55 protein-coding genes (1 of these 55 cut by a window edge) are annotated in these 55,954 nt (G+C 60.0%); 28 read left to right on the top strand and 27 right to left on the bottom strand.

All coding sequences use genetic code 11. The features are described 5' to 3' along the window. The 6 genes in view from ASG55_RS19225 to ASG55_RS19200 are tightly spaced (each overlapping or abutting the next) and all read left to right on the top strand, a layout consistent with a single transcriptional unit that may run on beyond the window. Positions 1-1,833, top strand: the 3' portion of a protein-coding gene (locus ASG55_RS19225) for a monovalent cation/H+ antiporter subunit A (RefSeq protein ID WP_056789267.1). The gene continues 1,086 nt to the left of window position 1, outside the view; only the last 1,833 of its 2,919 coding nucleotides appear in the window; the start codon falls outside the window, past its left edge; it ends in the stop codon at positions 1,831-1,833. Then, the gene (locus ASG55_RS19220; protein WP_016775082.1) at positions 1,833-2,177 is read left to right on the top strand and encodes a Na+/H+ antiporter subunit C; all 345 of its coding nucleotides are present in this window, start codon (positions 1,833-1,835) and stop codon (positions 2,175-2,177) included. Before ASG55_RS19225 ends, ASG55_RS19220 begins: the two co-directional genes overlap by 1 nt. Continuing rightward, positions 2,174-3,853, top strand: a complete 1,680-nt coding sequence (locus ASG55_RS19215) for a monovalent cation/H+ antiporter subunit D (protein ID WP_056789265.1) — start codon at positions 2,174-2,176, stop codon at positions 3,851-3,853. The genes ASG55_RS19220 and ASG55_RS19215 overlap by 4 nt, the downstream gene beginning before the upstream one ends. After that, the gene (locus tag ASG55_RS19210) at positions 3,850-4,338 is read left to right on the top strand and encodes a Na+/H+ antiporter subunit E (protein ID WP_056789263.1); all 489 of its coding nucleotides are present in this window, start codon (positions 3,850-3,852) and stop codon (positions 4,336-4,338) included. Before ASG55_RS19215 ends, ASG55_RS19210 begins: the two co-directional genes overlap by 4 nt. Then, a complete protein-coding gene (locus ASG55_RS19205; RefSeq protein ID WP_041480807.1) occupies positions 4,335-4,613 on the top strand; it encodes a K+/H+ antiporter subunit F in 279 nt (92 codons plus the stop codon). The genes ASG55_RS19210 and ASG55_RS19205 overlap by 4 nt, the downstream gene beginning before the upstream one ends. After that, positions 4,610-4,972 carry a Na+/H+ antiporter subunit G gene (locus tag ASG55_RS19200; protein ID WP_041480808.1) on the top strand — a complete coding sequence of 121 codons (363 nt, stop codon included), beginning with the start codon at positions 4,610-4,612 and terminating at the stop codon, positions 4,970-4,972. The genes ASG55_RS19205 and ASG55_RS19200 overlap by 4 nt, the downstream gene beginning before the upstream one ends. 116 nt (positions 4,973-5,088) lie before the next feature. Here the strand turns inward: ASG55_RS19200 and ASG55_RS19195 are convergent, their stop codons facing one another. The 4 genes from ASG55_RS19195 to ASG55_RS19180 form a co-directional block, all read right to left on the bottom strand. After that, positions 5,089-5,529 carry a DUF3995 domain-containing protein gene (locus tag ASG55_RS19195; RefSeq protein ID WP_056789260.1) on the bottom strand — a complete coding sequence of 147 codons (441 nt, stop codon included), beginning with the start codon at positions 5,527-5,529 and terminating at the stop codon, positions 5,089-5,091. A gap of 92 nt (positions 5,530-5,621) precedes the next feature. Beyond that, positions 5,622-6,638 (bottom strand): ABC transporter substrate-binding protein, encoded by a 1,017-nt coding sequence (locus tag ASG55_RS19190; RefSeq protein ID WP_056789257.1) that lies wholly within the window; start codon positions 6,636-6,638, stop codon positions 5,622-5,624. Between the two features lie 124 nt (positions 6,639-6,762). Next, positions 6,763-6,960 (bottom strand): hypothetical protein, encoded by a 198-nt coding sequence (locus ASG55_RS19185; protein WP_056789256.1) that lies wholly within the window; start codon positions 6,958-6,960, stop codon positions 6,763-6,765. Continuing rightward, positions 6,957-7,427, bottom strand: a complete 471-nt coding sequence (locus tag ASG55_RS19180; RefSeq protein WP_039763128.1) for a hypothetical protein — start codon at positions 7,425-7,427, stop codon at positions 6,957-6,959. Before ASG55_RS19180 ends, ASG55_RS19185 begins: the two co-directional genes overlap by 4 nt. Positions 7,428-7,886: 459 nt before the next feature. Between ASG55_RS19180 and ASG55_RS26465 the strand changes: the two genes are divergently transcribed. Together ASG55_RS26465 and ASG55_RS19175 are read left to right on the top strand one after the other, a co-directional pair. Further along, positions 7,887-8,099 carry a hypothetical protein gene (locus ASG55_RS26465; protein WP_236168680.1) on the top strand — a complete coding sequence of 71 codons (213 nt, stop codon included), beginning with the start codon at positions 7,887-7,889 and terminating at the stop codon, positions 8,097-8,099. 49 nt (positions 8,100-8,148) lie between these two features. Beyond that, entirely contained in the window at positions 8,149-8,388 is a 240-nt protein-coding gene (locus ASG55_RS19175) for a DUF2789 family protein (protein WP_056789253.1), read from the top strand. A 6-nt stretch (positions 8,389-8,394) separates the two neighbouring features. Here the strand turns inward: ASG55_RS19175 and ASG55_RS19170 are convergent, their stop codons facing one another. From ASG55_RS19170 to ASG55_RS19160, 3 genes are all read right to left on the bottom strand, one after another. Further along, positions 8,395-8,598, bottom strand: a complete 204-nt coding sequence (locus ASG55_RS19170; RefSeq protein ID WP_016775093.1) for a hypothetical protein — start codon at positions 8,596-8,598, stop codon at positions 8,395-8,397. 108 nt (positions 8,599-8,706) lie between these two features. Further along, positions 8,707-9,930, bottom strand: coding sequence for a methyl-accepting chemotaxis protein (locus ASG55_RS19165; protein ID WP_442962989.1), 1,224 nt, complete (start codon positions 9,928-9,930; stop codon positions 8,707-8,709). Positions 9,931-10,539: 609 nt separating this feature from the next. Further along, positions 10,540-10,944, bottom strand: a complete 405-nt coding sequence (locus tag ASG55_RS19160; RefSeq protein ID WP_016775095.1) for a TraR/DksA family transcriptional regulator — start codon at positions 10,942-10,944, stop codon at positions 10,540-10,542. A gap of 403 nt (positions 10,945-11,347) precedes the next feature. On the opposite strand from ASG55_RS19160, the gene ASG55_RS19155 reads away from it, so the two are divergent. The 3 genes from ASG55_RS19155 to ASG55_RS19145 all read left to right on the top strand — a co-directional run bounded on the left by ASG55_RS19155 (position 11,348) and on the right by ASG55_RS19145 (position 14,029). After that, complete coding sequence (locus tag ASG55_RS19155; RefSeq protein ID WP_056789250.1) at positions 11,348-12,256, top strand: MurR/RpiR family transcriptional regulator; 909 nt, start codon at positions 11,348-11,350, stop codon at positions 12,254-12,256. A 61-nt stretch (positions 12,257-12,317) separates the two neighbouring features. Continuing rightward, positions 12,318-12,923, top strand: a complete 606-nt coding sequence (locus ASG55_RS19150) for a glutathione S-transferase (RefSeq protein WP_056789248.1) — start codon at positions 12,318-12,320, stop codon at positions 12,921-12,923. A gap of 2 nt (positions 12,924-12,925) precedes the next feature. After that, positions 12,926-14,029, top strand: coding sequence for a DNA alkylation repair protein (locus tag ASG55_RS19145; RefSeq protein ID WP_056789245.1), 1,104 nt, complete (start codon positions 12,926-12,928; stop codon positions 14,027-14,029). Between the two features lie 101 nt (positions 14,030-14,130). Here the strand turns inward: ASG55_RS19145 and ASG55_RS19140 are convergent, their stop codons facing one another. Beyond that, a complete protein-coding gene (locus ASG55_RS19140) occupies positions 14,131-14,610 on the bottom strand; it encodes a GNAT family N-acetyltransferase (protein ID WP_056789243.1) in 480 nt (159 codons plus the stop codon). Between the two features lie 34 nt (positions 14,611-14,644). Beyond that, entirely contained in the window at positions 14,645-15,556 is a 912-nt protein-coding gene (locus ASG55_RS19135; RefSeq protein WP_056789240.1) for a LysR family transcriptional regulator, read from the bottom strand. A gap of 133 nt (positions 15,557-15,689) precedes the next feature. Here ASG55_RS19135 and ASG55_RS19130 point away from each other — a divergent pair, with 133 nt between their 5' ends. Next, positions 15,690-17,351, top strand: coding sequence for a GMC family oxidoreductase (locus ASG55_RS19130; protein WP_056789238.1), 1,662 nt, complete (start codon positions 15,690-15,692; stop codon positions 17,349-17,351). A 132-nt stretch (positions 17,352-17,483) separates the two neighbouring features. After that, complete coding sequence (locus tag ASG55_RS19125) at positions 17,484-19,106, top strand: MFS transporter (protein WP_024013261.1); 1,623 nt, start codon at positions 17,484-17,486, stop codon at positions 19,104-19,106. Between the two features lie 53 nt (positions 19,107-19,159). Here ASG55_RS19125 and ASG55_RS19120 read toward each other — a convergent pair whose 3' ends face one another. Then, complete coding sequence (locus tag ASG55_RS19120) at positions 19,160-19,522, bottom strand: DUF427 domain-containing protein (RefSeq protein WP_056789235.1); 363 nt, start codon at positions 19,520-19,522, stop codon at positions 19,160-19,162. Between the two features lie 192 nt (positions 19,523-19,714). Here ASG55_RS19120 and ASG55_RS19115 point away from each other — a divergent pair, with 192 nt between their 5' ends. Both ASG55_RS19115 and ASG55_RS19110 read left to right on the top strand, forming a co-directional pair. After that, positions 19,715-21,658: a DNA topoisomerase III gene (locus ASG55_RS19115; protein WP_056789233.1), complete on the top strand. Its 1,944-nt coding sequence runs from the start codon at positions 19,715-19,717 to the stop codon at positions 21,656-21,658. Positions 21,659-22,200: 542 nt separating this feature from the next. Next, positions 22,201-22,530 carry a hypothetical protein gene (locus ASG55_RS19110; protein WP_056789230.1) on the top strand — a complete coding sequence of 110 codons (330 nt, stop codon included), beginning with the start codon at positions 22,201-22,203 and terminating at the stop codon, positions 22,528-22,530. Between the two features lie 253 nt (positions 22,531-22,783). On the opposite strand, the gene cynR is transcribed toward ASG55_RS19110, so the two are convergent. Then, on the bottom strand, positions 22,784-23,671 hold the full coding sequence (gene cynR, locus ASG55_RS19105) for a transcriptional regulator CynR (RefSeq protein ID WP_056789228.1): 888 nt from the start codon (positions 23,669-23,671) through the stop codon (positions 22,784-22,786). Between the two features lie 120 nt (positions 23,672-23,791). On the opposite strand from cynR, the gene cynS reads away from it, so the two are divergent. Together cynS and ASG55_RS19095 are read left to right on the top strand one after the other, a co-directional pair. After that, positions 23,792-24,259 (top strand): cyanase, encoded by a 468-nt coding sequence (gene cynS / locus ASG55_RS19100; protein ID WP_056789225.1) that lies wholly within the window; start codon positions 23,792-23,794, stop codon positions 24,257-24,259. Positions 24,260-24,316: 57 nt separating this feature from the next. Further along, the gene (locus ASG55_RS19095) at positions 24,317-24,976 is read left to right on the top strand and encodes a carbonic anhydrase (protein WP_056789222.1); all 660 of its coding nucleotides are present in this window, start codon (positions 24,317-24,319) and stop codon (positions 24,974-24,976) included. Positions 24,977-25,095: 119 nt separating this feature from the next. On the opposite strand, the gene ASG55_RS19090 is transcribed toward ASG55_RS19095, so the two are convergent. Both ASG55_RS19090 and glsB read right to left on the bottom strand, forming a co-directional pair. Beyond that, on the bottom strand, positions 25,096-26,598 hold the full coding sequence (locus ASG55_RS19090) for an aldehyde dehydrogenase family protein (protein ID WP_056789219.1): 1,503 nt from the start codon (positions 26,596-26,598) through the stop codon (positions 25,096-25,098). Between the two features lie 196 nt (positions 26,599-26,794). Beyond that, complete coding sequence (gene glsB, locus ASG55_RS19085) at positions 26,795-27,703, bottom strand: glutaminase B (RefSeq protein WP_024013269.1); 909 nt, start codon at positions 27,701-27,703, stop codon at positions 26,795-26,797. A 139-nt stretch (positions 27,704-27,842) separates the two neighbouring features. Here glsB and ASG55_RS19080 point away from each other — a divergent pair, with 139 nt between their 5' ends. Then, complete coding sequence (locus ASG55_RS19080) at positions 27,843-28,331, top strand: GFA family protein (protein ID WP_056789218.1); 489 nt, start codon at positions 27,843-27,845, stop codon at positions 28,329-28,331. Positions 28,332-28,430: 99 nt separating this feature from the next. Here ASG55_RS19080 and ASG55_RS19075 read toward each other — a convergent pair whose 3' ends face one another. From ASG55_RS19075 to ASG55_RS19065, 3 genes are all read right to left on the bottom strand, one after another. Further along, positions 28,431-29,717 carry an ATP-binding protein gene (locus ASG55_RS19075; RefSeq protein WP_056789216.1) on the bottom strand — a complete coding sequence of 429 codons (1,287 nt, stop codon included), beginning with the start codon at positions 29,715-29,717 and terminating at the stop codon, positions 28,431-28,433. Further along, on the bottom strand, positions 29,718-30,425 hold the full coding sequence (locus tag ASG55_RS19070; RefSeq protein WP_056789214.1) for a winged helix-turn-helix domain-containing protein: 708 nt from the start codon (positions 30,423-30,425) through the stop codon (positions 29,718-29,720). Positions 30,426-30,688: 263 nt separating this feature from the next. Beyond that, complete coding sequence (locus ASG55_RS19065) at positions 30,689-31,297, bottom strand: tRNA-(ms[2]io[6]A)-hydroxylase (RefSeq protein ID WP_056789213.1); 609 nt, start codon at positions 31,295-31,297, stop codon at positions 30,689-30,691. A 159-nt stretch (positions 31,298-31,456) separates the two neighbouring features. Here ASG55_RS19065 and ASG55_RS19060 point away from each other — a divergent pair, with 159 nt between their 5' ends. Then, positions 31,457-32,320: a universal stress protein gene (locus tag ASG55_RS19060; RefSeq protein ID WP_056789211.1), complete on the top strand. Its 864-nt coding sequence runs from the start codon at positions 31,457-31,459 to the stop codon at positions 32,318-32,320. Between the two features lie 93 nt (positions 32,321-32,413). Here ASG55_RS19060 and ASG55_RS19055 read toward each other — a convergent pair whose 3' ends face one another. Next, on the bottom strand, positions 32,414-32,884 hold the full coding sequence (locus ASG55_RS19055; protein ID WP_024013275.1) for a DUF1289 domain-containing protein: 471 nt from the start codon (positions 32,882-32,884) through the stop codon (positions 32,414-32,416). A 467-nt stretch (positions 32,885-33,351) separates the two neighbouring features. Between ASG55_RS19055 and acnB the strand changes: the two genes are divergently transcribed. Further along, positions 33,352-35,961: a bifunctional aconitate hydratase 2/2-methylisocitrate dehydratase gene (gene acnB / locus ASG55_RS19050; RefSeq protein ID WP_039763151.1), complete on the top strand. Its 2,610-nt coding sequence runs from the start codon at positions 33,352-33,354 to the stop codon at positions 35,959-35,961. A 198-nt stretch (positions 35,962-36,159) separates the two neighbouring features. Here the strand turns inward: acnB and ASG55_RS19045 are convergent, their stop codons facing one another. From ASG55_RS19045 to ASG55_RS19040, 3 genes are all read right to left on the bottom strand, one after another. Next, positions 36,160-37,440 carry an HAAAP family serine/threonine permease gene (locus ASG55_RS19045; protein ID WP_056789209.1) on the bottom strand — a complete coding sequence of 427 codons (1,281 nt, stop codon included), beginning with the start codon at positions 37,438-37,440 and terminating at the stop codon, positions 36,160-36,162. Between the two features lie 254 nt (positions 37,441-37,694). Next, entirely contained in the window at positions 37,695-37,865 is a 171-nt protein-coding gene (locus ASG55_RS27015) for a hypothetical protein (RefSeq protein ID WP_163032915.1), read from the bottom strand. A gap of 49 nt (positions 37,866-37,914) precedes the next feature. Continuing rightward, complete coding sequence (locus ASG55_RS19040; RefSeq protein ID WP_056789207.1) at positions 37,915-38,109, bottom strand: hypothetical protein; 195 nt, start codon at positions 38,107-38,109, stop codon at positions 37,915-37,917. A gap of 248 nt (positions 38,110-38,357) precedes the next feature. On the opposite strand from ASG55_RS19040, the gene ASG55_RS19035 reads away from it, so the two are divergent. The 4 genes from ASG55_RS19035 (at position 38,358) to ASG55_RS19020 (ending at position 41,901) form a co-directional block, all read left to right on the top strand. Next, complete coding sequence (locus ASG55_RS19035) at positions 38,358-38,741, top strand: tautomerase family protein (RefSeq protein ID WP_056789204.1); 384 nt, start codon at positions 38,358-38,360, stop codon at positions 38,739-38,741. 155 nt (positions 38,742-38,896) lie between these two features. Continuing rightward, positions 38,897-39,865 carry a 2-hydroxyacid dehydrogenase gene (locus ASG55_RS19030; RefSeq protein WP_056789197.1) on the top strand — a complete coding sequence of 323 codons (969 nt, stop codon included), beginning with the start codon at positions 38,897-38,899 and terminating at the stop codon, positions 39,863-39,865. A gap of 163 nt (positions 39,866-40,028) precedes the next feature. Further along, positions 40,029-41,096, top strand: a complete 1,068-nt coding sequence (locus ASG55_RS19025; RefSeq protein WP_056789195.1) for a phosphotransferase family protein — start codon at positions 40,029-40,031, stop codon at positions 41,094-41,096. Positions 41,097-41,133: 37 nt separating this feature from the next. After that, the gene (locus ASG55_RS19020) at positions 41,134-41,901 is read left to right on the top strand and encodes an SDR family oxidoreductase (RefSeq protein ID WP_041480848.1); all 768 of its coding nucleotides are present in this window, start codon (positions 41,134-41,136) and stop codon (positions 41,899-41,901) included. Positions 41,902-43,084: 1,183 nt separating this feature from the next. On the opposite strand, the gene ASG55_RS19015 is transcribed toward ASG55_RS19020, so the two are convergent. From ASG55_RS19015 to ASG55_RS19000, 4 genes are all read right to left on the bottom strand, one after another. Continuing rightward, entirely contained in the window at positions 43,085-43,342 is a 258-nt protein-coding gene (locus ASG55_RS19015; RefSeq protein ID WP_024013284.1) for a DUF1652 domain-containing protein, read from the bottom strand. A gap of 146 nt (positions 43,343-43,488) precedes the next feature. Continuing rightward, positions 43,489-44,979 carry a helix-turn-helix transcriptional regulator gene (locus ASG55_RS19010; protein WP_056789194.1) on the bottom strand — a complete coding sequence of 497 codons (1,491 nt, stop codon included), beginning with the start codon at positions 44,977-44,979 and terminating at the stop codon, positions 43,489-43,491. A 201-nt stretch (positions 44,980-45,180) separates the two neighbouring features. Then, a complete protein-coding gene (locus ASG55_RS19005; protein ID WP_056789880.1) occupies positions 45,181-46,464 on the bottom strand; it encodes a Zn-dependent hydrolase in 1,284 nt (427 codons plus the stop codon). Between the two features lie 235 nt (positions 46,465-46,699). Continuing rightward, a complete protein-coding gene (locus ASG55_RS19000; RefSeq protein ID WP_056789191.1) occupies positions 46,700-48,184 on the bottom strand; it encodes an NCS1 family nucleobase:cation symporter-1 in 1,485 nt (494 codons plus the stop codon). A gap of 624 nt (positions 48,185-48,808) precedes the next feature. On the opposite strand from ASG55_RS19000, the gene hydA reads away from it, so the two are divergent. From hydA to preA, 3 genes are all read left to right on the top strand, one after another. Next, positions 48,809-50,248: a dihydropyrimidinase gene (gene hydA, locus ASG55_RS18995; RefSeq protein WP_056789189.1), complete on the top strand. Its 1,440-nt coding sequence runs from the start codon at positions 48,809-48,811 to the stop codon at positions 50,246-50,248. A gap of 155 nt (positions 50,249-50,403) precedes the next feature. Beyond that, positions 50,404-51,771 carry an NAD(P)-dependent oxidoreductase gene (locus ASG55_RS18990; protein ID WP_056789186.1) on the top strand — a complete coding sequence of 456 codons (1,368 nt, stop codon included), beginning with the start codon at positions 50,404-50,406 and terminating at the stop codon, positions 51,769-51,771. Further along, complete coding sequence (gene preA, locus ASG55_RS18985; RefSeq protein WP_056789183.1) at positions 51,772-53,046, top strand: NAD-dependent dihydropyrimidine dehydrogenase subunit PreA; 1,275 nt, start codon at positions 51,772-51,774, stop codon at positions 53,044-53,046. A 202-nt stretch (positions 53,047-53,248) separates the two neighbouring features. Here preA and ASG55_RS18980 read toward each other — a convergent pair whose 3' ends face one another. After that, positions 53,249-53,869: a TetR/AcrR family transcriptional regulator gene (locus ASG55_RS18980; RefSeq protein WP_024013291.1), complete on the bottom strand. Its 621-nt coding sequence runs from the start codon at positions 53,867-53,869 to the stop codon at positions 53,249-53,251. A gap of 90 nt (positions 53,870-53,959) precedes the next feature. After that, entirely contained in the window at positions 53,960-54,982 is a 1,023-nt protein-coding gene (locus ASG55_RS18975; protein WP_056789181.1) for a hypothetical protein, read from the bottom strand. 280 nt (positions 54,983-55,262) lie between these two features. On the opposite strand from ASG55_RS18975, the gene ASG55_RS18970 reads away from it, so the two are divergent. Continuing rightward, positions 55,263-55,544 carry a hypothetical protein gene (locus ASG55_RS18970; RefSeq protein ID WP_041480860.1) on the top strand — a complete coding sequence of 94 codons (282 nt, stop codon included), beginning with the start codon at positions 55,263-55,265 and terminating at the stop codon, positions 55,542-55,544. Between the two features lie 50 nt (positions 55,545-55,594). Here ASG55_RS18970 and ASG55_RS18965 read toward each other — a convergent pair whose 3' ends face one another. After that, positions 55,595-55,801: a hypothetical protein gene (locus tag ASG55_RS18965; RefSeq protein ID WP_016775135.1), complete on the bottom strand. Its 207-nt coding sequence runs from the start codon at positions 55,799-55,801 to the stop codon at positions 55,595-55,597. Positions 55,802-55,954 lie beyond the last annotated feature (153 nt).

The following is a 55,954-nucleotide window of genomic DNA, read 5'->3' as shown; positions in this document are numbered from 1 at the left end:
AAACTGATTCCCTATACGGCGACGCTGGCCATGGTCGCCAGTGCCTCAATGGCCGGCGTGCCGCTGCTCAACGGTTTCCTGTCGAAAGAAATGTTCTTCGCCGAAACCGTGTTCATCAACGCCACCGCGTGGGTCGAGACCAGTCTGCCAATCGTCGCGACCATCGCCGGCATGTTCAGCGTTGCCTACTCCCTGCGTTTCACCGTCGACGTGTTCTTCGGCCCCACCGCCACTGACCTGCCACACACGCCGCACGAGCCGCCGCGCTGGATGCGCGCCCCGGTCGAGTTGCTGGTCTTCACCTGTCTGCTGGTGGGGATTTTCCCGGCGCAGATCGTCGGGCCATTACTCGCCGCTGCGGCATTGCCGGTGGTCGGTGGTGAGTTGCCGGAATACAGCCTGGCCATTTGGCACGGTTTGAACGCACCGATGATCATGAGCCTGATCGCCATGTCCGGCGGCATCATCCTCTATCTGCTGCTGCGCAAGCAGTTCAGGCTCGGCCATTTCAAGTATCCGCCGCTGGTGGGGCGCTTCAACGGCAAGCGTTTGTTCGAGCGCAGTCTGGTCGTGATGATGCGCATCGCCCGGCGCGTCGAGCGGCGCCTCGGCACCAAGCGCTTGCAGATGCAGCTGTTCCTGATGGTTTCGGCCGCCGTGCTCGCCGGTCTGATCCCGATGCTGCACAGCACGCTGACCTGGGGCGACCGGCCGAAAATACCTGGTTCCATCGTCTTCGTGACCCTGTGGCTGTTGGCGATCGCCTGTGCGCTCGGCGCCGCATGGCAGGCCAAATATCACCGTCTCGCTGCACTGACCATGGTCAGCGTCTGTGGCCTGATGACCTGCGTGACCTTCGTGTGGTTCTCCGCGCCTGATCTGGCGCTGACGCAACTGGCGGTCGAAGTGGTGACCACGGTGTTGATCCTGCTTGGTCTGCGCTGGTTGCCACGACGCATCGAAGAGGTCTCACCACTGCCAGGCAGCCTGCGCAAGGCGCGTATCCGTCGTCTGCGCGACTTGCTGCTGTCGATTGCGGTCGGTGCGGGGATGGCGCTGTTGTCCTACGCCATGCTCACCCGGCAGACGCCGAACCATATTTCCTCTTTCTACCTCAGTCGCGCCCTGCCCGAGGGCGGCGGCAGCAACGTCGTCAACGTGATGCTGGTGGACTTCCGTGGCTTCGACACCCTCGGTGAAATCACCGTGCTGGTCGCCGTGGCGCTCACCGTGTTCGCCCTGCTGCGCCGCTTCCGCCCGCCGAAGGAAAGCCTGCAATTGCCGGCGCAGCAACGTCTGCTGGCACCGGACGTGGTCACCGATCTGGTCAACCCGCGTTCGGCCAGCGACACCGCGCTCGGCTTCATGATGGTGCCGGCAGTGCTGGTGCGCCTGCTGCTGCCTGTCGCGCTGGTGGTGTCGTTTTACCTGTTCATGCGTGGGCACAATCAGCCGGGCGGCGGTTTTGTCGCCGGGCTGGTGATGTCGGTGGCCTTTATCCTGCAATACATGGTTGCCGGCACGCAGTGGGTCGAGGCGCAAATGAGCCTGCGTCCATTGCGCTGGATGGGCACCGGTCTGCTGTTCGCCACCGCCACCGGTCTCGGTGCGATGCTGGTCGGCTATCCGTTCCTCACCACTCACACCTGGCACATCAGCGTGCCGGTGCTGGGTGACATCCATATCGCCAGTGCGCTGTTCTTCGACATCGGCGTGTACGCCGTGGTAGTCGGGTCGACGCTGCTGATTCTCACCGCCCTCGCCCACCAATCGGTGCGCGGCCACAAGACGGCCTCGCTGCCCAAGTCAGTCGCCAGCAAAGGAGCCGTCTGATGGAAGAAGTCATCGCAATCGCCATCGGCATTCTCGCCGCCTCCGGGGTCTGGCTGATCCTCCGGCCGCGAACCTTTCAGGTGGTCATGGGCCTTTGCCTACTGTCGTATGCAGTGAACCTGTTCATTTTCAGCATGGGCAGCCTGTTCATCGGCAAGGAGCCGGTGATCAAGGACGGCGTGACCCAGGATCTGCTGCATTACACCGACCCGCTGCCCCAGGCGCTGGTACTGACGGCGATCGTCATCAGCTTCGCCATGACCGCGCTGTTCCTCGTCGTATTGCTCGCCTCGCGCGGCTTGACCGGCACCGACCATGTCGACGGCCGGGAGCCTAAAGAATGATGGCGATGACTCACCTGATCGCTGCACCGATCCTGCTGCCGCTGCTGACCGCCGCAATCATGCTGATGCTCGGCGAGAAACACCGGCCGCTGAAGGCGAAAATCAACCTGTTCTCCAGCCTCCTCGGCCTGTTTATTTCAGTGATGCTGCTGCAATGGACGCAGACCACCGGCGTGCCCGGCTCCATCGGTGTGTACCTGCCGGGCAACTGGCAGGTACCGTTCGGCATCGTACTGGTGGTTGATCGCCTGTCGGCACTGATGCTGGTGCTGACCGGCGTTATCGGCGTCAGTGCGTTGCTGTTTGCCATGGCCCGCTGGGACGGCGCCGGCTCAAGCTTTCACGCTCTGTTCCAGATCCAGCTGATGGGCCTGTATGGCGCGTTCCTGACGGCGGATCTGTTCAATCTGTTTGTGTTCTTCGAAGTGTTGCTTGCTGCATCCTACGGCTTGTTGCTGCACGGCTCGGGCCGGGCGCGGGTGTCGTCGGGGTTGCATTACATTTCGATCAACCTGTTGGCATCGTCACTGTTTTTGATCGGCGCTGCATTGATCTACGGGGTGACCGGCACGCTGAACATGGCTGATCTGGCGATGAAGATTCCGCTGGTGCCGGAAGCCGATCGTGGTTTGCTGCATGCTGGCGCGGGGATTCTTGCGGTAGCGTTTCTGGCCAAGGCTGGGATGTGGCCGCTGAACTTCTGGCTGGTGCCGGCTTATTCATCCGCCAGCGCGCCGGTGGCGGCAATGTTCGCGATCATGACCAAGGTCGGCGTCTACACCCTGCTGCGCTTGTGGACCCTGTTGTTTTCCGGTCAGGCCGGCGCCTCGGCATTCTTCGGCGGCGACTGGCTCATCTACGGAGGCATGGCGACCATGGCTTGCGCAGGGCTGGCGATTATCGCCGCGCAACGCCTGGAGCGCATGGCCAGCCTGAGCATTCTGGTGTCGGCGGGGATCCTGCTCTCGGCGATCGGCTTCGCCCAGCCGAACCTGATCGGCGCTGCGCTGTTCTATCTGGTCAGCTCGACCCTGGCGCTGAGCGCGCTGTTCCTCTTGGCCGAACTGATCGAGCGCTCGCGCTCGGCCAACGAAATTCCGCTGGAGGACGAAAGCGAACTGCTTCCGCGCCCGCAGGAATCGCTGCAACCGCCCAAGGGCATCAACCTCGACGACGAACAGAAAGCCGTGGTCGGTCAGGTCATCCCGTGGACCATGGCCTTTCTCGGTTTGAGTTTCATTGCCTGCGCGCTGTTGATTATCGGCATGCCACCGCTCTCCGGATTTATCGGCAAGCTCAGCCTGATCGGGGCATTGCTCAACCCGTCGGGACTTGGCACTGCGGCGCCGCTGCCGCCCGGCGCATGGGGATTGCTGGCCCTGTTGATCCTGACCGGTCTGGCCTCCCTCATGGCCTTCTCTCGCCTGGGTATCCAGCGCTTCTGGACGCCGGAGGAGCGCCCGTCACCACTGCTGCGCAAACTCGAATGCGCGCCGATATTTCTGCTGCTCGGGCTGAGCATTGTCCTGACGTTCAAGGCTGAACCGCTGTTGCGCTACACCCAGGCTACGGCCGATGCGCTGAACAATCCGCAGCAATATGTGCTCGCAGTTCTCGGCACACGTGCGGTGCCGAGCCCGCAAGCCAGAGCCGACATGCTCGAGGTGCAGCCATGAATCGACTGTTTCCGGCGCCGTGGCTATCGCTGGCATTGTGGATCTTGTGGCTGACCCTGAACCTGTCCGTCAGCCCGGGCAACCTGCTGCTCGGTGCCGCGCTGGGTTTCGCCGCGCCGCTGATGATGCGCAAATTGCGGCCGAAACGTGCGCGCATTCGCAATCCGGTGGCCGTACTGCGCCTGTTTCTCCTGGTCGGTCGTGACGTGATCATGTCCAACCTGATCGTCGCCTGGGGCGTACTCAACGCCGGACGGCGCCCGCCCAACTCATGCTTTATCAAGGTGCCGCTCGATCTGCGTGATGCTCATGGTCTGGCGGCACTGGCGATGATCTGCACCGTGGTGCCCGGCACCGTATGGTCGGAACTGGCACTGGACCGCAGCGTTCTGTTGCTGCACGTTTGGGATCTGCACGACGAAGCGCAGTTCATCGAGCACTTCAAAAGCACTTACGAGCGACCGTTGATGGAGATTTTCGAATGAGCCCATTGCTGTCGAATGCGATTCTGCTGACGTTGTTTCTGTACTGCGTGGCGATGACGCTGACCCTGGTGCGCTTGTTCAAAGGCCCGTCAGCGCAGGATCGGGTACTGGCGCTGGATTACCTGTATATCGTCGCCATGCTGATGATGCTGACCCTGGGCATTCGCTACGCCAGTGATACCTACTTTGAAGCGGCGCTGCTGATTGCGCTGTTCGGCTTCGTCGGCTCGTTTGCCCTGGCGAAATTCCTGCTGCGTGGCGAGGTGATCGAATGAATGCCGAATTGTCTTTGTGGGTCGAGATTCCGGTGGCGGTCCTGCTGGTGCTCAGCGGCGTGTTTACCCTGCTGGGCGCAACCGGATTGCTGCGCATGAAGGATTACTTCCAGCGTATGCATCCGCCAGCGCTGGCGTCGACAATCGGTGCCTGGTGTGTGGCACTGGCGTCGATCATCTGCTTTTCAGCGCTGAAGTCCGGGCCAGTGGTGCATGCCTGGCTGATTCCGGTTCTGTTGGCCATCACCGTGCCAGTGACCACCCTGCTGCTGGCGCGGGCGGCGTTGTTCCGCAAGCGGATGGCCGGGGATGATGTGCCGGCTGAGGTGAGCAGTCGTCAGACTGAAAGTGGTAACTGATGATCATGTGGCGCCTGTGATGGCGCCATCGCTACACCAGAAATCCGCTCTCCCATGTGTGGGAGCGAGCCTGCTCGCGAAGCGGCCAGTCGGGGCGTCGCCAATTCCGGATCAGCTCAAACCCAAGCCACCGCCAACAACCCCGCCCCCAGCAGCGCACACAACGGCGAATACACCCAGGTATCCAGCCGCGCAAATCGCGAACCTTTCACTTCCTTGAAAAATCCGACCAGATTCGAGTCACCGATCGCTCGGGCGAACATCAGCAACGCAATCGCGCTGATTACCCATTGCAGTGCCTTGTGCTGCACCGCCGGCATGCCCCAGCCGACCCGCATACAAACCAGCGCCGCAATGACCATCAACGCAGCGGCGACTGCCAGCGTCAGCCAGCCTGAGGGCTTGAAGGCCGGGCGTACCGAGGCCACGAAGCCCGACACCGGCACCTGCGGCACCACCACCGCAGCCGCCCATTGCCCACCCAACGCCCAATACACGTGCATCAGGCCGATTGCCGCGAACACAGTCACCAGCCATTGAGCCAACACAAAGGTCATGGTTGAAATCCTTCAAAGGGATTTGAACAAACCATCCTAGTCGGATTTTTTGCCCCTGCACGACCGGTCGGCGGTGCGCTGCGTTGACCGCGTTATTTCAGATCAGCCGTCACCTTGTCAGCCACATCCTTGGGTAACCAGGCGTGCCACACGTCCGGATGCGCTTTCATGAACGCGACCGCCGCCTCACGAGGTGCGGTGTGCTTGTCACTCATATCCGCCAGTGCCTTGTTCAGCGGCTCGATGGGAAAATCGACCTTGCTGAAGAACTCGGCAATTTGCGGGTTCTGCTTTTGAAACGGCGTAGACACGCCAATCGACAGCTTCGATGCCAGCGAGCGGGTTGGTTTCGGATTGGGATTATCGGCATCTGTCAGCGTCTTCCACGCCTCGGCATCGAACGGCGGCTCTTCCAGCTGCACCAGTTTGAATTTGCCAAGCAGCGGCGTCGGCGACCAGTAATAGAACAACACCGGTTTGCCGCGACGAATCGAAGAGCTGATCTCGGCATCCAGCGCAGCGCCGGAACCGCTGCGGAAGTTGGTGTAGTCGTCCTGCAAGCCATACGCCGTGAGCTTCTGCTTGTTGACCACTTCCGAAGTCCAGCCGATCGGGCTGTTGAGGAAACGCCCTTTGCCCGGGCTTTCCGGGTCTTTGAACACGTCCTTGTATTTCTTCAGATCAGTGACACTGCGCAGATCCGGCGCCAGCGGCTTGAGGCCTTTGGCCGGATCGCCCTTGATCACGTACTCCGGCACCCACCAGCCTTCAGTGGCGCCTTTTACCGTATCGCCCAGGCCGACCACTTTGCCCTCGGCTTCGGCCTTGACCCAGACCGGACTGCGTCCGGCCCACTCCTCGCCAATCACCTGAATGTCGTTGTTCGCCAGCGCGGTCTCAAGCGTGATGGTGGTCCCGGGCAAAGTGTCGGTCGGCAGGCCATAGCCTTTCTCGACGATCACCCGCAGCACCTCGGTAATCAGGCTGCCGCTTTCCCAGTTCAGGTCGGCAAAGTGGATCGGCGCCTGTGCCGCCTGCAGCGATTGCGCTGACGTCAGCAAACCAAAGGTGGCCACGCTGGCGGCCAATAACCGTCGAAATCCGTTCATGCATCGCACCTCGTGCTGTTCACAGCAATGGCAGTTGGCCTGACAGAACGCAAGCCTCTGAATGACTCAGTCAACTGACTTTAGCCGAGGTTCCTGCTTTTTCCGGGGTCTGCTGCGCGCGAGGTTACGATTCAGACTTTTCCTGCAGGCTTTGCAGCTCACGTCTGACCATGCTGGCGTAAGCTGCCGGTTGCAATGCGTATAGCTGCGACGCCACCCAACTCAGCCAGGCACCTTGCAGTTCGGCCTTGCGGGCGAACAAGCGCTGAGCTTCTTCGCGTGCGCTGTCGAGATTTTGCGCATGGAAATCCGCGCGCTTCACTCGCTGGCCTTGAAGGTCACCAGTTCGCCCTTGCGCCATTTGGCGGCTTTGGCAGTGACGGCTTTGAGGGTTTTGGTCAAACCTTCCTGCAGCTGCTCATTGGCGGCGAACACGGTGACGACGCTATGGCCTTCCTTGAACAGGATCGCGTGACCGTCGGCCGTGCTGACAAAGGCGTAATCGCCCAGGCCGTAGACCGTCAGTTTGATGTCGCGAAAACGAATGTCCATCTTGCCGCCTTCACGGCTGGGCAAAACTGACGCGATGAAATGGTCGCCAACCTTGAGTTTGAGTCCCGGTTTGTCATCGACTACCAATGCACTTTCGGTGTCGATTTCGGCGATGTAAATGCCTTCGGCGTTTTGCTCGGTGATGTAAACAAAACGTGATTGGAATTGCTTGACCAGCTTTGCACGCAAATCACCCAGCACGAACAAAGCATGCATATCGAGGTTACTGACTGCCAAAGAAACATCCCCACATTTGAAAAACCGCGCAGCGAAAAACGCCCACGGCAAAGAAACGGCCAGGCCGATGAAAACTGCAAAAACATTCAAACACCCGAAGCGAGCAAAGCACTCTTGAATCGCGAGGTTCGTAGACTACTGGATTGTCATTAGTGAAACCTGCTCTGAAATCGCCAAAGCTTGAAGGAAAACGCCTCAAGTGCGACTAGAGCAATTCTGACTACGAACTTCAGGGAAATTTCTCACGAAAAAAAGCACTTTTCCGACATATCGCTGGCGAAAAATTGCTTTAGATAAGCCCGGTCGTCAACAGGTACTGGCGATTCTAGAGCAGCGATGCTCATTACGACTACCCGCAACGGCCGTTAAATCCCGGCCGACTGATGAAAAGGACTTCATATGTGCACTTTGACTCATTTTGCCACGTCGGCTGACGCGCGAATCACCCCATCTCTGACGATGAAGGTTGCCGACCTCGACAACCTTCCGACATCTTCTAACAATCATCGAACCCCGCACTTTCAAGTGGTGCCGGCAGGTATTGCGTTCTTTCACATCAAGGAGATATCCACGGGACGTGTCAGAGGTTTCCGCGGCAATCACAACGAAGCCTGCGCCCTTGCCCGCTCGCTTGAATCAAAAATCGAACTCCGCGCCAGCGCCTGCCTCTGATAAGGGAGTGAACGAACAAGCCGTACCGGCACCAACCCAGGAGTAGATGATGGAACTGCCAACCGAGCTTAACCTGACCACCCTTTTCGAACAGCTGGGCCTACCAGCCGATGAAGCGTCGATCAATAATTTTGTCGAAGCCCACCCTTTGAAATCTGATATCAAATTGATCGATGCCGATTTCTGGACGCCCCAACAGGCGCAACTACTAAAAGAGTGGCTGCGTGAGGACGGCGAAGAAGCGATAACTGTCGATGAGCTGAACGTGCGCCTGCATCGCGGTAAATAAGGGCGATCAGTGCAGGCTGTCGCCGGGCTCGATGTTCAGTTGTTCGAGCCAGGCAGCCTTGCACTCCTCCGCTTCATCGCGACTGGCGAAGGCTGTGCCGCGTCGCTCCCCGTTGAGCAAAACCACCCAGCACACACTGCGCCCCATCGCGCGTAAGCCGGCCGGAACACCGCTGCCGATCATCACTGCCACGTCTACCCTGCACTGCATGTGCCCTCCGAAATAATTAGCTACCTAACTAAGTCGCAGGTTAAAGCTTTCCTTCGAGAGGAAACAGCAACCGCCGTGCACAGATTCATTGCGTCAACGGTAACAATCTCAGCGTGGATTCTCCGGTTTGTAGCCCAGCCGCAATCCGCCCCAATGCCGGCCCTTGATCATGATCGGCACCGAAAGATCATGCATCAGCTCACCCGTATCGCGCGTGTAAGTCTGCAGCAAAACTGGTTGTTGATGGCTGCCGCAACGGATACCGGTGCGGTCAGCGAATTTGCGTTTGGTGCGGTTATTTACCGTGTCGACCTGCACATCACCGGTCAACGGCTGGCTGAATGCCTGGTTATGCGTCGGCACATAACCCTGCTGCGTGCAGGCGATCGCGAAAACCAAACCTTCATGACGCGCTAACAGAGGCTCTTGAATCGCGGGCAAGACCTGATCTGTGTACTGATCAAACCTGGTCTGAAATTTGGCTGGTTCGGTACCCGGAATCGGCTGGTAGCTGCGATCGAACAAATCATCCAGGCTGATCCGCCCCTGCTCGACATCCGCCTCGAAGCGGGCTGCGATCAGGCTCGCACCTTCGCGCGCCAGGTCATAAATGCGCTGGTGATAGTCGTCCAGACCGACTTCGGCCAAGCGTTCGCTGATGGTTTCCGCCTGCCCTTCCATCTGCACCGCTGCCTCGGCGAGGCGGCGGGTCTGCTGATCGCTGATCGCCAGATCGCTACGCATTTGCTCAATCGCGCTGAACAGCGCATCAAGCTGCTCGCGATTGGTTTGCGCGCCACGGGCGATTTCGCTGACCTGGGTTTCCACTCCGGCGGCAAGTCGCGCGATGTTCTCCAGATGCTGACCGGTGTGCTCGACCTGTTCGACGCCGGTATGCAGATCACTCGACAACTCGCGAATCTGCGCAACCACTTGCGCGGTGCGCTGCTGAATGTCTGCAACCATCTCACCGACTTCGCCCGTGGCCGCCGCCGTCCGTGCCGCCAATCCGCGTACTTCATCGGCGACCACGGCGAAACCGCGACCATGTTCGCCCGCCCTGGCCGCTTCAATAGCTGCGTTCAAGGCCAGCAGATTGGTCTGGCTGGCGATCGACTGAATCACCAGCGTCACCCGCTGAATGTCGTCGCTGCGCACACTCAGGGCCTCGATCAGCTCGCGACTGGCGTTGGCGCGCTGACTGAGTTGCTGCATGCGCGAAATCGAGTCGAGCAGTTCGCTGCGCCCCGCCGCGCTGCTGTGATGCGCTTCGCTGGCGGCGTCCAGCGCGTCGCGACTGAGCTGTGAAGTCGCCTGCTCGGTGGCGATCATCACTTCGGCGTTGCTGACGATCTGCGCCGCCGCGTCGAGTTGCGATTCAAGTTTGCTGGCGAGCGCTTTGACCGAAAACGCCACGCCGGCGGCAGACAGTGCGTTGTGACTGGTGGTGTAGGAGAGATCGCGAGTCAGTGCGGACAATGCGCTCGCACTATCGACCGGGACAGCAGCTGGAACGTTGCGCGAACGCAGGCGCGGCAGCCAGACAATCAGCACCGCCAGCGGCATGCCGAGGTAAAGCGACCATTCGGCCAGAGCCATGCCGGCCAGCAACAGCATCAGAGCGATGCTTTGCAGGGTCGGCGCGATCCAGCGATTTTTCGGCAAAAGCACTGGTGCAGGCAGCGCCGCAACCAGAGATCCATCTCTCGTCATCTTGATCACCCCACGTTTGTTCTCATTGTTGTGACTGCATTAAACGCCACTACAACGCCATTATCCATGGTCCGTTAGTCGTGGGGTCTGTGGCAGGTCAAGGGAACGATGGGGAAATATCGCAGACGAGCAAAAACAAAGATCGCAGCCTCGCGCAACTCCGTGTAGAAGCTGCCGAAGGCTGCGATCTTTTCAAGGCGCCCCTGTTGAAAGGGTCACCCCACAGAATCAGGCCTGACGCTGGTGCTTGTCGATCTGCTCGTGACGCTCTTGAGCTTCGATGCAGTACTTGGTGGTCGGGCTGATCAGCAGACGCTTCAGGCCAATGGCCTCGCCGCTGTCGTCGCACCAGCCAAAGCTGTCGTCCTTGATGCGCTCAAGAGCTTGTTCCAACTGCGGCAGCATGCGCTGGTCGCGATCGATCGCGTTGACCAGCCAGGTGCGCTCTTCTTCAACCGAAGCCGCGTCCGCCGGGTCAGCCGGGGTGTCCAGGCTTTCGATGGCGATACGGTTTTGCTCAATGCGCTCGTGGGTTTCGACTTTCATGTTCTGCAACAGCTCAGTGAAGAAAGCGTGTTGCTCTGCATTCATGTAGTCATCTGCCGGCATAGCCAGCAACTTGTCCTTTGTCATTGATATCTCTATAAAAAAACGTGCATTAAGGCGAATAAGGGAGCGTTTCGGCGAACCGTGTCGGCCGTCGAAAAGGCATCGTTTTATTGCAAACGCCACCCGGCACTCAATTTACGAGGGGCGGCAGTCTAAGGCCCGATCAAGGCCTCAGCAACTGTAAATACAGGGAATTTGTCCGACAGGACCAGGAAACTGCTCTGACACAGGCTTCACACGGCCATCGGAGTGCGTTTATAGCAAGAAATTCACTCCAGCGGCTGTATATAGAAGACAAACGGCTAACCATGCCGCCATCGACAGCCGAGATTATTCTCGCAAGGTGCATCGTTTCAGCCCGGCAGAGCCCGCGCAGTCCTTCTATGATCAGGCTTACCGCGTGATCAACCCGCCCGAAGGATGTCCTATGCCCCGCCCCGATCTGCCGGCCGCCGACGAACTTTCGCTCGCCAGCCCCCCGATCACTGCCGAGCGTCTGCTGCAAACGATTAGCGACGAATATGACGCCCTTCCGCGTCAGCTTAAACGTATCGCCAGTTACATTAGCCAGCAGAGCGAGCGAATCATGGTCGACCGCATCAGCGACATCGCTCGTGAATGCGAGGTGCATCCGTCCGCCATCGTGCGTTTTTCGCAGCGCTTCGGGTTCAGCGGCTTCAGCGAAATGCAGGCGCTGTTCCGCCAGGCCTGGACGCACAAGGCCACGCCGGCGCAGAACTATCAACAACGCATCCGCAGCCTGATCGCCAGCAAATCGCAGACCGCCAACAGCGGCGAGCTTGTCCGCGAGTGTATCGACGCAACGCTATCGGGCATCGAACGTTTGGGCCGCGAACTGGATGGGGCTGCGTTCGACAAAGCTGTCGATCTCATCGTCAATGCCGACGACATCTATGTGGTCGGGGTCCGCCGTTCGTTCGCCGTCGCCGATTATCTGGTTTACAACCTGCAGCACACCCAGAAGCGCATTCATCTCGTCTCCGGCATCGGCGGCAGCTATCGCGAGCAAATGCGCAGCGTGCGCGCCAACGACCTGGTCATCGCCATCAGTTTTGTGCCCTACGCCAAGGAAACCCAGCACTGCCTGCGATTCGCGCAGCGTCAGGACGCCAATACCCTGATCATCACCGACAGCCCTCTGTCGCCACTGGCGAAACTTGCCAATAGCGTGTTGCTGGTCAATGAAGGCAGTGCGCTGGCCTTTCGTTCGCTAAGCGCGACACTGTGTTTATGTCAGGCGCTGTTTGTGGCGGTGGCCTATCGGCTGGAACTGAATGTCGATGAGATTCACGAACAACCCGGATTCGACGACTGACAATTGTCTCAGGCTCGGCTAGGTTATGCGTTCCCACCGGTTCGACTTGAAGGAACGCGTCATGAAACTGATCGGCATGCTCGACTCCCCTTACGTGCGCCGCGTAGCAATCTCCGCCAAATGCCTGGGGATTGACCTCGAACACGAGTCGGTCTCGGTGTTCCGCCACTTCGAGCAATTCCAGCAGATCAACCCGGTGGTCAAGGCGCCCACGCTGATCCTCGACGACGGCGTGGTCCTGATGGACTCGACCCTCATCCTCGACTACCTCGAAGCCAGTTCCGGCAAGAGCCTGCTGCCCAGCGATCTCACACAACGCGCCCACGCCCTGCGTCTGATCGGCCTCAGCCTCGCCGCTTGCGAAAAAGCCGTGCAGCTGTATTACGAACGCAACTTGCGCCCGGCCGACATTCAGTATCAACCTTGGGTTGAACGCGTTGAAGGCCAACTCGCCGCCGCGTTTACCGCCCTGGAAAAAGAACTTGAGCAAATTGACTTGCCGGTCGACGGCTCCCTCTCCCAGACCGGCATAAGCCTGGCGGTTGCCTGGAGCTTCACCAACCTCGTCGTGCCCGATCAGGTCGACGCAACACGCTTTCCGCGTATCGCCGAATACACCGCCTACGCAGAAGGCACCGACGCGTTCATCAGCACACCGATGACCTGACCATGAGCACCACCGACACCGCCGCCCCGGCGTTAAAGGAAATCTTCAACGCCGAGCGCTTGCAGCACATCGCTGACGAAATGAGCGCGGTGTACCCGGCATTCAAGGCCAAGGCGTTTCTCAAACACGCCCAGGACGGACTCGCTGAATTATCAGTGATGCAACGCATGGCGCGTGTCAGCGAAAGCCTGCACGCCGTGCTGCCGCTGGACTACGAAGATTCCCTCGAAGTGCTGTTCGAACTCGCGCCACGGCTGAACAGCGGGTTCGTCAGCATGTGCCTGCCGCATTACGTCGCGAGCTATGGCGGGCACGCCTTCGATACCTCCATGGACGCCCTGAAGTACTTCACCACCTTCGGCTCCTCCGAATTCGCCATCCGTTACTTTCTGCGCAGCGACCTCGAGCGCTCGCTGGAACGAATGCATGACTGGACCCGCGAAGAAAACCATCACGTCCGCCGACTAGCCAGCGAAGGCAGCCGCCCTCGCCTGCCGTGGTCCTTTCGGTTGGAAGCGGTACAAGCGGATCCGCTGCTGGCCGCCGGGATACTGAATCGGTTGAAGGCGGATGAGAGCTTGTACGTGCGCAAGTCCGTGGCGAATCATTTGAATGATGTGACGAAAGTGCATCCGGAGTGGGTGTTGGACACGATTGAAGGTTGGTCGCTGGATAACAAGCACACCGCCTGGATTGCCAAGCATGCGCTGCGCAGCTTGATCAAACAGGGCAACGTGCGCTCGCTGACGGTGATTGGCGCAGGGGCGAAGGCTGAGGTTGAGTTGTTGGATGTGCGGGTTGAGCCGGCGGTGGTGAGGTTGGGGGAAGCGATTACTTTGTCGTTTACGGTGAAGTCCATGGTGGCGCACGAGCAAAGGCTGGTGATTGATTATGCGATTGAGTATGTGAAGGCGAATGGCGGGGTTTCGAGGAAGGTATTCAAGTTGAAGACGGTGGAATTGCCGGGGTTTGGGGTGGCGCTTGTGCAGCGCAGACAGGTCATCAAGGATTTCACGACACGCAAGCATTTTGCCGGCCGGCATGGAGTGCAGGTGATGATTAACGGAAAGGTGGTGGGTAGTGCAGGGTTTGAGGTTTTGATTTGAGAAATGAGTCATTGATTGGTCTTGAAGACCGGTCGCGAATCAGTGCACTGACAGCCGTGCATCGATAATGAGCGCGGCAGCACAATGGACAAACTCCCGCCTCAGTAGTTACCAACTTCCGTATGGGACGCCGAATTAAGCCCTGAGGGAGCACCTGTTGTCACAAGCACTTTCAACAGCGTATGGCGACTCCACGGGCCGCAGTACTCAGGCACGTGCGCGATCAATCGGTATCCGCAGCGGGTGTACCAACGGGCGACGTCGTCATCCAGTGTTTCGATCAACGCATCTACGCATGCTCTTTCAACCGCTAATGCCTCAAGCTTGTGCAACACCTGAGTACCCAGCCTGGTTCCACGCCATTGCGCGTTGATCCACAGGTAATTGACAAACAGACGCCTGAATTCGGTTCTACCGGAAGCGCCGCCGATTAGTGCCCCGTTCTCCATCAGCGAACAGGCGATGGCCTCAGCTTGTCCGCCGCGAGCCTCGGACAAGGCTCGGCCATGCTGTAAGACGCCGTCACTGATGGCCTTCATGGTGTCCGGATTGATGTCGCGAACGGTAAGCCATTCCCTCATTGCTGCTCTCCATTGCTAAAAGTCCTTGGCGCTTTCAAGCAAGAGAGGAGCCAACCTGAGATCTTCCCAGCAACAACCCCTGCTCCGCCTCACACAACCCCACCACATAATCCCAGACCACCCGCAGCCGCACCGATTTGTGCAACTCCCGCCGCGTGCTGATCCAGTAGCTGCGTTCGATGCTTTCATCCGGCAGCAGCGCCACCAGATCCGGGTCGGACGCGGCCATGTAACACGGCAGCACGGCGATGCCCAACCCCGAGCGCGCCGCTTCCTGCTGGGCGATGACGCTGGTGCTGTGAAAGACCACGCGCGGGCTGCGGCAGAAGCTGTTGAGGAACATCAGTTCCTGACTGAACAGCAGATCGTCGACGTAACCGATCCACGCATGTCGGCCCAGGTCTTCGCGGCTATGCAGCGGTGGCGCTTTGTCGAGGTAGGTCTGGCTGGCGTAAAGCGCGAGTCGATAGTCAGTGAGCTTGCGCGTGACCAGCATGTCGGCGGATGGCCGTTCGAGGTGGATGCTGATCTCCGCTTCACGGTTGAGGATGCTGACAAAGCGCGGCACTGCAACCAGTTCCACCTCCAATCCCGGATAACGCTCGAACAAGCCAATCATGCGACTGGCGAGAAACTTGATGCCTAGGCCTTCGGTGACGCCGACGCGGATCTTGCCCAGCGGCGCGGTGGACTGGGTGATTTCTTCCTGCGCCAGCAGCGCGACGTTTTCCATCGCTTCGGCGTGCTTGAGCAGCGCCTCCCCCGCCGGGGTCATCTCATAGCCCTGGGCGTGCTGGACGAACAGCGCAGTGCCGAGGCTTTTCTCGATCGATTCAATATGCCGCGCCACTGTCGCGTGGGTGGTGTTGAGCCGGCGCGCGGCAGTGAGCAGGCGGCCGCTGCGTTGCAGCTCGAGAAAAAAGCGCAGATCGTTCCAGTCGAACATGGCGGGTCCTTGTCGGCTATCGTCGTTGCACGCTGTTTGAAAACGCACAGCGGCTGCGCAAAAACTAACATTCTTTTAACGAAAGCTAACAACTAGAGTGTCCGACAATAAAAACAAAAAGCGAGGTCAGGGCATGCAGACGTCCCTGGATGAATTCGACTACATCGTGGTCGGCGCCGGCCCCGCCGGTTGCTTGCTGGCCAACCGGCTCTCAGCGGATCCACAGCAACGGGTGTTGCTACTCGAAGCCGGCGGACGCGACAACTACGCCTGGATTCATATTCCTGTGGGTTACCTGTTCTGCATCGGTAATCCGCGCACCGACTGGTGCTTCAAAACCGAACAACAACCCGGCCTCAACGGCCGCGCGCTGAGTTATCCGCGCGGCAAGGTGCTGGGCGGCTGTTCGTCGATCAACGGCATGATCTATATGCGCGGCCAGGCCGGCGACTATGACGGCTGGGCGGCCGCTGGCAATCCGGGCTGGGCCTGGAAGGATGTGCTGCCGCTGTTCAAACAGAGCGAAAACCACTTTGCCGGCGGCGCCGAGTTTCATGGCGATCAGGGTGAATGGCGGGTCGAACAGCAGCGCCTGTCGTGGCCGATTCTGGATGCCTTTCGCAGCGCCGCCGAGCAAAGCGGCATCGCCAGCATCAATGACTTCAACCAGGGCGACAACGAGGGCTGCGGTTACTTTCAGGTCAACCAGAAAGCCGGGGTACGCTGGAACGCGGCCAAGGCCTTTTTGAAACCACTGCGCAGTCGGGCGAACCTGACTGTGCTGACCGGCGTCGAGGTTGATCGTGTGTTGCTGGAGAACGGCCGCGCGGCGAAAGTCAGCGCGCAGCATGAAGGTCAGATCAAACAGTTCAAGGCGCGCAAGGAGATTGTTTTGTGCGCCGGTTCAGTCGGCTCGCCGAGCATTCTGCAACGCTCCGGCATCGGTCCGCGGCCGCTGCTCGAACGCGTAGGGATAGGCGTGATTCATGAGCTGCCCGGCGTCGGCGGCAACCTGCAGGATCACCTGCAACTGCGGCTGATCTACAAACTGGAAAACGCCCGCACCCTGAACCAGATCGCCGGCAGCGTGTGGGGCAAGATGGGCATGGGCCTGCGTTATCTGTATGACCGTAGCGGGCCGTTGTCGATGGCGCCGAGTCAGTTGGGCGCATTCGCCCGCTCCGGTCCCGAGCAAACCTCGGCGAACCTGCAATATCACGTGCAACCGCTGTCGCTGGAGCGCTTTGGCGAGCCGCTGCACAGCTTCCCGGCGTTCACCGCCTCGGTGTGCGACCTGCGCCCACAGAGCCGTGGACGCATCGAGATTCGTTCGGCCGATCCGCAAGCGGCGCCGCTGATCCAGCCCGATTACCTCAGCCATCCAGAAGATCTGCGCGTCGCCGCCGATGCGATTCGCCTGACCCGGCGCATCGTCAGCGCCCCTGCCCTGCAAGCGTTCAAACCGGTCGAATACCTGCCCGGCGACACCTTGCAAAGCGAAGAACAATTGCATGAAGCGGCGGCGAAGATCGGCACGACGATTTTCCATCCGGTCGGCACCTGCCGCATGGGCAATGACGGTGACGCGGTGGTCGATGCGCAATTGCGCGTGCATGGTGTGCCGGGTCTGCGCGTTGCCGATGCGTCGATCATGCCGCGCATCACCTCGGGCAACACCTGTTCGCCTACGCTGATGATTGCCGAGAAGGCGGCACAACTGATTTTGTCCAGATCTGCAGATATCTCCCCTGTGGGAGCGAGCCTGCTCGCGAATGCGGTAGCTCACTCAGCCTAGGAGTTGACTGGCAAAAAGCTTTCGCGAGCAGGCTCGCTCCCACAGCAATCATCACCAGACTCAGGCATCGCGCATTACCGGACACGCAACACCAGTGGAACAACAAAAACAATCACTGTGAGGGATACCGATATGTCAGAACACGTTCAGCCGCTGGACGCTGCGGGCAGCGCCGAGACCAGCAACGCCACGCAGAAAGTCATCTTCGCTTCATCACTCGGGACGGTGTTCGAGTGGTATGACTTCTTCCTCTACGGCGCCCTCGCGGCGGTGATCAGCAAGCAGTTTTTTGCCGGGGTCAATGACACCACGGCGTTCATCTTCGCGCTCATGGCGTTCGCCGCCGGCTTCATCGTACGGCCGTTCGGTGCGTTGGTATTCGGCCGTCTGGGTGACATGATCGGGCGCAAATACACCTTTCTGGCGACGATCATTCTGATGGGCGTGGCGACGTTCTGCGTCGGCCTGCTGCCGACCTACGCCAGCATCGGCATCGCCGCGCCGATCATTCTGGTGGTGCTGCGCATGCTTCAGGGCCTGGCGCTCGGTGGCGAATACGGCGGTGCGGCGACCTACGTGGCCGAGCACGCGCCCATCGGCAAACGCGGCTTCCACACCAGCTGGATTCAATCCACCGCGACCCTCGGCCTGCTGTTGTCGCTGCTGGTAGTGCTCGGTTGCCGCTACTTCACCGGCGACCAGTTTGAAGTCTGGGGCTGGCGCATTCCGTTCCTGCTGTCGATCGTCCTGCTGGGTATTTCCACCTGGATTCGCCTGAGCCTGCACGAGTCGCCGGCCTACCTGAAAATGAAGGAAGAAGGCAAAACCTCGAAGGCGCCGATCCGCGAATCCTTCGGCAAATGGGAAAACCTCAAAGTCGTGCTGATCGCCCTGTTCAGCATCAATGCCGGGCAAGCAGTGACCTTCTACGCCGCGCAGTTCTATGTGCTGTTCTTCCTCACCCAGTTCCTGAAAATGGACCCGGCGGTGGCCAACAGCCTGTTGATCATCAGCGTGGTGATCGGCGCGCCATTCTTCATCTTTTTCGGCTGGCTCTCGGACAAGGTCGGGCGCAAACCGGTGCTGATGCTCGGTCTGTTGCTGGCGACCGCGCTGTACTTCCCGATCTTCAAATCCCTGGCCCACTACGCCAACCCGGCGATTGATCAGGCCAGCCGTCAGGCGCCGATCACCGTCCTTGCCGATCCCGCCACTTGCACCTTCCAGTTCGATCCGGTGGGCAAGGCCAAATTCGACAGCCCGTGCGACAAGGTCAAAACCTTCCTGGTCAAGCAAGGCCTGCCCTACTCCAGCGTCGCTGCACCTGCGGGCAGCGCCGTGCAAGTGAGTGTCGGCGACGTGAAGCTGGATGGTTTCGATGAGGCGGCACTGCGCGGCGCGATCACCCTCGCCGGCTACCCGCAACAAGCCGATATGCAGCAGATCAACAAACCGATGATCGTCGCCCTGATCGTCGCCCTGATCATCATCTCGGCCATGTGCTACGGCCCGCTTGCGGCGCTGATGGTCGAACTGTTCCCGACCCGCATTCGCTACACCTCGATGTCGCTGCCCTATCACATCGGCAACGGCTGGTTCGGCGGCTTCCTGCCCACCGTGTCGTTTGCGCTGGTGGTGTACACCGGGGATATCTTCTACGGGCTGTGGTATCCGGTGCTGATCACCGGGGTGAGCCTGGTGGTGGGGATGATCTGTCTGCGTGAGACGAAGAATATCGATCTCGATAAAAACTGAAAAACCCGCTGACAACAATGGCGAGGGAAGCGATTCTCTCGCCATTTTTTGCTTCAGGCGTCCGCTTTGATCACTTCGAATTTCACCTGGTCCGGATAAAACGCCACATAGTTGCGGATCGGTTCAACCGAGATCTTGGGTTTTTCGTAAGTCCACACCGCATTGGCGCCCTCATGCCCCGGCACTTGCAGGCTGAAGTAATTGGCGTCGCCCTTGTACGGGCAATAGCTGGTGTGGTCGGTGCGGGCGAAGTATTTTTCGTCGATGTCTTCGCGCGGGATGTAGTACACCGGCGGATAGTTGGCTTCGTTGAGGATCATCGCGTGAGAGGACGCGGCGACCTGGATGCCGTGGAACTTCACCAGCAGGCAGCCGGCAAGTTGTTCCAGGCTGATCACGGGACTGGGGCTTTTCATGAGGTTCTCCTGAGCACAGCGAAGAGACCGGTTCAGGTATAGCTGATGGTTGCGCAGCTCGACTGGATTACGGCCGAACGGCTAAACCTCCTGCAACGCTTTTATCTGTATATCCATACAGATAAAAGTTGCTCCCGCCGCGAACTCCCGCCATCCTGTGCCCTCTCCACACACCAACCAGCGATGGTAGCTATGCGGCTGTACCTCTGTGAAAAACCTTCCCAGGCCAAAGACATTGCGGCCGTGGTCGGCGCCAAGCGTCGCGGCGACGGCTGCTGGTTGGGGACGGACGTCACAGTGACCTGGTGCATCGGCCATTTGCTCGAAACCGCACCGCCGGACGCCTACGACGCGCGCTACAAACGCTGGGTGCTGGCCGATCTGCCGATTATCCCGGACAAGTGGAAAATGACCGTCAAGCCGCGCACTGCCAGCCAGTACAAAGCGGTAAAGCGCCTGCTCGGCGAAGCCAGCGAACTGATCATCGCCACCGATGCCGACCGTGAGGGCGAGATGATCGCCCGGGAACTGGTCGAGCACTGCCGCTATCGCGGGCCGATCCGCCGCTTGTGGCTGTCGGCGCTGGACGAGGCATCGATTCGCAAGGCCCTCGCTGCGCTGAAGCCGGGGGCCGAAACCTTCAGCCTGTATCACTCGGCGCTGGGCCGTTCACGCGCGGACTGGCTGATCGGCATGAACATGAGTCGACTGTTCACCTTGCTGGGCCGGCAGTCGGGTTATCAGGGCGTGCTGCCTGTGGGCCGAGTGCAAACGCCCACCCTGCGACTGGTGGTCGACCGCGACCGCAGCATCGCCGATTTCGTCCCCGTACCGTTCTGGGCAATCGACGTGGATTTGCTGCACAACGGCACGGCGTTTACCGCGCAATGGCGCGCGCCGTCCGACGTTTGTGATGATCAGGATCGCTGCCTGAATCAGGCGTTGGCGCAACAAGCGGCGGCGGCGATCAGCAGTGCTGACAGCGCACGGGTGATCAAGCTGAAGACCGAGCGCATGCGCGAAGTGGCGCCGCTGCCCTTCGATCTTGGCACCTTGCAGGAAGTCTGCTCGAAAAAGCTTGGCCTTGGCGCGCAGGAAACCCTCGACATCGCCCAGGCCCTTTACGAAACCTACAAAGTCATCACCTATCCGCGCAGTGATTGCGGCTTTCTGCCGTTGAGCCAACACAGTGAGGCGCCATCGATCCTCACAGCGTTGCGCCAGGCCGATCCGAGCCTTGAAGCCTTGCTGGGTTATCTCGAACCGCAACGGCGCTCGCGGGCGTGGAATGACGCCAAGGTCAGCGCTCACCACGGCATCATTCCCACCATCGCCGCGAAGAATCTTGAACGCCTGAGCGGCAAGCATCGTGCGGTGTACACACTGATTCGCGCGCGCTACCTGGCGCAGTTCCTGCCCAATCACGAATACGATCGCACTCAAGCCGATTTCGATTGCAACGGGCAGGCCCTGCGCGCGGTGGGCAAGCAGATCATCGAAGCGGGCTGGAAGCGCGCATTGCCCGAAGCACTGGCACCGGCCAGGGGCCGCGAAGCACCAGCACCGCAAACCTTGCCGACCCTCAGCCAAGGCGTCGAATGCGCTGTGTCGAAAGTGAATCTCAAGGATCTGTGGACGCAGCCACCAAAACCCTACACCGAAGGCGATCTGATCAAGGCGATGAAGAACGTCGCCAAACTGGTCGAGGATCCGCTGCTCAAACAGAAACTCAAGGACACCACCGGCATCGGCACCGAAGCTACCCGTGCATCGATCATCCAAGGGCTGCTGGATCGCGATTATCTGGTCAAGAACGGCAAGGCATTGGCGGCGACACCTGCCGCGTTCAGCCTGATCGACGCAGTGCCTCGCGCGATCGCCGACCCTGGCACCACGGCGATCTGGGAACAGGCCCTGGACATGGTGCAGAGCGGCGAGATGAGTCTGGAAGAATTCGTCACCAAACAGGCCGCGTGGATGAGCAAGCAGGTCACCCGCTGCTCCGCCCTCAGCCTGACCATCAGCGGCCCGCCGCCTGCCGGCAAAGCCGCAGCGCCGTGGAAGAAAAAGCGTAAGTCGACGCCCAGCAAAACCGCCGGTACGCGCAAACGCACGGCGCGTCCGACGACTCGCTGAATCCCTCGCGGTTCCCTTCTCGACGTTGTCGAAACGGATCTTTTCTCATTCCAAAACAGCTTTGTCCGACAATATGTAGTGCTTGAAAATAATCACTACAAAACCGTTGACGGCGTCGTTTTGCTTTTGCATGATGAAGACGTTCCCCGATCGGGAGCACTGGTAACACGCTTGAGCAAACTCGTCTGACCGCCGAGTTGTTTTTTCCGGATACACGCTGCCCACAAGGCAGATTGAAGAAGCTGACCTGGCCTGAACGTCCAGTACAAGGACGAGAAGCGCTGGCGAAAATTCTCAAGACGCTTGTGGCCGACACTGGATTGTCGTCAAGGAGCCTCCCGGTTTTCGCTGCTTCTCCTCGTTGTGACGCTATTGCGTAGCAGTTATTCAACACGACTACATGCAACAGATGCACGACCCCGTACTTCACACGGGCGAACGCTGACGTCCTGGTTTCGGTGCCAGGGATCAACTAACCGATGGGCTACCTGTATTAGCGAATCAACTTTGAAAGATCACCAGACTGGTCAAGGGGCATAACAATGAATCTGAACAATCAACCCACCATCGAAGAACTGGCGCGTATGTTCGCGGCGCAGAAAGACAGCCACGACAGCCATATTCTCTGGATCAGCAAGTCGGGGCAGGTACACATTGACTGCCTGTCGCCTCACGCTGGCGAAGAAGAATTCGACCGCAATCACCAGAACCTGCTGGCCCGCCTGAAGATGTACCGCCGCGGCCACGGTTATGTCGGCAAGAAAGCTGCGGCCGACAAGGACTTCATTGGCAATGTGCTGCAGACGCTGAAACAGGCGTGGGATTCGATGCAGAACAAAAATGAAGTTCGAGTGATTGATCGGTTTTATTGAGTTGTAGATTATTTGACTAAGGGCCTGCTTCCGATTGGGAGCAGGCCCTTTGTTGTTCTTTTGAGTTATGCGGCGTGAGTGCCCCCGTCGCCCCTCACCCCAGCCCTCTCCCGAGTGAGAGGGAGCCGACCGAGTTGCCTCAGCTCAACCGTAGACCTGAATGACCGTGGCGATTATGAGTCAACGAAGCTCGTTCAGGTCGGCGTGACTTGACCAAACACCTCGGTCAGTCCCCTCTCCCGCTGGGAGAGGGTTAGGGTGAGGGGCTTTTCATGCCGAGCACCAGTTCCACAAACGCCAACGCCGCCGCGCTGTGATAATTATTCCTGCGCCGCAACAACGCCGCTCCCCGCTGCGGCGCCTCCCCTTCAACACGCAAGCGGCGCAACGCGCGGTCTTCGCTGGCAATCGCCTCGGGCAGCATGGTCGCCAGCGGCGCATGCCGCACCACTTCCAGCAACGTACTCACCGAATTCACCTCGATGCGCACCTGCGGCGTGATCCCGTGCTGTCGGAAATACTCATCCACCAATAACCGCGTAATGAAACCCGGCGCCAGCAAGGCGAAATCCAGTGATGCCAATTCCGCCGGCGTCAACACCGAAGGGCTGCCATAGAGCGGATGCCCAGGCCCGACCATGATCCCCAGCGTCTCGGTAAACGCCGGTATGCATTCGATATCGGCATTGCGTACCGGCGTAAACGCGATCGCGACGTCCAGCGAGTCATCCGCCAGCCCGGCCTCGATGTCGTCCATCGACAGTTCGAAGATTTCCAGATGAATCCCGGGAAACCGCGCCCTGTAATCACGCACCAACGGCCCGACCAGATACGCCATGAACGTCGGCGTCATCGCCAGGCGCAAGGTGCCGCGCGACAAATCCTTCACATCGTGCAAGGCGCGCTGTCCGGCCTCCAGCTCCACCAGCACGCGTCGTGCGCATTCAATGTATGCCGCGCCGGCATCGGTCGGTTTCACCGTGCGCGAGGTGCGATCGAACAGACTGACGCCGAGGGTTTCTTCCAGCTGCCGGATCTGCTGCGACAACGTCGGCTGCGATACATGCAGCGCTTCGGCGGCGCGGGTGAAGCCGCCGTGATCGGCAACGGCGAGCAGATAACGCAAATGTCGCAAAAGCATGGAAACACCATCTATAGGCAGGGCTTATGCGCAGCATTGTATATCGGTCTTGGACGCTATGAATCGACCGGCGCAACATTGCTTCCACACAGCAAGCCAACCCCTGAAAGGAGTGACACCATGCAACAGTCCCACGCCTACAGCGACAACAGCCTGGCCCTGACCACCCGCGTTCTCGACGCCAAGGCGAAAAAAGCTCTGTCGTGGCAGGATCTCGCCGACGGCACCGGCCTCAGCCTGGCCTACGTTACCGCCGCCCTGCTCGGCCAGCATCCTTTGCCGGAAAACGCTGCTCAAGTGGTCGGCGACAAGCTTGACCTCAGCGCAGATGACGTCGCCGCTCTGCAGATCATTCCTTTGCGCGGCAGCCTCAGCGGCGTGCCGACCGATCCGACCATCTACCGTTTTTACGAAATGATCCAGATCTACGGCACCACGCTGAAAGCCCTGGTTCACGAACAGTTCGGTGACGGCATCATCAGTGCGATCAACTTCAAACTGGACATCAAGAAAGTCGAAGACCGGGAAGGCGGCTCCCGCGCCGTGGTGACCCTCGACGGCAAGTTCCTGCCGCTGCGTCCGTTCTGATACGCCCGGCCCGCACCCTGCGTGCGGGCCATCTCATTTCTGCCACGAGGACATGCCATGAAAGCCCTGATCGACGGCTTCCTGAAATTCCAGAACGAAGCCTTCCCGCAACGCAGCGAACTGTTCAAACATCTGGCCACGACTCAGCAACCCGGCACGCTGTTCATCACCTGTTCCGACAGCCGTGTGGTGCCTGAGCTGCTGACCCAGCAAGAGCCCGGCGAGCTGTTCGTGATCCGCAATGCTGGCAATATCGTGCCCTCCTACAGCCCGCATCCGGGCGGGGTCTCGGCGACGGTGGAATATGCGGTGGCAGTGCTGGGGGTGACCGATATCGTGATTTGCGGCCACTCGGATTGCGGCGCGATGACAGCGATTGCCCAGTGCAAATGCATGGATCACCTGCCCGCTGTCAATGGCTGGCTGCAGCATGCCGAATCGGCGAAGGTAGTGAACGAAGCGCGCGTGCATGGCAGCGACACGGCGAAATTGAGCTCGATGGTGCGCGAGAACGTGATTGCGCAACTGGCGAATATCCAGACCCACCCGAGTGTGCGCCTGGCCCAGGAGCAAGGCCGGTTGAATCTGCATGGCTGGGTTTACGACATCGAGACCGGTTCGATCGACGCACTCTCTTCTGATCGTCGTACCTTTGTGCCGCTGGCCGAGCGGCCTGAGACTTGCGCGATCAGCGCGAAAGCCAGCCACGCTGCCTGACTCCCCACCGTGATCGTTCCCACGCTCTGCGTGGGAATGCCTCTAGGGACGCTCTGCGTCCAGTGACGCGGAGCGTCACGGGCTGCATTCCCACGCGGAGCGTGGGAACGATCAACAGATCAGCGTTTCACCGTGAGATCTACCTGAGTCATTCGGCTGCGCACGGTGAACACGCCGTCACCGGAAAGAATCGCGCTGCGCGCAAACAGGCGCCCGCTCTCCCAGTTCGAAAGGCCCAGCTCCGGCTTGTTCAACGCGTACTGGCCATCGACCCAACGGGTGATGCCGTTGCCTACGAACGGCGCATTCACCGCGTTGTAGAAGCGTTCCTGAACCGCCGCCGCCTCACTGATCAACGACACGGTGAATTGCGGGCTGTAACGGTTGAACAGCGCAATCGCCTGATCCAGATCGTCGACAATCATCAGGCTGACTTCCGGGGTTTCTTCCCATTCCCACTCGCGGCCCAGGTCCGACTCGGGCAAGGATTCGGCCAGCGCTTCGGTCCGGTAACCCTCGGCGCGATAAACCTCGACTGTTGCGTTCTGCCATTCGCTTGGCAGGCAACTTTCACTGCCCGCGACGATGTGCAATTTGCAGCCTTGGCCGCGCGCAGTACCGGCGTCTTTCAAAGCTTCGAGGAACAGCGGCACCAGCTCATCGGCGCGTTCGCGCTGAATCAGGCAGACGTTGAGGGTATTGCAGACCTTGCGGTCCAGCGAGTTGCGCACCACCGCCGCGAAGCGTGTGGCGTCGGCGTCACGGTCGGCGATCAGCCACGCGCCGCCGGTGCCGTGCAGGCTGACGGCAGTGCCGGCCTGCTGGGCGATGCTGCCCAACTGACTGACCGCACGGCCCGAGCCGCGCGCCACCGCCAGCGACAGACGCCGATCGGCAAACATCGCCCAACCGGCGGCGTGATTGACACTTTCGACCAACGACACCGCCCCCACCGGCAAACCGGCTTCGGCCAGCGCCGGGTTCAAGGCGTGAGTGACGATAGCTTGCGCAGTGCCCAACGCATCGCTGCCGATGCGCAGCACAGCCGTATTGCCGGTGCGCAACACGCCGGCGGCGTCGGCAAATACGTTGGGACGGCCTTCGAAGACAAACGCGACGATGCCCAGCGGCGAGACGACTTGCTCAACCTTCCAGCCGTCGTGCTCGACACTGCTGATCACTTTGCCACGCGTGGGCGGCGCATCACGCCAGGCGCGCAGCCCGGCGATCATGTCGCGGCGCATGCGTTCATCGGCGAGCAAGCGTGTGGTCGAGCGACCGCGCGCCTTGGCCCGTTCGATGTCGGTGCGGTTGGCGGTTTCGATCTGCGACCAGCATTCAGGGTTTTCCAAGCGCTGGGCAAACAGGTCGAAGAATTGGCTGATGGCTTCATCGGACACCGCCGACAACGCGGTGAATGCTGCAGCCGCACGCTCGATTGCCACCGAGGCGGCCTGTTGATCGGCCACGGGGATCAGCAACAACTCGCCACTGACCTGCTCGACCAGCAAATGGTCACCGGGCTGAAACCGCGCGGCCAGTTCGGGGCTGACCACGGTGACGCGGTTACCAGCGAAAGGGATCGGCGTGCCAGCGACTAGACGTTCGAGCGCAAGAGACATGAAGCGGATTCACCATGCAGAGGGCGGTCGGAAAATGTAGCGGATTACTGGCTGAAATACACCTCCTCAAACACTAAAGAAACCTGTGGGAGCTGGCTTGCCAGCGATAGCGGTGGTTCAGGCAAATTTATAGTGACTGACAGGGCCTCATCGCTGGCAAGCCAGCTCCCACAGGGTCATGTGGTGTTCAGGTGGGTCAGAACACCGACCAGCCAATCCGCGAGCTCAGCAGTTCCAGCGCTGCCATCCCCGCCAGCGAGTTGCCGGCGGCGTTCAACTCCGGCGACCACACGCACACGCTGAACTGCCCCGGCACCACCGCAACGATGCCGCCGCCGACCCCGCTCTTGCCTGGCAAGCCGACGCGATAGGCGAAATTGCCCGCCTCGTCGTACAAACCGCTGGTGGCCATGATCGAATTGACCTGCTGGGTCTGGCGGCGCGTCAGGATCTGCTCGCCGCTGTGCTTGCAGAACCCGTCATTGGCCAGAAAGCAGAACGCCCGGGCCAGATCGATGCAATTCATCCGCAGTGCGCAATGGCTGAAATAGCTGCGCAACACCGCTTCGACATCGTTGTGAAAGTTGCCGAACGACTGCATCAGATAGGCCATCGCCGCATTGCGCGCGCGGTGCTGGTATTCGGAGTCGGCGACCTTGCCGTCGATCATGATTTGCGGGTTGCCGGACAGACGCCGGACGAAGTCGCGCATCGACAGTGTCGGCGCGGCGAAGCGCGACTGGTTGATGTCGCAGATCACCAGCGCACCGGCATTGATGAACGGATTGCGCGGGCGGCCGCGCTCGAATTCCAGTTGCACCAGCGAGTTGAACGGCTGGCCGGACGGCTCGTGGCCGAGCCGTTCCCAGATCGCTTCGCCGGAATGATCGATGGCCTGCACCAGGCTGAACACCTTGGAAATACTCTGCACCGAGAACGGCGTTTCAGCGTCGCCGGCGCAATACATTTCGCCATCGTTACTGTACACGGCGATGCCCAACTGGTTGGCCGGCACCGTGCCGAGGGCGGGAATATAGTCAGCAACTTTGCCCTGCCCGATCAGGGGCCGGACGGCGTCAAGGATCTCGTTCAACAGCGCTTGCATGCCGGGTTCCGAAAGTCTCGCCCCATGGGATCGCGGGGACACTGGGGCTAGACGCTGCGCCCGCCGGTCGCATCACACCGGCAAGCATCCAGCAGAATGTTCTAGGCTGGAGCGGACCATTCAGACACGGGAGAGCACCATGCACCTCGAAGGCTCCTGCCATTGCGGCGAAGTCACGTTCAGCCTCGACAGCGCCCATCCTTATCCCTATCAACGCTGCTATTGCTCGATCTGCCGCAAGACCCAGGGCGGTGGCGGTTATGCGATCAACCTTGGCGGCGACGCGACCACTCTCAAGGTTCGCGGACGCAAAAACATCAGCATCTATCACGCGAAGATGAAAGCTGACGGCGACAAGCGCGCCCATCGCAGCAGCGCCGAACGCCACTTCTGTGCGCTGTGCGGCAGCGGCCTTTGGCTGTTCAGCCCGGAGTGGCCAGAGCTGATTCATCCATTCGCCTCGGCGATCGACACGCCACTGCCGGTGCCGCCGGAACACACGCACCTGATGCTTGGCTCGAAAGCGCCGTGGGTTGAGGTCGAGGCGAAGCCGAAGGATCAGCAGTTTGATGTATATCCCGAAGAATCAATCGCCCAGTGGCATGAGCGACTCGGTGTGACTCGCTGATCACCGCGCCCTTCGCGAGCAGGCTCGCTCCCACATTTGGATTGCGATCACCTGTCGGAGCGAGCCTGCTCACGAAGGGGCCGGGTCAGGCAATATCAATCAGTCCAGATGCGCCCAGGTCATCCTGAACAACGCCCCGCCCCACACCGAGTCGCCAACCTCAACCTGCCCGCCATGGGACTGCGAAACCCGCCGCACCAGCGCCAGGCCCAGCCCGAAACCGCCAGTACGCCGATCCCGGCTGGCATCCAGTCGGGAAAACGGTTCGAAGATTTTCTCCCGTCCCTCCAGCGGCACGCCCGGCCCGTCATCGCTGACCCGCACTTCATAGTCATCGCCGTTGCGCAGCAGCGACACCTCGACGCGCTGCTCGGCATAGCGAATGGCATTGCGTAAAAGGTTGATCACCGCCCGCGCCATGAAGCGCGGTTCGATGCTTACAGTGTCGACCTGGCAATCGGTGATCGACAGCTGCACGCCCACTGCTTCGGCCTCAAGCGCCACACTGCCGACAACGCTGTCGAGCCAGTCGGCCGCATGAATATTCTCCCGTTTGATCACTGTCGCGCCGTGCTCGAGGCTGGCGTAGGTCAGCAATTCCGAGACCATCTCCTCCAGCTCACCGAGGTCGGCGTACATGTCGGCGATCAGCTCGCGATTCTGGCTCGCGTCGGGTTGCTGTTTGAGCTGATCAAGTTCGAACGACAGCCGCGCGATCGGTGTGCGCAATTCGTGCGACACCGCATTGGTCAGCTCGCGCTGATTGGCGATCAAGCCCTCGATGCGCGCCGCCATCAGATTGAAGTGCTCGGCCAGATCGCGGATGTTCGAGCGCCGCGACAACTGAATGCGCACCGACAGATCGTTGTCGCCGAAACGCTCGGCCGCCAGCCGCAGCTTTTCCAGATCGCGCCAGTGCGGGCGCACCCAGAAAAACAGAACGATGCCGATCAGCACTGCGAGCATCATGTACGCCGCGGTGATGTAGAACGGCATCAGGCTAGGCTCCGGCGGCAGCTTGATGCTGAGCAATTGCGAGCCACCATCGATGTTGCTGATGAACTGCGTGTAATCGTCGCGGATCACCAACAGGTTCCGCGCGAGCTCGGCATTTTCCTGCGGTGTCAGGGCCAGTTGATCGGCCTCGACCAGACTCAGCGACAGACCGTAGTGCGCACGCAATGAATCGAGTTTCTGTTCACGCTCGGCGCCCTGGCGGCCTTGCAGATGATCGACCAGCGACCACGCCTGACCACGCACGGCTTCACGGTTGTAATCCTGCGTCTGGCTGTCGAGCAAGGCGTTGAAGGTGTGCTCGACCGCCTGCAAGGCCAGCACCAGACCCACCGTCATCACCAGAAACAGCCCGAGGAACAAACGCAGCATCTACAACTCCCACGCGAACGGATTGAACAGATAGCCCTTGCCCCACACGGTCTTGATGCACACCGGCTCGCGGGGATTGTCCTTGAGTTTGTTGCGCAATTTGCTGATGTAGACGTCGACGCTGCGGTTGAGGCCGTCGAAAGCGATGCCGCGCATGCGATTGAGAATGTCATCGCGGGAAAGAATCTTGCCTGCCGCGCTGGCGAGCAACCAGAGCAATTCGAACTCCATGGTGGTCAGCTCGATCAGCTCACCGGCCAAGCGCACTTCCCGGCAACTGCGGTCGATGCTCAATTGCCCGAACTCAAGAAAACTCACCACGCTGGTGTCCGGCGTCTGCCGCCGTTGCAGCGCCCGTAGCCGCGCAAGCAATACCGGCGGTTTGATCGGTTTGATCACGTAATCGTCAGCGCCGGACTCCAGACCGAGGATGTGATCGAGATCGTCTTCCTTGGCGGTGAGGATCACGATCGGCGTGTCCGAGACACTGCGAATTTCCCGACAGACCTGCAAACCGCTCTGCCCCGGCAACATCAGGTCGAGCACCAGCACTTTCGGCTTGAATTCCAGGAATGCAGCCATGGCGAGATCGCCGCGATGCACCGTGCGCACCTCGTAGCCGTGTTGTTCAAGAAAGTATGCGATCAGTGCGGCGAGACGCTCATCGTCTTCGACCAGCAGGACTTTGCCAAAACCCAGGTTATCCATAACAACCGTTGCCAAGCCAAACGTGAAAGGGCCGATATTATGCTGGCATTCATCGAACAGGCGATGACGGCAGACAGCAAAAACCGGCCACTTGGGCCGGTTTTTCGGTGATGTTTCATACTCTTAAGAGTTTTTTACAATCCGACAATGATGTCCGATTGAATTGCGGACCTCTGTAGGAGCTGCCGAAGGCTGCGATATTTTGATTTTCGATTTGTAACAACAAGATCAAAAGATCGCAGCCTGCGGCAGCTCCTACCCGATCATGCGGCGACCGGCACGCCGCTGTGGAAGCGGAACTCCTCGTCCGGCGACTCGATCAGTTCCTGCTCGGCCACACGGACGCGCTCGATCACCTGCGCGACATCCTTGGCATCACCATACTGATAGGCCAGTTTCAGATAACCCTGAAAGTGCCGCGCCTCGCTTTTCAGCAGGCCGAAATAGAACTTGCCCAGCTCTTCATCCAGATGCGGCACCAGTGCTTCGAATCGTTCGCAACTGCGTGCTTCGATGAACGCGCCAACCACCAGCGTGTCGACCAGTTTTACCGGTTCGTGGCTGCGCACCACTTTGCGCAGGCCGGAGGCGTAGCGGCCGGCGTGCAGCTGACGCAGTTCGATCTTGCGCCGCTTCATGATGCGCATGACTTGCTCGTGGTGCACCAGTTCTTCCCGGGCCAGGCGCGACATCATGTTGATCAGGTCGACGTGGGCGTGGTACTTGGCAATCAGGCTCAGCGCCGTGCTGGCAGCCTTGAACTCGCAGTTCTTGTGGTCGATCAGCAGGGTTTCCTGGTCGGCCAATGCCGCCTGGACCCAGGCGTCGGGGGTGCGGCAGCCAAGGAATTCGTGGATTTCGGGAAGGATCATGGGGCTCACGGTAAAAGGTGTTCGAGCGAAGGGCGCCGATTATACCGGCCTGTCCGCAGACCACCAGCGGGGGCTGTTGATATGCATCAAGTCGCAGACGTTCGGGTAGCAACTATAGTTGTGCAACGCCGTGCCTTTTCTTTGCTGGAGACTCCGCTCATGCAAGCCATTCGCAGCATTCTGGTGGTCATCGAACCTGAACATGCAGAAAGCCTGGCGCTCAAACGCGCCAAGCTGATCGCCGGTGTCACCCAGGCCCATCTGCATCTGCTGGTGTGTGACAAGAAGCATGACCACGCCGGCCTGCTCAGCGTGCTCAAGGCTGCATTGCTCGCCGAAGGGTACAGCGTGACCACCGAACAGGCATGGAACGAGAGCCTGCACGAAACCATCATCGATGTGCAGCAGGCCGAGGGTTGCGGCCTGGTGATCAAACAGCACTTCCCCGACAGCTCGCTGAAAAAAGCCCTGCTGACCCCGGCCGACTGGAAACTCCTGCGCCACTGCCCTACCCCGGTGCTGCTGGTAAAAACCGCCGGTTCGTGGAAGGACAAAGTGATTCTCGCCGCCGTCGATGTCGGCAATGCCGATGGTGAGCATCGGCATCTGCACAGCACCATCATTGATCACGGCTACGACATCGCCAGTCTGGCCAAGGCGCATCTGCATGTGATCACCGCGCATCCGTCGCCGATGCTCTCGGCGGCTGACCCGACGTTTCAGCTCAAATCCACCATAGAAGCCAGATATCGCGAGCAATGCCGGGCGTTTCAGGCGGAGTTCGATGTCGATGACGAGCACCTGCACATTGAGGAAGGCCCGGCGGATGTGTTGATCCCGTTCATGGCGCACAAGCTGCAGGCGGCGGTAACGGTAATTGGCACGGTAGCGCGCAGTGGCTTGTCAGGCGCGTTGATTGGCAATACCGCTGAAGCGGTGCTGGATACGCTCGAAAGCGATGTGCTGGTGCTCAAGCCACAGGAGGTTGAGGATCATCTGGTGGAACTGACGGCAAAACACTGAGGATAGCCATGTCTGACTGGCGCTTTCGCGAGCAGGCTCGCTCCCACATCTGGAATGCATTTCCCTGTGGGAGCGAGCCTGCTCGCGAAGCTTCTAGGCGCCGAAGGCGTCTTTCAGAAAGCCCGGGGCGATATAGCGCTGATAATGCGCTTCCGACAGCAGGAAGAATTCCCGATCAATGGCATCGCGCAGTTCCGGCAGGTTCCAGTCGCGGAATTCCGGCAGCAACACCATCCCGTACGCCTCGAGATTAATGATCACCCGCGCCCCCCTGGCGATCAGCTGGTAGGCCCAGCAATATTCCGACTGATGCGGTACGAAACGGATCTTGCGCTGTTCGAGCTGCTCGCGCAGGCGCGCCGGATCGAAGATCTCGACTTTGCTCGCCATCACTTGTGACAGCAATTGCTCCAGACGCAGCCACACCGCACGTTTTTCCTCCTCGTTGTATCCGTTCCAATGGATCACTTCGTGATGGAAACGCTTGCAGCCACGGCACACCAGGTCACCGTAAACGGTGGAGCAGAGGCCGACGCAGGGGGTCTTGATGGTCTGATTGGGCATAAATGGGCAGAACACTGAAACGCGGAACAGGCCGGCATGTTAGCCCTTTGTCGGGCATTGATCACCCCTCAAACAACAGGGTCTCGCCAGCGTCGCAGGTTTGCTCCGGCCGCGCTGATTGCCACGAAAGTCCAATAGAGCGCGACTTACCTTTAAATTTTTTTTGCCGTAGAATCAGCCAGCCTTTTAAGGCGCCAATGTCCGTTAGAAGCTGTTTTCAAAGCGTCACGAGCACAGTCGTTCCTTCAGAGCGGTGTTGGCGAAGGGTTTTTCCAGCGGGGAAAAGCCCAACGCCAACCCTCATCAGCTCCCCGTTCTGCAGGCGTAAAACTTTGAAAGCAGCTTCTGTAAGGAATTGCCGGTAATTCTGGCCGAACGACCCACAACGTCGTGAGGCGCATGAGTACGGCAATTTCGGGATGAGCGTCCCGGACACCCATTTGGGACCACTGATGAGGGTAATAACTGTGCTTGAAGCCTACCGCAAACATATCGAAGAGCGTGCAGCCCTGGGTATCGTTCCCCAGCCGCTTAACGCCGAACAAACAGCAGGCCTGATCGAGCTGCTGAAGAACCCTCCGGCTGGCGAAGAAGCTTTCCTCGTTGACCTGATCACCAATCGCGTACCGCCTGGAGTGGACGAAGCCGCCTACGTCAAGGCCGGTTTCCTGTCTGCCCTGGCCAAGGGCGAAGCCACCTCCCCTCTGCTGGACAAGAAACGCGCTGTAGAACTGCTCGGCACCATGCAGGGCGGCTACAACATTGTCACCCTCGTCGAACTGCTGGACGACGCCGAGCTGGCGCCAGTCGCCGCCGAAGAACTCAAGCACACCCTGCTGATGTTCGACGCCTTCCACGACGTCGCCGAAAAAGCCAAGAACGGCAACGTTCACGCCAAGGCCGTGCTGCAATCCTGGGCTGACGGCGAGTGGTTCAAGAAGCGCCCGGTGCTGGCCGACAAGATCAGCCTGCGCGTATTCAAGGTTACCGGCGAAACCAACACCGACGACCTCTCCCCTGCGCCAGACGCCTGGTCGCGTCCTGACATCCCGCTGCACGCCCTGGCCATGCTGAAAATGGCCCGTGACGGCATCGTTCCGGACGAGCAAGGCAAGACCGGCCCGATGAAGCAGATCGAAGAAATGCGCGGCCAGGGCTTCCCGATCGCCTACGTCGGTGACGTGGTCGGTACCGGTTCCTCGCGTAAATCGGCCACCAACTCGGTGCTGTGGTTCTTCGGCGACGACATCCCGTACGTGCCGAACAAGCGCGCTGGCGGTTTCTGCTTCGGCAGCAAGATCGCTCCGATCTTCTACAACACCATGGAAGATGCCGGCGCCCTGCCGATCGAGTTCGACGTGTCGAACATGAACATGGGCGACGTGATCGATCTGTACCCGCACGCTGGCAAAGTCTGCAAGCACGGTACCGACGAAGTCATCACCACTTTCGAAATGAAAACCCCGGTGCTGCTGGACGAAGTCCGTGCCGGCGGTCGTATCCCGCTGATCATCGGCCGTGGCCTGACCGAGAAGGCTCGCGCCGAATTGGGTCTGCCGCCGTTCGACCTGTTCAAGAAGCCGGAAGCTCCGGCTGAAAGCACCAAGGGTTTCACCCTGGCGCAGAAAATGGTCGGCAAGGCTTGCGGTCTGGCAGAAGGCCAAGGCGTGCGTCCTGGCACCTACTGCGAACCGAAGATGACCACCGTGGGTTCTCAGGACACCACAGGTCCCATGACCCGTGACGAACTGAAAGACCTGGCGTGCCTGGGCTTCTCCGCTGATCTGGTGATGCAGTCGTTCTGCCACACCGCGGCTTATCCAAAGCCGATCGACGTGACCACCCACCACACCCTGCCTGACTTCATCATGACCCGCGGCGGCGTTTCCCTGCGTCCGGGTGACGGCATCATCCACTCGTGGCTGAACCGCATGCTGCTGCCGGACACCGTCGGTACCGGTGGTGACTCGCACACCCGTTTCCCGATGGGCATCTCGTTCCCGGCCGGTTCCGGTCTGGTCGCGTTCGCCGCTGCCACTGGCGTCATGCCGCTGGACATGCCGGAATCGATCCTGGTGCGCTTCAAAGGCAAGATGAAACCTGGCATCACCCTGCGTGACCTGGTTCATGCCATTCCGTACTTCGCTATCCAGAACGGTCTGCTGACCGTCGAGAAGAAAGGCAAGAAAAACGCCTTCTCCGGCCGCATCCTGGAAATCGAAGGTCTGGAAGGTCTGACCCTGGAGCAGGCGTTCGAACTGTCCGACGCCTCGGCCGAACGCTCGGCTGCCGGTTGCACCATCAAGCTGTCGAAAGAGTCGATCACCGAGTACCTGCAGTCCAACATCACCCTGCTGCGCTGGATGATCGGCGAAGGCTACGGCGATGCGCGTACCCTGGAACGTCGTGCTCAAGCGATGGAAGCCTGGATCGCCAATCCTGAGCTGATGGAAGCCGATGCCGACGCCGAATACGCCGAAGTCATCGAAATCGATCTGGCCGAGATCAACGAGCCTGTGCTCTGCGCGCCGAACGATCCGGACGACGCCCGTCTGCTGTCCAGCGTTGCTGGCGAGAAGATCGACGAAGTGTTCATCGGTTCGTGCATGACCAACATCGGTCACTTCCGCGCTGCCGGTAAACTGCTGGATCAGGTCAAGGGTCAGCTGCCAACCCGTCTGTGGCTGTCGCCGCCGACCAAGATGGACGCTCACCAACTGACCGAAGAAGGCTACTACGGCATCTACGGCAAGGCCGGCGCACGCATGGAAATGCCAGGCTGCTCGCTGTGCATGGGTAACCAGGCACGCGTTGAGCCGAACAGCACCGTGGTCTCGACGTCGACCCGTAACTTCCCGAACCGTCTGGGCGACGGCGCGAACGTCTACCTGGCCTCGGCCGAGCTGGCGTCCGTTGCTTCGATCCTCGGTCGCCTGCCGACCGTCGAGGAGTACATGGAATACGCTGGCAAGATCGACAGCATGGCGGCCGATGTCTACCGCTACCTGTCCTTCGACCAGATCGCCGAGTTCCGTGAAGCTGCTGCGAACGCCAAGATCCCGGTCGTTCAAGCCTAACGCTGCAAGGCCATAAAAAACGCCGCCCATCGTGAGATGAGCGGCGTTTTTTTATGCCTGCCGGGCAAGCATTCTGATCGTTCCCACGCTCCGCGTTGGAACGCAGCCCCGGACGCTCTGCGTGCCCAAGCGTGACGCAGAGCGTCACAAGAGGCATTCCCACGCAAAGCGTGGGAACGATCAGTCATCAGTGACAGGTCACACAGCCAGCTTGTAAACCAGCGCCGAAATCGCCACCAGACCCACCGCCGTAACAAACACGTTCGACGCCTGCCCGCGATAGCGCGCCATCGCTGGCACTTTGCGAATCGCGTACATCGGCATCAGGAACAGGATTGCCGCAATCACCGGCCCACCGACGGTTTCGATCATGCCCAGGATGCTCGGATCAAGCGTTGCGACGATCCAGCAGATCACCAGCATGAACGCCGCCACGATGCGATCCAGCGCTTTGGCGCCCGGACGCCTGCCGCTCTTGACGATCAGGCCCTTGAGGCCTTCGCTGGCCCCGATGTAATGACCGAGGAACGACTTGGAGATCGCCACAAACGCAATCAACGGCGCCGCAAACTCGATGGTCGGGTTGCTGAAGTGGTTGGCCAGGTACGACAGGATCGAAAGATTCTGCTCTTTTGCCTCAGCCAGTTGCTCTGGCGACAGGGTCAGCACGCAACTGAATACGAAGAACAGCACCAAAATGACCATCAATGCATGAGCGCGCGCGAGGATCTGTGAGCTGCGCTCGTCGGCGTGCACACCGTAACGACGCTTCTGGTCCATCGCGAACGCCGAGATGATCGGCGAATGGTTGAACGAGAACACCATCACCGTAATCGCCAGCCACAGCGTATGCAGCAGCGCTGACGGCGCCGGCACTTGCGAGGCGGTGGCGAGGATGCCGCCGTTCCAGTGCGGAATCAGGTACACGGCAAGGAACAGCAGCGCGACGATGAACGGATAGACCATCAGGCTCATGGCCTTGACGATCGCCTGCTCACCGCAACGCACCACGGCCAGCAGGCCGAGAATCAGCACGAACGACAGCAGCGCGCGCGGTGGCGGCGTGATGTGCAGTTGGTGTTCGAGGAAACTGGCGACCGTGTTGGTCAGACCGACGCTGTAGATCAGCAGGATCGGGAAGATGGCAAAGAAGTACAGCAGCGTGATCAAGGCACCGGCCTTGATACCGAAATGCTGCTCGACCACTTCGGTGATATCGGCGCCTTCGCGACCGGACAGGACAAAACGGGTCAGGCCACGGTGAGCGTAAAACGTCATCGGGAATGCCAAAAGCGCGAGGATCACCAGCGGCCAGAAGCCACCCAATCCTGCGTTGATCGGCAAAAACAGGGTGCCGGCGCCAATGGCCGTCCCAAACAGTCCCAGCATCCAGGTGGTGTCCTGGCGATTCCAGCTCGAAAGTTCAGCGGGTGCTGCTGAGTCGAAGCGCTTTTCGAGGCTATTGGCCTGATCATTCATCCGGTCGGATCTCCGCATTCCGGTCACTTGCCACTCGGTCAGGACGCGTCGGAAAAAACCGACAGACATGCTCCGGCCGAAACAGGGGCGCGATTCTCCGTGATAAATCAATGCAAGCAAAGACTTAGCTGAGGAATGGTTGTGCGGAGCAGATCCAAGGATGGTCGTTTATAGAAAAAACAAGGTCGTTTATGGATACGTCGGATGCCGCAAACGGATACGTTTTGCACCCACCCATGCGTCATCGAATGCGCCTAGAGCGATATGCCGAGCATGAAACCCAATAAAACGCAGTACAGCCCGAAGCCGAAAAGCAACCAGAGCTTGCCATTTTCGCGCTTGTCTCTATTGCGCACCGCTTCGTCATATTCTGCGAACTCTCGCTCAATTTGCTCCAGTCGTGCCTTACGGTCATATGTGCTCATACTGATTAACCTTTGAATAATGCGCCTGACGGTCGTGAAGCATGAAGACTCACAACTTGAAGAAAAACCCTGCCACTGCGGTGATTGCAGTCAAGACTCCACCAAACACTGCAATTGGATAGAGCTTCGTCTCCCTTGATAACTTTTTCTCTTCAGCCTGAAGCTTTTTCCATTCAGCCACGAGTTTCCTTGATTCGTTTTCCAGCCTGTCTAGCTCCAGATTTTCGCGATCGTTATGGAACATTTGCCCTCCTTGGCTGCTGGCGGATCGGTGTCAGCATTTGCATGCACATCGACGGCTATCGTCATGCCCTTATCATCAAACTGTTCCATTCACGCTGACCAGCAGACGCATCTGCCATCCCCGTAGGCAAAATCCGCGATTCACGTAAGCCTCCTCATACGAGTGGTCCGCAATATTCCAGACCAACTACCTGCCAGAACTCCGCCATTGATCTAGCGTGAGAGAAGCCATAACCCAAGGAGCCTCCCATGCCACTGGTCCGCGTCGACATCCAGCAAAACCCAGACCCCACTTTCGCCAGGCGCATCGGCGAACAGATCTACGCCGCCCTGCGCACCTGTATCGATGTGCCCGAGCACGACAACTTCCAGATTCTCAACGAGCACGACGGCCAGCACTTCGTGTACGACCCGCAATACCTCGGCATCGAGCGCAGCGACGGCGTGGTGTTCATCCAGATCACCATCAGCGAAGGGCGCAGCGTGGAAAAGAAACAATTGCTGTTCAAGACCATTGCCGAGAGCCTGCATGCGCAACTGGGTATTCGCCTGGAGGATGTGTTCATCAATCTGCTGGAGGTAAAGAAAGAGAACTGGTCGTTTGGCAACGGCATTGCGCAATACCTCAGCTGATTCGCAGCGTCCATGCCTGCGTGCTTGCTTGTTCCACGAACCCGTCCAGAATCAAAGCACCACTGCGCGAATGCAACGATTGCCAAGCCGCTGCGGATTCAGCACTCTGAGTCGACTTTCGCGACCCACCCGCCGCCAATCACAGGAGCCGCGCAATGCCCGCAACCGTTCTGGTACTGGTTGAAACGATCAATGACTATCTGCCGATTCTTGAGCATCAGGGATTCCACCTGATCCTCGCACCAACGCCAGCCGAACGTGCGCAAGCCATCGCCACCCATGGCAGTCGCATCGATGCCGTGCTCACTCGCGGCCCGCTGGGTCTGACCGCGCAAGAGATCAGCGCCCTGCCCGCCTTGAAAATCATCACGGTGATCGGCGCCGGTTACGAACAGGTCGATCTGCAAGCGGCCAGTGACCGTGGGATCACCGTCACCAATGGCGCCGGAGTCAACGCCTCGTCAGTGGCCGATCATGCGATGGCGTTGCTGCTGGCATTGGTCCGCGATATCCCGCGCTGCGATGCAGCCGTGCGCCGCGGTGAATGGCCGAAAATCATGCGCCCGTCGCTGGCCGGCAAGCGTCTGGGCATCCTCGGACTGGGCGCGGTGGGCATGGCGATTGCCAAGCGTGCGGAGCTGGGTTTCGACATGCAGATCAGCTACCACAACCGCCAGGTGCGCAGCGAAGTCGCTTATGCGTTCTGCTCGACACCCACCGATCTTGCGCGAGCCTCGGACTTCCTGGTCGTTGCCACGCCCGGCGGCATTGGTACGCAACATCTGGTGACGCGAGCAGTGCTCGATGCGCTCGGCCCCAAGGGTTTTATCGTCAACATCGCCCGCGCCAGCGTTATCGCAACGGCAGACCTGATCACCGCACTTGAGCAACGTCGTATCGCCGGCGCAGCGCTGGACGTGTTCGATCACGAACCGGAAGTGCCCGACGCCCTGAAACACCTCAGCAACGTTGTGCTAACCCCACACGTCGCCGGGTTGTCCCCTGAAGCCACGCAAGGCACCGTTGAACTGGTGGGGAAAAACCTGATGGCGTTTTTCTCCGGGCAACCGGTGCTGACTCCCGTCGCCCTGCCGCCCAAGCTGAACAACCAGCGCGTGCATTAACGCGCGTGGCATCGTCGAACCGCGCCGATCTTTGCCCCATTCTCAAAGTTGATTATCCAGCAACACGCTAACCTATAAGACCGACCCGCGCTTGTGAGCACCCGAGCGCGCCATTAGATTAGCCAATGATGTCTGGCCTCCAAAATAAGCAGAAGGGATAAGCATGGCGCTTACTGACCAGTCCACCCGGATCCGTGCAGGCGAAGAACTTGATGCCAGCCTGATCGATCCGTACCTCAAGGCGCACATTCCCGGCCTGACCGGCACGCCGCAGATCAGCCAGTTTCCTGGCGGCGCGTCGAACCTGACCTACCTGCTGGAATACCCCGAGCAAGAGTTCGTTCTGCGCCGTCCGCCGTTTGGCCACAAAGCCAAATCCGCCCACGACATGGGCCGTGAGTTCCGCATTCTCAACCAACTGCGCGACGGCTTTCCGTATTGCCCGAAGGCCTACGTGCATTGCACCGACGAAGCCGTTATCGGCGCCGAGTTCTATGTGATGGAACGGGTCAAGGGCATCATCCTGCGCGCTGAACTGCCGCCGGAGCTGGGCCTCGATTCGGCGAAAACCGAAGCGCTGTGCAAAAGCTTCATCGACCGTTTCGTCGAACTGCATCGGGTCGATTACAACGCCTGCGGCCTCGGCGATCTGGGCAAGCCTGAAGGCTACGTCGCCCGGCAGATCAAGGGCTGGAGCGAGCGTTACGAAAAAGCCCTGACCCCGGACGCGCCGCACTGGAAAGCGGTCAAAGCCTGGCTCAACGACAAGATGCCGGCCGACCACCCGACGTCGAGCATCGTCCACAACGACTACCGCTTCGACAACGTCATCCTCGACCCGGCCAATCCGATGCAAATTATCGGCGTGCTCGACTGGGAACTGACCACCCTCGGCGACCCGCTGATGGATTTGGGCAACACCCTCGCCTACTGGATCGAAGCCGGCGACCCGGCACCGGTGCAACTGATGCGCCGCCAGCCAAGCCACGCGCCGGGCATGCTGACCCGCCGCGAATTCGTCGACTACTACGCCGAGCGCTCGGGCATCCGCATCGACAATTTCGATTTCTACTACACCTACGGCCTGTTCCGCCTGGCCGGCATCGTGCAGCAGATCTACTACCGCTTCTACCATGGCCAGACGCAGGACAAACGCTTCGCGCAGTTCATTCACATGAACAAACTGCTGGAGCAGATGAGCCTGCAGGTCATTCAGAAATCCAGCCTCTGATCCGGGCCAATAACAAGACTTTCAACAAGGGAAACCCATGTCCAAGACTCAGTTGTTCGACCTCGACGGCAAAATCGCTTTCGTCTCCGGCGCCAGCCGTGGCATCGGTGAAGCCATCGCCAAACTGCTGGCCCAGCAAGGCGCCCACGTGATCGTCTCGAGCCGCAAGCTCGAAGGCTGCCAACACGTCGCCGACGCCATCATCGCCGCCGGCGGCAAGGCGACAGCCGTGGCCTGCCACATCGGTGAGATGGAGCAGATCAGCCAGGTCTTCGCCGGGATCAAGGAACAATTCGGCCGCCTCGACATCCTGGTCAACAACGCCGCGACCAACCCGCAATTCTGCAACGTGCTGGACACCGATCTGGGGGCGTTCCAGAAGACCGTCGATGTGAACATTCGCGGCTACTTCTTCATGTCGGTCGAAGCCGGCAAGCTCATGCGCGAAAACGGTGGCGGCAGCATCATCAACGTCGCGTCGATCAACGGCATCTCGCCGGGCATCTTCCAAGGCATCTATTCGGTAACCAAAGCGGCGGTCATCAACATGACCAAAGTCTTCGCCAAGGAATGCGCGCAATTCGGCATCCGCTGCAACGCCCTGCTCCCCGGCCTGACCGACACCAAATTCGCCTCGGCGCTGGTCAAGAACGATGCGATTCTGAAACAGGCACTGACCCAGATCCCACTCAAACGCGTAGCCGATCCAAGCGAAATGGCCGGCGCGGTGCTGTACCTGGCCAGCGATGCGTCGAGCTACACCACTGGCGTGGCGCTGAATGTGGATGGCGGATTCCTGTCCTGATATCCAAGGCAAATTGCTAACCCGTGTGGGAGCGAGCCTGCTCGCGAAGGCGTTGTGTCAGTCAGCTATGTTTTGACTGATACCACGCATTCGCGAGCAGGCTCGCTCCCACAGGGGCGGTGCCGAAATCCAGAACTCCTGCATCCGCGGGATTGGCCGGCTTATTGGGTTATGCAACGCGTAGTGGTGATGTGACGCGTCACCTGCCCATCCACATACACATCCCCGGCAACCTCAGTATTTTCCAGCACCTCACACCGACGTTCCGGCGGTGGCGGCGGCGCGACAGGCGCAGGGGGTGGAGGACTGGCACAACCGGCCAACAGCACAGCAAGAAAAGCCAACGGCAATACGCGTTTCCCAGGATTATTCATAGGACGACCCGCGGTAAAGAGAGACAAACTCCCGCAACCCAACCGGCCACGGAAGACCTGACCACTCATTCTTTATAGCTGAGCGCCTTGTTAGCGCCAGTGGATTGGGGAGATTGGTTGGGATTGGCTGTCGGTTTTGCGGGGATTGTCCGGCAGAGGGCTGGATTGAGATGATGGTTGTCGGCGAGAGCCTCATCGCGAGCAGGCTCACTCCCACAGGTTTGATCGAGTGAGTTCAGTAACAACCAGGTCGGCTGTCAGGCCGCCTTCGCGAGCAGGCTCGCTCCCACAGAAAATCAAAATCAAAATCAAAAGATCGCAGCCTTCGGCAGCTCCTACACACGATGAGCGTTAGCTCGAGTACCGCTTTTGATCTTGATCTTGGAGCCCGTCGGCAGGCTGAGTGGAGGGATTGATCCGGGCGTGGGAGCGCAGCGACCGTACGACGCAGTCGTACACAGCGAGTGTAGGTGCAGCGAAGCAAACCGGAGCCGCTGCGCCAGGATCGATCCCGGAGCGAAGGAACCCCGAGCCTAAGCGAGCGGGCCGAACGTCAGGGCGAAGACCTTTTGGTTCCTTTTGGGGCGTTTGCCAAAAGGGACTCGCCGTAAGGGCGAAACCGCCAGCCGCAACACCCANGCGAGCGGGCCGAACGTCAGGGCGAAGACCTTTTGGTTCCTTTTGGGGCGTTTGCCAAAAGGGACTCGCCGTAAGGGCGAAACCGCCAGCCGCAACACCCAAAAAAACGGATATACACCCAAAATCCCCAGAGCATGGCCGGCCCAAAGGCCGCCAAGACCAAAGCGCGCTTAAGCCAAATCCGGATCCCGCGAAGAACGCAAGGAATTGCTCTCAAGCTCATACCGCAACTCATCCACCAACGCCTCAACCGCCCCAGGCGTACGCAGCGAAGCCAGATCCAGCCCGCTGATCACCAGATCCACCTGCCCCGAATCCCGGTGATACAACTTGACCGTCAGCGAATGATCACCATCCACCGAACACTCACAAGCCAGCGGCGCAAAACTGTGCTCGAGCCGAGCGCGCAACTGCGCAAGATTCATCATTGACGTTGTTCCTATGACTGTTTCAAAAGGGGCACGATCGCAGGCCCGAAATGGCCCACACCGCACCCCACCAGCCTAAGAACACAACGCCTTGGCCAATACATGAATTTGCACCCTTGTAATTAGTGCATTTGCACCCCTCAGCGCTAGCCCTTGGTGCCCCACTCTCCCGAAAACAAACCGCGCTCTCGAGCCCAGACGATCGCCTCGCTGCGGCTATGCACATCGATTTTCGAGTACACGGTGGCCACATGATTGCGCACGGTATTGGGCGCCAGCTTCAACCGCGCAGCGATCTCCTTGTCTGCCAGACCTTCACAGATCAAGCCCAGGACATCGCGCTCACGGGCCGTCAGGTCAGTGAATGAGGCACTGGGCAGCTGCGGCGAGTTGATCTTCTTCACGTTGGCCAGCTTCTCGATCAGCGTTCGGCTGAACCACGACGCATCCTTCATCACCTCTTCAATCGCCGCGACCAGCTCAAGCTCAGTGCGCTTGCGCTCGGTCATGTCCATCAACACCAGCAGATAGCAGGACGTGTCGTGAATGTTCACGGTGTCAGCCGAGACCGCACACTCCAGCAACTCCTCGTCCTTCTTGCGCACGGGCACGTCGACCCGATCGACCCGACCGTTCTTCGCCAGCGCCGACAGCAGGCGCGTGCGCGCGCTGTCATCGTGGATGAAGCTCAGCTGCGTCACGGTTTTGCCGAGTACGTCATCGCTGTCATAGGCCAGGGTATCGAGGAACGCCTGATTGACATCGATGACCTCCTGCTTGTCAGCGGTGCAGATCAAAATCGGTACCGGAGTCAGACGAAAAGCCTTCGCAAAGCGCTCCTCGCTCTGACGCAAGGCCACTTCGACCCGGCGCCGAGGCTCCATGTCGACGAAGGAGAACAACATGCAATTCTCGTCATTGAGCAGCAGCGGCTGACCGGCAACGATCACCTGTTTACTGCCACCGTCGGGGAGGCGCAACTCCGCCTGCATTTGCGGAATGGTCGCGACATCGCGCAAGCGCTGGACAGCCAGATCGCGCTGATCCGCCTGCTCGAAGATATCGATTTCGTAAGCCGAAGTGCCGATCACCTGATCGCGGGTATATCCGGTCATTTCCAGAAAGCCCGGGTTGACCTTGATGTAGCGCAAATCGCTGAGTCGGCAGATCACTGCCGGTGCAGGGTTGGCATTGAAGGTTTTTTCGAAACGCAGCTCAGCGTTGGCCCAATCGGTGACGTCGCTCATGATCAGCACCAGCGACTCGGGCTGGCCGACGCGGTCGGTCAGCACCATGCTGCGCACACTGTGCACCCAGACCCGCTCCGGGTCGTCCACGGACGAAACTTCAATCAGCACATCATTGAACGCCTCGCAGCGGGCGACGCGGCTGATCGGGTAGTTGTCCGGCGGCAAGACATGATTATTGCGATAGCGCAGCGTGAAGCGTCTGGCGTACTCGTCGGCGTTACTGCCCAGATCACCGATGGTGCTGACACCGTGCATGGTCAGCGCCGCTTCGTTGGCCCAGAGAATGCTTTTGTCGAGTTCCAGCAGAATCACCCCGTCCGACAGCCCGGCAATGATCTGCTGCAACTGGCGACGGTTGGTTTCGGTGGTCAGGACTTCCTGGCTCATTGGATCTCCACACTGTGATGCGGCTAGGTGAAGAGTACGACCGCAGCGGCTCGGGATCGTGCCACAACCCCAAAATCGCCAAAAAACCCCTGTGGGAGCGAGCCTGCTCGCGAAAGCGCTGGGTCAGACAGACCATTCGGTGACTGACCCGGCGCATTCGCGAGCAGGCTCGCTCCCACAGGTTTACTGGGTGTGTTTACCTTAGGCGGCACGCTCGCTGGCCGCCACCATCGCCGACGCCGCGAGCATCGCCCGCAACAACACCGCGCACCCCGCTGCCAGATCATCCGGCGCGGCATTCTCGATTTCGTTGTGGCTGATCCCGCCCTCGCATGGCACGAAAATCATTCCCGCCGGGCCGAGCTCGGCGAGGAAAATCGCGTCATGCCCGGCACCACTGACGATGTCCATGTGCGACAGACCCAGCCCTTTCGCAGCACCGCGCACCGCTTCCACGCAGCCTTTTTCGAAGTACAGCGGCGGGAAGTCGGCGGTCGGGGTCAGTTCGTAGGTAAGGCCGTGCTCTTCGCAGGTCGCCTCGATCACTTGTTTCACTTCGGCAATCATCGAATCCAGCCGCGCCGGCTCCAGGTGGCGAAAATCCAGAGTCATGCGCACTTCGCCGGGAATCACGTTGCGCGAGCCGGGATAGGCTTGCAGGCAGCCGACCGTGCCACAGGCGTGGGGCTGATGGCCGAGGGCGGCGCGGTTGACGGCGCCGACGATCACCGAGGCACCGACCAGGGCGTCCTTGCGCAGGTGCATCGGCGTCGGGCCGGCGTGGGCTTCGACGCCGCGCAATTTCAGGTCGAACCACTTCTGCCCGAGCGCGCCGAGTACCACGCCGATGGTTTTCTCTTCGTCCTCGAGAATCGGGCCTTGTTCGATGTGCGCTTCGAAATACGCGCCAACCGCGTGCCCGCTAACCTTGCGCGGGCCGGCGTAGCCGATCGCATTCAGTGCCTCGCCGACCGTAACGCCGTCGGCATCGACCTTGGCGAGGGTTTCTTCGAGGGTGAATTTATCGGCGAAGACCCCTGAGCCCATCATGCACGGGGCGAAGCGTGAGCCCTCTTCGTTGGTCCAGACCACCACTTCCAGCGGCGCTTCGGTTTCCACTCCGAGGTCGTTGAGGGTGCGCAGCACTTCGACGCCGGCGAGCACGCCGAAGCAGCCGTCGAACTTGCCGCCGGTGGGCTGGGTGTCGATGTGGCTGCCGGTCATGACCGGCGGCAGGTTCGGGTTGCGCCCGGCACGCCGGGCGAAAATGTTGCCGACGGCATCGACCGTGACGTTGCAACCGGCGTCCTTGCACCACTGCACGAACAGGTCGCGCGCCTGGCGGTCGAGGTCGGTCAGGGCCAGGCGACAGACGCCGCCCTTGACCGTGGCGCCGAGTTTCGCCAGTTCCATGAGCGAGGCCCAGAGGCGATCGCGGTTGATGTGCTGATGGGTGGATTGCAGAACGTCTACGGCTGCGTTCATGGGGATCTCCTCAATGCTGATGCCGATAGTGCCCATGCTCTGCGTGGGCATTCATCCATGGACGCTCTGCGTCCGCTGTTGGGACGCGGAGCGTCCCGGGCTGCATTCCCACGCAGAGCGTGGGAACGATCAGTTTCGGCGGTGTATGGAGCATCGCCTTCGCGAGCAGGCTCGCTCCCACAGTGAGAATGCATTTCCAATGTGGGAGCGAGCCTGCTCGCGAAAAGGCCCTTGCTCACACCGCTGTTTTCACGGCAGAAGGCTGCGCCCGCATCACGCACAACCCGTAATAAATAATTCCGCCCAACGCCGAGCCGGTGAACCAGCCATAGCTGTAGAACCAGCTGAACGCGTCGCTGCCCAGCGACAGCAGAGTCAGCGCCACCGGCACGCCAAAGGCGAGAAAACCGGCCCAGTTCCACGCCGGATACACGTCATCGCGGTACAGCCCGGCGAGGTCCAGTCGCTGTTTCTTGATCAGGAAATAATCCACCACCATGATCCCGGCGATCGGCCCGAGCAGGCTCGAGTAGCCCAGCAGCCAGTTTGAGTACACGGTTTCCAGGCTGATGTCGGAAACGATCAGGCCAAGCTTTTTCAGCAGTTCATGGCCCATCAGCACCAGCCCGACCAGACCGGTGAGCAACACCGCTTTGGTGCGGTTGATCACCTTCGGCGCGATGTTCTGGAAGTCATTGGTTGGCGAGACGATATTGGCGGCGGTGTTGGTCGACAGTGTGGCAACGATGATCAGCGCCATGGCCACCGCCACCCACACCGGGCTCTGGATATGGCCGATCAGCGTGACCGGGTCGGACACGGTGACGCCGACCAGTTTCACCGATGCGGCGGTCATCACCACGCCCAGCGCAGCGAAGAGGAACATGGTCAGCGGCAGACCGAAAATCTGCCCGAGAATCTGATCCTTCTGGCTCTTGGCGTAGCGACTGAAGTCGGGAATGTTCAGCGACAGCGTGGCCCAGAAGCCGACCATTGCCGTCAGCCCTGCCGCGAAATAACTGACCACGCTGGCGCCTTCCGGACGCTTGGGCGGGATCGCCAGCAATTCAGTCATCGACACATTGGGCATCGCCCACACCAGCAGGCCGATGCCCACCGCCACCAACAACGGCGCCGACAAGGTTTCCAGCCATTTGATCGACTCGGCGCCGCGAATCACCACCCACAGATTCAGCGCCCAGAACACCATGAAACCGATCACCTCGCCGGTGCCGCCGAGGGATTTCCAGCCCTCGAACACCGAGCCGAGAAACAGGTGAATCGCCAGTCCGCCGAACATGGTCTGGATGCCGAACCAGCCACACGCCACCAACGCGCGAATCAGGCACGGCACATTGGAGCCGAGAATGCCGAACGACGAACGCAGCAGCACCGGAAACGGAATGCCGTATTTGGTGCCCGGGAAGGCGTTGAGGGTCAGCGGAATCAACACAATGACGTTGGCAAACAGAATCGCCAATAGCGCTTCGCCGACGCTCAAGCCGAAATACGCGGTGAGCACGCCGCCGAGGGTGTAGGTCGGCACGCAAATCGACATCCCGACCCACAGCGCGGTGATGTGCCATTTGTTCCAGGTGCGTTCACGCACCTTGGTCGGTGCCATGTCGTGGTTGTAACGGGGACTGTCGAGGACGTCACTGCCGGCTTCGAGCTCGAACAAGCCGTCGCGCTCGGTCACTTGTGATCTGATCTGTTGCATGGCCGCTCCACTGTTCTTCTGATTATTTTTTGCTCATCAGGCGGTTGGCGCGCACCACGCCAGCCGGACGATGGCCGGAGGAACTGACAACTTTCATGCACCGGCCATGGTGTCAGCGGCGGCATCAATAAACGTGCCGATTCTCGCGCTGAACGCTTGGGCGGTGCACTGGACGCTTTGCAACTTTCTGATATTCATCAGTTTTAATTGAATATTCGATGAGTCCGGGAAAACTTGTCTGAACGCTCAGGCTAAACGTCGGGCAAGTTGTCCGAAGTGTCAGGACTCAAACTGGTGCACTGCATTTATTTTTGTCGGTGAACTAGCAACCGCAGCACAACTTCAAGCGGCTGATTTCACATAGGAAATCTTGCTCATATTTCCATCCTGTCAAGTGCGTCAAAATGGTGAGCGCCCTACCCATTTTGGTGATTTCTCGTTTTTATCTTTATTTATCAATAGCTTGAAACAGCTATAAGCTTATAAAAAATATTCTTGATCATTCTTGAAATCGCGACTAGTTTCTATTCCTGACAGCGATGACAGGAATACGAACTGCGCCGCTGTACTTCAATAAAACATTTAGAACCGGCACAAGTCGGTCATGCCTGCGAGGAATCCGGAATGTCTCTGTTGATCCGTGGCGCCACCGTTGTTACCCATGATGAAAGTTACCGCGCCGACGTCTATTGCGCTGACGGCGTGATCAAAGCCATTGGTGAAAACCTCGACATTCCCGCCGGCGCAGAAGTGCTCGACGGCAGTGGCCAGTACCTGATGCCCGGCGGCATCGATCCGCATACGCACATGCAGTTGCCGTTCATGGGCACCGTTGCCAGTGAGGACTTCTACAGCGGCACTGCAGCCGGCCTGGCCGGCGGCACCACCTCGATCATCGATTTCGTGATTCCCAATCCGCAGCAATCGCTGATGGAAGCGTTTCATCAGTGGCGCGGCTGGGCGCAAAAGTCTGCGTCGGACTATGGCTTCCACGTCGCGATCACTTGGTGGAGCGAGCAGGTGCGCGAGGAAATGGCCGAGTTGGTCAGCCACCACGGCATCAACAGCTTCAAGCATTTCATGGCCTACAAGAACGCGATCATGGCCGCCGACGACACTCTGGTGGCGAGTTTCGAGCGCTGCCTGGAACTCGGTGCGGTGCCGACCGTGCACGCGGAAAATGGCGAGCTGGTCTATCACCTGCAACGCAAGCTGATGGCTCAGGGCATTACCGGGCCGGAAGCGCATCCGCTGTCGCGACCTTCGCAGGTCGAAGGTGAAGCCGCGAGCCGGGCGATCCGTATCGCCGAAACCATCGGCACGCCGTTGTACCTGGTGCACGTTTCCACCAAGGAAGCCCTCGACGAAATCACCTACGCACGCAGCAAGGGCCAGCCGGTTTACGGCGAGGTGCTGGCCGGGCATCTGCTGCTCGACGACAGCGTCTATCAACACCCGGACTGGCAGACCGCTGCCGGCTACGTGATGAGCCCGCCGTTCCGTCCACGCGGCCATCAGGAGGCGCTGTGGCATGGGCTGCAGAACGGCAATCTACACACCACCGCCACCGACCACTGCTGTTTCTGCGCCGAGCAGAAAGCCGCCGGCCGCGACGACTTCAGCAAGATTCCCAACGGCACCGCCGGTATCGAAGACCGCATGGCAGTGCTGTGGGACGAAGGCGTCAACTCCGGACGATTGTCGATGCAGGATTTCGTTGCGCTGACCTCCACCAACACAGCGAAGATTTTCAATCTCTATCCACGCAAAGGTGCGATCCGCGTGGGCGCCGATGCCGATCTGGTGCTGTGGGATCCGCAAGGCACACGGACCATTTCCGCCAAGACCCACCATCAGCAGGTGGACTTCAACATCTTCGAAGGCAAGACCGTGCGCGGTGTGCCGAGCCACACCGTCAGCCAGGGCCGCGTGGTCTGGGCCGACGGCGACCTGCGCGCCGAACGCGGCGCCGGACGCTACATCGAACGGCCGGCCTATCCGGCGGTGTTTGATTTGTTGAGCAAGCGGGCGGAGTTGCACAAGCCGAGCGCTGTTAAACGCTGAAATCCAGGCCTTCGGCCTTCGCGAGCAGGCTCGCTCCCACAGGTGAGCGCATTGCAAATGTGGGAGCGAGCCTGCTCGCGAAGAGGCCCTCCCTGACGCCATAAAACCACTGCCCACCAGAGGCAGCACCTCAATTAGCCATGAGGCCATGAACCGTGATCGAGACCCTGAACCACCTCCCCCACCCGCACGAAAGCGCGGCCGCCCTCGCCGGCCATTTCACTGATCTGGCGCCGCCGCTCAATGCCCGGCAGGCGCATCTGGAAGCCTCGCGCTGCCTGTATTGCTACGACGCGCCTTGCGTCAATGCATGCCCCAGCGAAATCGATATCCCGTCGTTCATCCGCAACATCCATCAGGACAACGTCCAAGGCGCGGCGCAGAAAATCCTTTCGGCAAACATCCTCGGCGGTAGTTGCGCGCGGGTCTGTCCAACGGAAATCCTCTGCCAGCAGGCCTGCGTGCGCAACAACGCGCAGGAATGCGCACCGGTGCTGATTGGTCTGCTGCAACGTTATGCCGTGGACAACGCGCATTTCGCCGAACACCCGTTCCAGCGCGCCCCGGCCACGGGCAAACGTATCGCCGTGGTCGGCGCCGGGCCGGCCGGGTTGTCTTGCGCTCATCGCAGCGCAATGCACGGGCATGACGTGGTGATTTTCGAAGCACGGGAAAAAGCCGGCGGGCTCAACGAGTACGGCATTGCCAAGTACAAACTGGTCGACGATTACGCGCAGAAGGAGCTGGACTTCCTTCTGCAGATTGGCGGGATAGAGATCCGCCACGGCCAAAAACTCGGTGCAAACCTCACCCTGAGCGAACTGCATCAGCAGTTTGACGCGGTATTCCTCGGCCTCGGCCTGAATGCCAGCAAGCAACTCGGTCTGGCCCACGAAGACGCGCCGGGCCTGCTCGCCGCCACCGATTACATCCGCGAACTGCGCCAGGCCGATGACCTCACGCAACTGCCCTTGGCTGAACGCTGCATCGTTCTCGGCGCTGGCAACACCGCGATCGACATGGCGGTGCAAATGGCCCGCCTCGGCGCGCGCGACGTCAATCTGGTGTATCGCCGTGGTGCGGCAGACATGGGCGCCACCCACCATGAGCAGGACATCGCCAAAGCCAATCAGGTGCGATTGCTGACCTGGGCGCAGCCGGAGCAGGTGTTGCTCGATGATCAGGGCCGCGTGCGCGGCATGCGTTTCGCCCGCACCGATCTGGTTGAAGGGCGTCTGCAAACCACCGGAGAAACCTTTGAGCTGGCTGCCGATGCGATCTTCAAAGCGATCGGCCAGAGCTTCGATGACAGCGTTCTCAGCGATCCGTTGGCGCGCGAACTCAAGCGTCAGGGCGAACGCATCGCGGTCGATGAACACCTGCGCACCAGCGTCCCCGGCGTGTATGCCGGCGGCGACTGCACCAGCCTCGATCAGGACCTCACCGTGCAAGCAGTGCAGCACGGCAAACGCGCCGCCGAGGCGATCAACGCTCAACTGATGCTCAACGTGGAGGCTGCGTAAATGGCCGATCTCTCGATAGTCTTCGCCGGTATCAAAGCGCCCAACCCGTTCTGGCTGGCTTCCGCGCCGCCCACCGACAAGGCCTACAACGTGGTCCGCGCCTTCGAAGCGGGCTGGGGTGGCGTGGTCTGGAAAACCCTGGGTGAGGATCCGGCGGCGGTCAACGTTTCCTCGCGTTATTCGGCGCATTACGGTGCCAATCGCGAAGTGCTGGGCATCAACAACATTGAACTGATCACCGACCGCTCACTGGAAATCAACCTGCGCGAAATCACCCAGGTGAAGAAGGATTGGCCGGATCGCGCGCTGATCGTGTCGCTGATGGTGCCGTGTGTCGAGGAGTCGTGGAAACACATCCTGCCGCTGGTCGAAGCCACCGGCGCCGACGGCATCGAACTGAATTTCGGCTGCCCCCACGGCATGCCCGAACGCGGCATGGGCGCGGCGGTCGGCCAAGTGCCGGAGTATGTCGAACAGGTGACGCGCTGGTGCAAGACGTACTGCTCGCTGCCGGTGATCGTCAAACTTACCCCGAACATCACCGACATCCGCGTCGCTGCCCGGGCGGCGCATCGTGGTGGCGCCGATGCGGTGTCGCTGATCAACACGATCAACTCGATCACCAGCGTCGACCTGGACCATATGGTCGCCCTGCCCACCGTCGGCAGCAAAAGCACCCACGGCGGTTATTGCGGTTCGGCGGTCAAGCCGATTGCGCTGAACATGGTCGCGGAAATCGCCCGTGATCCGCAGACCCAGGGCTTGCCGATCTGCGGCATCGGCGGCATCGGCAGCTGGCGCGACGCGGCGGAGTTCATGGCGCTGGGCAGCGGCGCGGTGCAGGTGTGCACGGCGGCGATGCTGCATGGTTTCCGCATTGTCGACGAGATGAAGGACGGCTTGTCGCGGTGGATGGACAGCCAGGGCTACGCCAATATCGCCGAATTTTCCGGGCGCGCCGTGGGCAACACCACGGATTGGAAGTACCTCGATATCAACTACCAGGTCATCGCAAAGATTGACCAGGAGGCGTGCATTGGTTGCGGGCGTTGCCACATTGCTTGCGAAGACACGTCACACCAGGCGATCGACAGTTTGAAACAGGCCGACGGTACGCATAAATATGAAGTGATCGATGAGGAATGTGTGGGCTGCAATCTGTGCCAGATCACCTGCCCCGTGGCCGACTGCATCGAGATGGTACCGATGGACACGGGCAAGCCGTTTCTGGACTGGAATCATGATCCGCGCAACCCCTATCACGTTGCAGTCTGAAAAAAACCCTCACCCTAGCCCTCTCCCAAAGGGAGAGGGGACTGATTGGGGGATGCTGACAAACTTCGCCGACCTGAAAGAGTTGTTGTGAATCCATAATCGACACGGTCTTTCAGGTCGATGTACCTCTCAATACACCTCGGTCGGCCCCCTCTCCCTCTGGGAGAGGGCTGGGGTGAGGGTAAGCCCTTGATGGTGCTCTTCAAGGCTCCAGCCCGATCCCGCGCAAAATCACACCTGTCACGGTCTGCACCGCCCGCTCGAACTGCATATCCGACAACGGCTGGTGATCATTGAGAATGTTCACCTGATGATCAAAGTCGGCGTAGTGCTGGGTCGACGCCCAGATCATGTACAGCAAACCCGAAGGCTCCACCGGCAGGATCCGCTTGTCCTCGACCCACTGACGAATCTTCGCTTCCTTCATCTTCGCCCAGTCATACAGGCTCGCATCCAGCGCTTCGCCCAGGGTCGGCGCGCCGTGGATGATCTCGTTGGCCCAGACTTTCGAGCCATAGGGCCGGCTGCGCGAATGATTCATCTTGGCGCGGATGTAACTGCTCAGCACCACGCGCGGGTCGTCGAACATCTCGAAGCACAGCGCGTCCTGCTTCCACACTTCCAGCAGATCGAACAGCACCGCGCTGTACAGCTCGCTCTTGGTGCTGAAGTAGTAATGCAGATTGGAACGCGGCAACTGCACTTCGGCAGCGATGTCCGCCATGGCGGTGCTGCCGAAGCCTTTTTCGGCGAAAACCTTTTCCGCCGCCAGCAGGATTTTCTCGACGTTACTGCGGCGAATCTCGATCTTGTGATTGCCCATGTGGGCTCCCTGACAACAGCGTTGCGCAAGACTAGCATCCGCTCTGATCCGGGCGCGACCGCCGCCAACAAAACTTCACAGGTGCAGGCGCTATGGCACAGCGCTCACACCGATAGGCGTTGGTTCACTCACGCCCAAATTGCCTTCGACCTGCCCGGCCATGTGCAACGTGCCGGCCATCACCCCAGTGGTCGGGTTCTGCAGCAGCTTCTGCCAGGCCTTGTCGAAGGTGTTGCCCAGGCTGCTGCGGATCAGCGCTTCGCTGTCGGGGCGGTCGTTGGCCTGGATGATTGCGCGTATGCCGGCCACGCCGACCGAAATCATCGCCCCGGCGAGTTTACCCGCCGCTGCCGCCACCGCACTGGCGGCGCCGCGCGGGGCCATTTCGGCTTCGATGCGCTGGCTGGCGCGCTTGGCCACCGGGGCCATGGCTGCTTCGGTGGAGGAAATGCCCTTGGCGCCGCCGTCGGTGTGGATCTTGTCGATCAGTGCGGCGTACGCCGGGAGGGTGTTCAGCGGCTCGGTGCTGATGACTTTGAACAGCGAAGCATCCCGCGCCGGCGGCGGGCCGAGGGCGATGGCCGGGATCTTCTGCAAGCGTCCGTTGAGCTGCGCAATCGGCACACCGTGACGCTGGGCGATGAGCGGCATCTGCTGCGCCATCAACTGCGCATAGAACGCCGTGGCCTGCGCCAGAATCGCATCCGGATCGATCTCCACTGCTACCGGCGCGAGGACTTTTTCCTGATATTGCTCAAGCAGATACGCCGCCAGCCGTTTCGCCGAAGCATCCTGCTCACCGCCGGCGCTGATCGTGTACCAACTGACCTTCATCGACAGCCATTCCTGGGTCCAGTAGCTGCTGAACCAGGGGATGAAATTTTCTTCAGTTTGCTGATAGACCCGAGTGCGCCAATGTTCCATCGAGCCACGGGCGAACAGCTTGACCTGCTCGGTGGCCTGTTGCGATGCGCTGAGGATCTCGCGGTCGATCTGCTGCCAGGTTTGCGCCGACACCACCACCGCCTGCGGCGCACTCACTGGCGCCCGGGCCGAAGTGGCGCAGCCGGCCAGCAGAAACAGTGCGGCAACGACCAGCGCGCGCGGGTTCACGGTGGCGGTGTCCTTTGGCTTGGGGAGGTGCTGGTTTGAGTATAGGCAGGTCAGTCGATTTCGATGCTGAAGGTTCCGGCCTCTTCGCGAGCAGGCTCGCTCCCACATTTGAAATGTGTTGCACCTGTGGGAGCGAGCCTGCTCGCGCAGGCGCCAACAGCAGCACCACAAACCTCAACCATCACCACCATCGATATCCACCATCGCCACGATTGCCTTCCGCCCTCCCATGATGAAAGGCACGATTGACCCATCCGAAACACAACGAGGCGTTCACATCATGATCCACACCCAAGTCACCCTCTCCGTGAGTTTCCCGGTGTTCGGCAGCAACTACTACCAACAGCACGTCGTGCCGCGCAAGGCGCAGACGCTGGTGTTCAACGAAGATTTCGACGATCTGCTGATGCCCGCCGCCAGCAACCATTTCAGCAATGAAGTGGTCGGCCTCAACGATCAGTTCCGTTTTCTGAGCGACATACTCGCCACCCATCTGCTCGATCACGAGGCCTCGGTGCCTGCGCGATCCCGCGTCCAGGCGAACGCTCGTTTTTTCAACTGAGGCTGATGCACAGAGGGCGTTCCTTTGATGGGAACGCCCTCTTCATTCAATCAGTCATCATCGCGATCACGGTGATAACGACGGCCATCGCGGCGGTCGTCATCGCGGTCGTCCCAGCGCCGGTCATGGTCGTAGTAACGGCCATGGTCGCGGTCGTAATGCCGGCCATGCCGGTGGTCATCATCAAAATCCGCAATACAGCCGCTGAGCAATACGGCGGCGGTCACAGTGAGCAGCATGGTTGTCGCTTGCTTCATTCAACACTTCCCTAAAACCCAAGGTCTTGACGACGGAAATCGCCACGCTGCCCGCGTCTTCGGGACGCAGTACGCGCAGCCGCAGATACGACCGGGCAAAAACGCGTTGATTCAGTGGCCACTATCGACCGTTTGTCGGCTTGTTCGTCGCAG

The sequence above is a fragment of the Pseudomonas sp. Leaf434 genome (assembly GCF_001425545.1).
Lineage (GTDB): Bacteria > Pseudomonadota > Gammaproteobacteria > Pseudomonadales > Pseudomonadaceae > Aquipseudomonas > Aquipseudomonas siliginis.
This window is presented reverse-complemented; position numbering and strand designations above follow the sequence as displayed.

What these genes read in the sequence shown, in the direction of transcription:
- ASG55_RS18970 (WP_041480860.1), top strand. Translation starts at nt 55,263, where the DNA reads ATGATCCACACCCAAGTCACCCTCTCCGTGAGTTTCCCGGTGTTCGGC.
- ASG55_RS19045 (WP_056789209.1), bottom strand. Translation starts at nt 37,440, where the DNA reads ATGAATGATCAGGCCAATAGCCTCGAAAAGCGCTTCGACTCAGCAGCA.
- ASG55_RS19140 (WP_056789243.1), bottom strand. Translation starts at nt 14,610, where the DNA reads ATGAGGGAATGGCTTACCGTTCGCGACATCAATCCGGACACCATGAAG.
- ASG55_RS26465 (WP_236168680.1), top strand. Translation starts at nt 7,887, where the DNA reads ATGAAGGTTGCCGACCTCGACAACCTTCCGACATCTTCTAACAATCAT.
- preA (WP_056789183.1), top strand. Translation starts at nt 51,772, where the DNA reads ATGGCCGATCTCTCGATAGTCTTCGCCGGTATCAAAGCGCCCAACCCG.
- ASG55_RS19030 (WP_056789197.1), top strand. Translation starts at nt 38,897, where the DNA reads ATGCCCGCAACCGTTCTGGTACTGGTTGAAACGATCAATGACTATCTG.
- ASG55_RS19025 (WP_056789195.1), top strand. Translation starts at nt 40,029, where the DNA reads ATGGCGCTTACTGACCAGTCCACCCGGATCCGTGCAGGCGAAGAACTT.
- ASG55_RS19190 (WP_056789257.1), bottom strand. Translation starts at nt 6,638, where the DNA reads ATGAACGGATTTCGACGGTTATTGGCCGCCAGCGTGGCCACCTTTGGT.
- cynR (WP_056789228.1), bottom strand. Translation starts at nt 23,671, where the DNA reads ATGCTTTTGCGACATTTGCGTTATCTGCTCGCCGTTGCCGATCACGGC.
- ASG55_RS19135 (WP_056789240.1), bottom strand. Translation starts at nt 15,556, where the DNA reads ATGTTCGACTGGAACGATCTGCGCTTTTTTCTCGAGCTGCAACGCAGC.
- ASG55_RS19215 (WP_056789265.1), top strand. Translation starts at nt 2,174, where the DNA reads ATGATGGCGATGACTCACCTGATCGCTGCACCGATCCTGCTGCCGCTG.
- ASG55_RS19110 (WP_056789230.1), top strand. Translation starts at nt 22,201, where the DNA reads ATGAATCTGAACAATCAACCCACCATCGAAGAACTGGCGCGTATGTTC.
- ASG55_RS19220 (WP_016775082.1), top strand. Translation starts at nt 1,833, where the DNA reads ATGGAAGAAGTCATCGCAATCGCCATCGGCATTCTCGCCGCCTCCGGG.
- ASG55_RS19060 (WP_056789211.1), top strand. Translation starts at nt 31,457, where the DNA reads ATGCAAGCCATTCGCAGCATTCTGGTGGTCATCGAACCTGAACATGCA.
- ASG55_RS19115 (WP_056789233.1), top strand. Translation starts at nt 19,715, where the DNA reads ATGCGGCTGTACCTCTGTGAAAAACCTTCCCAGGCCAAAGACATTGCG.
- ASG55_RS27015 (WP_163032915.1), bottom strand. Translation starts at nt 37,865, where the DNA reads ATGAGCACATATGACCGTAAGGCACGACTGGAGCAAATTGAGCGAGAG.
- ASG55_RS19125 (WP_024013261.1), top strand. Translation starts at nt 17,484, where the DNA reads ATGTCAGAACACGTTCAGCCGCTGGACGCTGCGGGCAGCGCCGAGACC.
- ASG55_RS19170 (WP_016775093.1), bottom strand. Translation starts at nt 8,598, where the DNA reads ATGCAGTGCAGGGTAGACGTGGCAGTGATGATCGGCAGCGGTGTTCCG.
- ASG55_RS19000 (WP_056789191.1), bottom strand. Translation starts at nt 48,184, where the DNA reads ATGCAACAGATCAGATCACAAGTGACCGAGCGCGACGGCTTGTTCGAG.
- glsB (WP_024013269.1), bottom strand. Translation starts at nt 27,703, where the DNA reads ATGCAAGCGCTGTTGAACGAGATCCTTGACGCCGTCCGGCCCCTGATC.
- ASG55_RS19200 (WP_041480808.1), top strand. Translation starts at nt 4,610, where the DNA reads ATGAATGCCGAATTGTCTTTGTGGGTCGAGATTCCGGTGGCGGTCCTG.
- ASG55_RS18980 (WP_024013291.1), bottom strand. Translation starts at nt 53,869, where the DNA reads ATGGGCAATCACAAGATCGAGATTCGCCGCAGTAACGTCGAGAAAATC.
- cynS (WP_056789225.1), top strand. Translation starts at nt 23,792, where the DNA reads ATGCAACAGTCCCACGCCTACAGCGACAACAGCCTGGCCCTGACCACC.
- ASG55_RS19210 (WP_056789263.1), top strand. Translation starts at nt 3,850, where the DNA reads ATGAATCGACTGTTTCCGGCGCCGTGGCTATCGCTGGCATTGTGGATC.
- ASG55_RS19205 (WP_041480807.1), top strand. Translation starts at nt 4,335, where the DNA reads ATGAGCCCATTGCTGTCGAATGCGATTCTGCTGACGTTGTTTCTGTAC.
- ASG55_RS19005 (WP_056789880.1), bottom strand. Translation starts at nt 46,464, where the DNA reads ATGAACGCAGCCGTAGACGTTCTGCAATCCACCCATCAGCACATCAAC.
- ASG55_RS19020 (WP_041480848.1), top strand. Translation starts at nt 41,134, where the DNA reads ATGTCCAAGACTCAGTTGTTCGACCTCGACGGCAAAATCGCTTTCGTC.
- ASG55_RS19015 (WP_024013284.1), bottom strand. Translation starts at nt 43,342, where the DNA reads ATGATGAATCTTGCGCAGTTGCGCGCTCGGCTCGAGCACAGTTTTGCG.
- ASG55_RS19070 (WP_056789214.1), bottom strand. Translation starts at nt 30,425, where the DNA reads ATGGATAACCTGGGTTTTGGCAAAGTCCTGCTGGTCGAAGACGATGAG.
- ASG55_RS19150 (WP_056789248.1), top strand. Translation starts at nt 12,318, where the DNA reads ATGAAACTGATCGGCATGCTCGACTCCCCTTACGTGCGCCGCGTAGCA.
- hydA (WP_056789189.1), top strand. Translation starts at nt 48,809, where the DNA reads ATGTCTCTGTTGATCCGTGGCGCCACCGTTGTTACCCATGATGAAAGT.
- ASG55_RS19080 (WP_056789218.1), top strand. Translation starts at nt 27,843, where the DNA reads ATGCACCTCGAAGGCTCCTGCCATTGCGGCGAAGTCACGTTCAGCCTC.
- ASG55_RS19095 (WP_056789222.1), top strand. Translation starts at nt 24,317, where the DNA reads ATGAAAGCCCTGATCGACGGCTTCCTGAAATTCCAGAACGAAGCCTTC.
- ASG55_RS19120 (WP_056789235.1), bottom strand. Translation starts at nt 19,522, where the DNA reads ATGAAAAGCCCCAGTCCCGTGATCAGCCTGGAACAACTTGCCGGCTGC.
- ASG55_RS19160 (WP_016775095.1), bottom strand. Translation starts at nt 10,944, where the DNA reads ATGACAAAGGACAAGTTGCTGGCTATGCCGGCAGATGACTACATGAAT.
- ASG55_RS19155 (WP_056789250.1), top strand. Translation starts at nt 11,348, where the DNA reads ATGCCCCGCCCCGATCTGCCGGCCGCCGACGAACTTTCGCTCGCCAGC.
- ASG55_RS19055 (WP_024013275.1), bottom strand. Translation starts at nt 32,884, where the DNA reads ATGCCCAATCAGACCATCAAGACCCCCTGCGTCGGCCTCTGCTCCACC.
- ASG55_RS19035 (WP_056789204.1), top strand. Translation starts at nt 38,358, where the DNA reads ATGCCACTGGTCCGCGTCGACATCCAGCAAAACCCAGACCCCACTTTC.
- ASG55_RS18965 (WP_016775135.1), bottom strand. Translation starts at nt 55,801, where the DNA reads ATGAAGCAAGCGACAACCATGCTGCTCACTGTGACCGCCGCCGTATTG.
- ASG55_RS19090 (WP_056789219.1), bottom strand. Translation starts at nt 26,598, where the DNA reads ATGTCTCTTGCGCTCGAACGTCTAGTCGCTGGCACGCCGATCCCTTTC.
- ASG55_RS19145 (WP_056789245.1), top strand. Translation starts at nt 12,926, where the DNA reads ATGAGCACCACCGACACCGCCGCCCCGGCGTTAAAGGAAATCTTCAAC.
- ASG55_RS19010 (WP_056789194.1), bottom strand. Translation starts at nt 44,979, where the DNA reads ATGAGCCAGGAAGTCCTGACCACCGAAACCAACCGTCGCCAGTTGCAG.
- ASG55_RS19130 (WP_056789238.1), top strand. Translation starts at nt 15,690, where the DNA reads ATGCAGACGTCCCTGGATGAATTCGACTACATCGTGGTCGGCGCCGGC.
- ASG55_RS19065 (WP_056789213.1), bottom strand. Translation starts at nt 31,297, where the DNA reads ATGATCCTTCCCGAAATCCACGAATTCCTTGGCTGCCGCACCCCCGAC.
- ASG55_RS19075 (WP_056789216.1), bottom strand. Translation starts at nt 29,717, where the DNA reads ATGCTGCGTTTGTTCCTCGGGCTGTTTCTGGTGATGACGGTGGGTCTG.
- ASG55_RS19195 (WP_056789260.1), bottom strand. Translation starts at nt 5,529, where the DNA reads ATGACCTTTGTGTTGGCTCAATGGCTGGTGACTGTGTTCGCGGCAATC.
- ASG55_RS19040 (WP_056789207.1), bottom strand. Translation starts at nt 38,109, where the DNA reads ATGTTCCATAACGATCGCGAAAATCTGGAGCTAGACAGGCTGGAAAAC.
- ASG55_RS19175 (WP_056789253.1), top strand. Translation starts at nt 8,149, where the DNA reads ATGGAACTGCCAACCGAGCTTAACCTGACCACCCTTTTCGAACAGCTG.
- ASG55_RS19165 (WP_442962989.1), bottom strand. Translation starts at nt 9,930, where the DNA reads ATGATCGCCACCGAGCAGGCGACTTCACAGCTCAGTCGCGACGCGCTG.